Source organism: Mesorhizobium sp. ESP-6-2, assembly GCF_020164675.1.
In the GTDB taxonomy this organism is placed as follows: domain Bacteria; phylum Pseudomonadota; class Alphaproteobacteria; order Rhizobiales; family Rhizobiaceae; genus Mesorhizobium.
On record NZ_JAIUGT010000003.1, the window covers coordinates 329,838 to 386,627 of the forward strand.

General features: G+C 63.8%; 51 protein-coding genes (2 of these 51 running past the window's edge). 22 read left to right on the forward strand and 29 right to left on the reverse strand.

The window, feature by feature from the left end; all coding sequences use genetic code 11:
- From LB532_RS11155 to hutI, 6 genes are all read right to left on the reverse strand, one after another.
- Nucleotides 1-7,461: the 5' portion of a GH36-type glycosyl hydrolase domain-containing protein gene (locus tag LB532_RS11155; RefSeq protein ID WP_140637764.1), read on the reverse strand. 1,116 nt of this gene lie to the left of the window's left edge; only the first 7,461 of its 8,577 coding nucleotides appear in the window; its start codon is at nt 7,459-7,461; the stop codon falls past the left edge of the window.
- A gap of 266 nt (nt 7,462-7,727) precedes the next feature.
- Nucleotides 7,728-8,315 carry a HutD family protein gene (locus LB532_RS11160; RefSeq protein WP_224556786.1) on the reverse strand — a complete coding sequence of 196 codons (588 nt, stop codon included), beginning with the start codon at nt 8,313-8,315 and terminating at the stop codon, nt 7,728-7,730.
- Between the two features lie 10 nt (nt 8,316-8,325).
- Entirely contained in the window at nt 8,326-9,996 is a 1,671-nt protein-coding gene (gene hutU, locus LB532_RS11165; RefSeq protein WP_140637762.1) for a urocanate hydratase, read from the reverse strand.
- A gap of 36 nt (nt 9,997-10,032) precedes the next feature.
- Nucleotides 10,033-10,848 carry an N-formylglutamate deformylase gene (hutG, locus tag LB532_RS11170; protein WP_140637761.1) on the reverse strand — a complete coding sequence of 272 codons (816 nt, stop codon included), beginning with the start codon at nt 10,846-10,848 and terminating at the stop codon, nt 10,033-10,035.
- Nucleotides 10,849-10,918: 70 nt separating this feature from the next.
- Nucleotides 10,919-12,454 carry a histidine ammonia-lyase gene (gene hutH / locus LB532_RS11175; RefSeq protein WP_140637760.1) on the reverse strand — a complete coding sequence of 512 codons (1,536 nt, stop codon included), beginning with the start codon at nt 12,452-12,454 and terminating at the stop codon, nt 10,919-10,921.
- Nucleotides 12,451-13,686 (reverse strand): imidazolonepropionase, encoded by a 1,236-nt coding sequence (gene hutI, locus LB532_RS11180; protein ID WP_140637759.1) that lies wholly within the window; start codon nt 13,684-13,686, stop codon nt 12,451-12,453. Before hutI ends, hutH begins: the two co-directional genes overlap by 4 nt.
- Nucleotides 13,687-13,782: 96 nt before the next feature.
- On the opposite strand from hutI, the gene LB532_RS11185 reads away from it, so the two are divergent.
- Both LB532_RS11185 and hutC read left to right on the forward strand, forming a co-directional pair.
- Nucleotides 13,783-15,138 (forward strand): formimidoylglutamate deiminase, encoded by a 1,356-nt coding sequence (locus tag LB532_RS11185; RefSeq protein ID WP_140637758.1) that lies wholly within the window; start codon nt 13,783-13,785, stop codon nt 15,136-15,138.
- A gap of 13 nt (nt 15,139-15,151) precedes the next feature.
- Nucleotides 15,152-15,898 carry a histidine utilization repressor gene (gene hutC / locus LB532_RS11190; RefSeq protein ID WP_140637757.1) on the forward strand — a complete coding sequence of 249 codons (747 nt, stop codon included), beginning with the start codon at nt 15,152-15,154 and terminating at the stop codon, nt 15,896-15,898.
- A 62-nt stretch (nt 15,899-15,960) separates the two neighbouring features.
- Here hutC and LB532_RS11195 read toward each other — a convergent pair whose 3' ends face one another.
- Entirely contained in the window at nt 15,961-16,305 is a 345-nt protein-coding gene (locus LB532_RS11195) for a RidA family protein (protein ID WP_056562755.1), read from the reverse strand.
- A 221-nt stretch (nt 16,306-16,526) separates the two neighbouring features.
- On the opposite strand from LB532_RS11195, the gene aztA reads away from it, so the two are divergent.
- From aztA to LB532_RS11215, 4 genes are all read left to right on the forward strand, one after another.
- Nucleotides 16,527-17,375, forward strand: a complete 849-nt coding sequence (gene aztA, locus LB532_RS11200) for a zinc ABC transporter ATP-binding protein AztA (RefSeq protein WP_140637756.1) — start codon at nt 16,527-16,529, stop codon at nt 17,373-17,375.
- Nucleotides 17,375-18,250: a zinc ABC transporter permease AztB gene (gene aztB / locus LB532_RS11205; RefSeq protein ID WP_140638296.1), complete on the forward strand. Its 876-nt coding sequence runs from the start codon at nt 17,375-17,377 to the stop codon at nt 18,248-18,250. Before aztA ends, aztB begins: the two co-directional genes overlap by 1 nt.
- A gap of 29 nt (nt 18,251-18,279) precedes the next feature.
- A complete protein-coding gene (gene aztC / locus LB532_RS11210) occupies nt 18,280-19,221 on the forward strand; it encodes a zinc ABC transporter substrate-binding protein AztC (protein ID WP_140637755.1) in 942 nt (313 codons plus the stop codon).
- A 144-nt stretch (nt 19,222-19,365) separates the two neighbouring features.
- Nucleotides 19,366-19,704, forward strand: coding sequence for a TIGR01244 family sulfur transferase (locus LB532_RS11215; RefSeq protein ID WP_140549140.1), 339 nt, complete (start codon nt 19,366-19,368; stop codon nt 19,702-19,704).
- Here LB532_RS11215 and LB532_RS11220 read toward each other — a convergent pair.
- A complete protein-coding gene (locus LB532_RS11220; protein ID WP_140637754.1) occupies nt 19,701-20,168 on the reverse strand; it encodes an Lrp/AsnC family transcriptional regulator in 468 nt (155 codons plus the stop codon). The genes LB532_RS11215 and LB532_RS11220 overlap by 4 nt on opposite strands.
- Nucleotides 20,169-20,301: 133 nt before the next feature.
- Between LB532_RS11220 and hppD the strand changes: the two genes are divergently transcribed.
- From hppD to LB532_RS11235, 3 genes are read left to right on the forward strand one after another with little or no spacing between them, the layout of a single operon-like run.
- Nucleotides 20,302-21,417, forward strand: a complete 1,116-nt coding sequence (gene hppD / locus LB532_RS11225) for a 4-hydroxyphenylpyruvate dioxygenase (RefSeq protein ID WP_140637753.1) — start codon at nt 20,302-20,304, stop codon at nt 21,415-21,417.
- A gap of 57 nt (nt 21,418-21,474) precedes the next feature.
- The gene (locus LB532_RS11230; protein ID WP_140637752.1) at nt 21,475-21,699 is read left to right on the forward strand and encodes a type II toxin-antitoxin system Phd/YefM family antitoxin; all 225 of its coding nucleotides are present in this window, start codon (nt 21,475-21,477) and stop codon (nt 21,697-21,699) included.
- The gene (locus tag LB532_RS11235) at nt 21,696-22,073 is read left to right on the forward strand and encodes a type II toxin-antitoxin system VapC family toxin (RefSeq protein WP_140637751.1); all 378 of its coding nucleotides are present in this window, start codon (nt 21,696-21,698) and stop codon (nt 22,071-22,073) included. Before LB532_RS11230 ends, LB532_RS11235 begins: the two co-directional genes overlap by 4 nt.
- Here LB532_RS11235 and LB532_RS11240 read toward each other — a convergent pair.
- From LB532_RS11240 to hmgA, 3 genes are all read right to left on the reverse strand, one after another.
- Entirely contained in the window at nt 22,070-22,612 is a 543-nt protein-coding gene (locus LB532_RS11240; protein ID WP_140637750.1) for a DinB family protein, read from the reverse strand. The genes LB532_RS11235 and LB532_RS11240 overlap by 4 nt on opposite strands.
- 15 nt (nt 22,613-22,627) lie before the next feature.
- Nucleotides 22,628-23,641, reverse strand: a complete 1,014-nt coding sequence (locus LB532_RS11245) for a fumarylacetoacetate hydrolase family protein (RefSeq protein ID WP_140637749.1) — start codon at nt 23,639-23,641, stop codon at nt 22,628-22,630.
- A gap of 119 nt (nt 23,642-23,760) precedes the next feature.
- On the reverse strand, nt 23,761-25,074 hold the full coding sequence (gene hmgA, locus LB532_RS11250) for a homogentisate 1,2-dioxygenase (protein ID WP_140637748.1): 1,314 nt from the start codon (nt 25,072-25,074) through the stop codon (nt 23,761-23,763).
- Nucleotides 25,075-25,173: 99 nt separating this feature from the next.
- Between hmgA and LB532_RS11255 the strand changes: the two genes are divergently transcribed.
- The 4 genes from LB532_RS11255 (at nt 25,174) to LB532_RS11270 (ending at nt 28,013) form a co-directional block, all read left to right on the forward strand.
- Nucleotides 25,174-25,617, forward strand: coding sequence for a MarR family winged helix-turn-helix transcriptional regulator (locus LB532_RS11255; protein ID WP_140637747.1), 444 nt, complete (start codon nt 25,174-25,176; stop codon nt 25,615-25,617).
- 158 nt (nt 25,618-25,775) lie between these two features.
- Nucleotides 25,776-26,414: a lysophospholipid acyltransferase family protein gene (locus LB532_RS11260; RefSeq protein WP_140637746.1), complete on the forward strand. Its 639-nt coding sequence runs from the start codon at nt 25,776-25,778 to the stop codon at nt 26,412-26,414.
- Nucleotides 26,411-27,361 (forward strand): phosphatidate cytidylyltransferase, encoded by a 951-nt coding sequence (locus LB532_RS11265; protein WP_140637745.1) that lies wholly within the window; start codon nt 26,411-26,413, stop codon nt 27,359-27,361. The genes LB532_RS11260 and LB532_RS11265 overlap by 4 nt, the downstream gene beginning before the upstream one ends.
- Before the next feature lie 4 nt (nt 27,362-27,365).
- Nucleotides 27,366-28,013, forward strand: a complete 648-nt coding sequence (locus LB532_RS11270; RefSeq protein ID WP_140637744.1) for a CDP-alcohol phosphatidyltransferase family protein — start codon at nt 27,366-27,368, stop codon at nt 28,011-28,013.
- A gap of 39 nt (nt 28,014-28,052) precedes the next feature.
- On the opposite strand, the gene tdh is transcribed toward LB532_RS11270, so the two are convergent.
- Entirely contained in the window at nt 28,053-29,087 is a 1,035-nt protein-coding gene (gene tdh / locus LB532_RS11275; protein WP_140637743.1) for an L-threonine 3-dehydrogenase, read from the reverse strand.
- A gap of 52 nt (nt 29,088-29,139) precedes the next feature.
- Nucleotides 29,140-30,327 (reverse strand): glycine C-acetyltransferase, encoded by a 1,188-nt coding sequence (locus LB532_RS11280; RefSeq protein WP_140637742.1) that lies wholly within the window; start codon nt 30,325-30,327, stop codon nt 29,140-29,142.
- A gap of 310 nt (nt 30,328-30,637) precedes the next feature.
- On the opposite strand from LB532_RS11280, the gene LB532_RS11285 reads away from it, so the two are divergent.
- Both LB532_RS11285 and LB532_RS11290 read left to right on the forward strand, forming a co-directional pair.
- Nucleotides 30,638-32,710 (forward strand): putative bifunctional diguanylate cyclase/phosphodiesterase, encoded by a 2,073-nt coding sequence (locus tag LB532_RS11285; RefSeq protein WP_140637741.1) that lies wholly within the window; start codon nt 30,638-30,640, stop codon nt 32,708-32,710.
- 67 nt (nt 32,711-32,777) lie between these two features.
- Nucleotides 32,778-33,512 (forward strand): polysaccharide deacetylase family protein, encoded by a 735-nt coding sequence (locus LB532_RS11290; RefSeq protein ID WP_140637740.1) that lies wholly within the window; start codon nt 32,778-32,780, stop codon nt 33,510-33,512.
- Nucleotides 33,513-33,573: 61 nt separating this feature from the next.
- Here LB532_RS11290 and LB532_RS11295 read toward each other — a convergent pair whose 3' ends face one another.
- Nucleotides 33,574-33,972: a MarR family winged helix-turn-helix transcriptional regulator gene (locus tag LB532_RS11295; protein WP_224556790.1), complete on the reverse strand. Its 399-nt coding sequence runs from the start codon at nt 33,970-33,972 to the stop codon at nt 33,574-33,576.
- A 146-nt stretch (nt 33,973-34,118) separates the two neighbouring features.
- On the opposite strand from LB532_RS11295, the gene LB532_RS11300 reads away from it, so the two are divergent.
- Nucleotides 34,119-34,526, forward strand: a complete 408-nt coding sequence (locus LB532_RS11300; protein ID WP_140637739.1) for a hypothetical protein — start codon at nt 34,119-34,121, stop codon at nt 34,524-34,526.
- A 138-nt stretch (nt 34,527-34,664) separates the two neighbouring features.
- Here LB532_RS11300 and LB532_RS11305 read toward each other — a convergent pair whose 3' ends face one another.
- Nucleotides 34,665-36,710: an FAD-dependent oxidoreductase gene (locus LB532_RS11305; RefSeq protein WP_140637738.1), complete on the reverse strand. Its 2,046-nt coding sequence runs from the start codon at nt 36,708-36,710 to the stop codon at nt 34,665-34,667.
- 141 nt (nt 36,711-36,851) lie between these two features.
- Here LB532_RS11305 and queF point away from each other — a divergent pair, with 141 nt between their 5' ends.
- Nucleotides 36,852-37,313, forward strand: coding sequence for a preQ(1) synthase (queF, locus tag LB532_RS11310; protein WP_140637737.1), 462 nt, complete (start codon nt 36,852-36,854; stop codon nt 37,311-37,313).
- Nucleotides 37,314-37,322: 9 nt separating this feature from the next.
- Here queF and LB532_RS11315 read toward each other — a convergent pair whose 3' ends face one another.
- The 5 genes from LB532_RS11315 to LB532_RS11335 form a co-directional block, all read right to left on the reverse strand.
- Nucleotides 37,323-37,928 (reverse strand): hypothetical protein, encoded by a 606-nt coding sequence (locus LB532_RS11315; RefSeq protein ID WP_140637736.1) that lies wholly within the window; start codon nt 37,926-37,928, stop codon nt 37,323-37,325.
- A gap of 4 nt (nt 37,929-37,932) precedes the next feature.
- Complete coding sequence (locus tag LB532_RS11320; protein ID WP_140637735.1) at nt 37,933-38,412, reverse strand: DUF3828 domain-containing protein; 480 nt, start codon at nt 38,410-38,412, stop codon at nt 37,933-37,935.
- Between the two features lie 133 nt (nt 38,413-38,545).
- Nucleotides 38,546-40,528, reverse strand: a complete 1,983-nt coding sequence (locus tag LB532_RS11325) for an FAD-dependent oxidoreductase (protein WP_140637734.1) — start codon at nt 40,526-40,528, stop codon at nt 38,546-38,548.
- A gap of 118 nt (nt 40,529-40,646) precedes the next feature.
- Nucleotides 40,647-42,296: an ABC transporter substrate-binding protein gene (locus LB532_RS11330; protein ID WP_140637733.1), complete on the reverse strand. Its 1,650-nt coding sequence runs from the start codon at nt 42,294-42,296 to the stop codon at nt 40,647-40,649.
- Between the two features lie 41 nt (nt 42,297-42,337).
- The gene (locus LB532_RS11335) at nt 42,338-43,885 is read right to left on the reverse strand and encodes a trimethylamine methyltransferase family protein (protein ID WP_140637732.1); all 1,548 of its coding nucleotides are present in this window, start codon (nt 43,883-43,885) and stop codon (nt 42,338-42,340) included.
- A gap of 92 nt (nt 43,886-43,977) precedes the next feature.
- On the opposite strand from LB532_RS11335, the gene LB532_RS11340 reads away from it, so the two are divergent.
- The gene (locus LB532_RS11340; protein WP_140549163.1) at nt 43,978-44,880 is read left to right on the forward strand and encodes a LysR substrate-binding domain-containing protein; all 903 of its coding nucleotides are present in this window, start codon (nt 43,978-43,980) and stop codon (nt 44,878-44,880) included.
- Nucleotides 44,881-44,947: 67 nt separating this feature from the next.
- The gene (mutL, locus tag LB532_RS11345) at nt 44,948-46,837 is read left to right on the forward strand and encodes a DNA mismatch repair endonuclease MutL (RefSeq protein ID WP_224556824.1); all 1,890 of its coding nucleotides are present in this window, start codon (nt 44,948-44,950) and stop codon (nt 46,835-46,837) included.
- A gap of 122 nt (nt 46,838-46,959) precedes the next feature.
- Here the strand turns inward: mutL and LB532_RS11350 are convergent, their stop codons facing one another.
- A complete protein-coding gene (locus tag LB532_RS11350; RefSeq protein WP_140565139.1) occupies nt 46,960-47,853 on the reverse strand; it encodes a DMT family transporter in 894 nt (297 codons plus the stop codon).
- Nucleotides 47,854-47,943: 90 nt separating this feature from the next.
- On the opposite strand from LB532_RS11350, the gene LB532_RS11355 reads away from it, so the two are divergent.
- Entirely contained in the window at nt 47,944-48,870 is a 927-nt protein-coding gene (locus tag LB532_RS11355; RefSeq protein WP_140637731.1) for a LysR family transcriptional regulator, read from the forward strand.
- A gap of 3 nt (nt 48,871-48,873) precedes the next feature.
- On the opposite strand, the gene LB532_RS11360 is transcribed toward LB532_RS11355, so the two are convergent.
- Nucleotides 48,874-49,416, reverse strand: coding sequence for a hypothetical protein (locus LB532_RS11360; protein WP_140637730.1), 543 nt, complete (start codon nt 49,414-49,416; stop codon nt 48,874-48,876).
- 172 nt (nt 49,417-49,588) lie between these two features.
- Here LB532_RS11360 and LB532_RS11365 point away from each other — a divergent pair, with 172 nt between their 5' ends.
- Nucleotides 49,589-49,822: a DUF2093 domain-containing protein gene (locus tag LB532_RS11365; protein WP_140494196.1), complete on the forward strand. Its 234-nt coding sequence runs from the start codon at nt 49,589-49,591 to the stop codon at nt 49,820-49,822.
- On the opposite strand, the gene lpxK is transcribed toward LB532_RS11365, so the two are convergent.
- The 6 genes from lpxK to LB532_RS11395 form a co-directional block, all read right to left on the reverse strand.
- Complete coding sequence (gene lpxK / locus LB532_RS11370) at nt 49,819-50,844, reverse strand: tetraacyldisaccharide 4'-kinase (protein WP_140637729.1); 1,026 nt, start codon at nt 50,842-50,844, stop codon at nt 49,819-49,821. The genes LB532_RS11365 and lpxK overlap by 4 nt on opposite strands.
- A gap of 1 nt (nt 50,845) precedes the next feature.
- Entirely contained in the window at nt 50,846-52,162 is a 1,317-nt protein-coding gene (waaA, locus tag LB532_RS11375; protein ID WP_140637728.1) for a lipid IV(A) 3-deoxy-D-manno-octulosonic acid transferase, read from the reverse strand.
- Nucleotides 52,159-52,950, reverse strand: coding sequence for a lysophospholipid acyltransferase family protein (locus LB532_RS11380; RefSeq protein WP_140637727.1), 792 nt, complete (start codon nt 52,948-52,950; stop codon nt 52,159-52,161). The genes waaA and LB532_RS11380 overlap by 4 nt, the downstream gene beginning before the upstream one ends.
- 5 nt (nt 52,951-52,955) lie before the next feature.
- Complete coding sequence (locus LB532_RS11385; RefSeq protein WP_140494203.1) at nt 52,956-53,201, reverse strand: DUF4170 domain-containing protein; 246 nt, start codon at nt 53,199-53,201, stop codon at nt 52,956-52,958.
- Nucleotides 53,202-53,277: 76 nt separating this feature from the next.
- Nucleotides 53,278-54,081: a 3'(2'),5'-bisphosphate nucleotidase CysQ gene (locus tag LB532_RS11390; protein WP_140637726.1), complete on the reverse strand. Its 804-nt coding sequence runs from the start codon at nt 54,079-54,081 to the stop codon at nt 53,278-53,280.
- Entirely contained in the window at nt 54,068-55,411 is a 1,344-nt protein-coding gene (locus tag LB532_RS11395; protein WP_224556793.1) for a TldD/PmbA family protein, read from the reverse strand. Before LB532_RS11395 ends, LB532_RS11390 begins: the two co-directional genes overlap by 14 nt.
- A 157-nt stretch (nt 55,412-55,568) precedes the next feature.
- Between LB532_RS11395 and LB532_RS11400 the strand changes: the two genes are divergently transcribed.
- Nucleotides 55,569-55,985 (forward strand): VOC family protein, encoded by a 417-nt coding sequence (locus LB532_RS11400; protein ID WP_140637724.1) that lies wholly within the window; start codon nt 55,569-55,571, stop codon nt 55,983-55,985.
- A 26-nt stretch (nt 55,986-56,011) separates the two neighbouring features.
- Here LB532_RS11400 and epmA read toward each other — a convergent pair whose 3' ends face one another.
- Nucleotides 56,012-56,790 carry the 3' portion of an EF-P lysine aminoacylase EpmA gene (gene epmA, locus LB532_RS11405; RefSeq protein WP_140637723.1) on the reverse strand. 268 nt of this gene lie beyond the right edge of the window, so the window shows 779 of its 1,047 coding nt (coding positions 269-1,047); its start codon lies off the right edge, out of view; its stop codon occupies nt 56,012-56,014.

Here is a 56,790-nt window from a genome sequence, read left to right on the forward strand (position 1 = left end):
CTGTCCATCGATGAAGGGCAGCTGCTCCTTCAGGATGGTGACGTCACCCGTCACCAGCAGGTAGCGCGCGGTGGCATGGGCGAGCCAGACCACGTCGTCGGAGATCAGCGTACGCACGCCCGCTCCGGTGCGCGGCAGCCACCAATGCTGCACGTCGCCTTCAGGGAACTGCCGACGCGCCGCGTTGAGTATCTGGTCTCGCGCCAGTTTGGGATCATGCGCCAGCAGAGCCAGCGTGTCCTGCAACTGGTCGCGGAAGCCGAAGGCGCCACTGGCCTGATAGAAGGCAGAGCGGGCGCGGATGCGGCAGGCGAGGCTCTGGTAGGGCAGCCAGTGGTTGACCATGGCGTCGAGCGCCTTGTCAGGCGTTTCGACCTGGATGGTGTCGAGGAAGCCGCGCCACTCGCGCTCGTTGTCGGCCAGACGCTGGTCGAAATCCCTGCCCCGATGCTTGCGCACCAGGGCGCTCGCTTCCGCGGCCGAGCCGGCATCCCCGAGCAGCCAGAACAGCGTGACGTCGCCGCCGGCCGGGACATCGATGTCGCGGGCGATTGCCGCGCAGGGATCGTCGCCGGCCTCCACGCGGCCTGACAATCCCGCGCCGCTTAGCACCGCCTGCGGAAATTCGCTGGTGCCGTGCCGGCCCAGGAATTCGGTCCGGTCTGCTGTCACCGAATGCACGCCGTCATCGGCGGCGAGGAAGGCGACGCGCTCGCCGAAATCGAGCCCGTAGGGGTTCTGTGCCAGCAAGGCGCCGGTGGCGGCATCGCGCGACGGAACGATGGTCGCCGCCGTGCGCGAGCGATGTCCGCCCAGCACCCATTCGGCATAGGCATAGACGCGCAGTCTGGCCGGCGCCGGGCCGGCATTCTGGATGCGCAGGCGGGAAATCTTCACCGGGTCGACCGGGTCGACGATATGGGTGAGGTCCATCGACAATGAGCCGCGCTTCGACCGGAAGGTGGAGAACCCTTGGCCGTGCCACGTCTCGTAAGTCATCGACGGATCGCGCACCACGGCGGCGAGCGGCGAGAATGCCCGGCCACTGGCGTGATCATAGATATAGATGCCCTCACCGGGCCGGTTCGAAACCGGATCGTTCGACCACGGCGTCAGCTGGTAGTCGCGGCTGTTGCGGCTCCAGGTGAAGGCAGCGCCTTCGGCGGAGACGTGGAAGCCGAACGAGGCGTTGGAAATAACATTGATCCAGGGTTGGGGCGTGGTGCTGCGGCCGGCCAGGCGCACGACATAATGCCGCCCGTCGCCCTCGAAACCACCGAACCCGTTCCATTGGCTGAGCCCGTGCCCGTCCGCCGCCAGGGCCTGCGAGCCAAAAGAATGCGTCATGGACGCTAATTCGGGCAATGCCGCCGGCTGCTGGGCATCGCGCGCCTGCAAGGCGGCCACCTCGGCCCGCTCGATCTGATCGAAGATGGTGCCGTTGCGCGTGTGCAGAACCACGCGGGCAACCGCGAGCAGCGTCTTGTAGGTGGTCTCGTCCATCAGGTCGCGGCGCACGGCGAATATGTGCTGGCGCGGTCCGAGCTCCTTGCCGCGCAAGCGGCTGTTCTCGCACAGGGATTCGACCGCCCGCTGCAGGTCCTGCACATAGGACGAAGCCTGCTCGTTGACGACGACGAAATCGATCATCATGCCACGGGTGCGCATGTACTCCTGAAAACGCAGCGCCTGCGCGACGATTTCGAGATCGGCGACGTCGCCGATCCTGACCAGGAAGATCGGGAAATCGCCCGAGATGCTGGTCGGCCACAGGCTCGACTGCTTGCCCAGTCCCGAAGCGATGGATTCGGCCGGCAGGCGCAGGAACGGATCCGGATAGATCAGATAGCGCGCCAGCTTCTGTACGTTGGCGGCGTCGGCCAGGCTCAGGCCGAGATGCCGGGTCTGCACCTGGCTGCGCGTCCAGGCGAGCATGGCCTGGCGGGCAAAGCTCTCCGGGTGGTCGAGCCGGGCAATGGCCTCCTCCAGCTCCGCGCGGTTGGAACCGACGACTGTCCAGAAGGTCAGCGATATCTTCTTGTTGGCGGGCACGCGCACCTGGCGGCGCAGCGAGGCGACGGGATCGAGGGTGAAGCCGGAATGGCCGCCAAGCCGGGCGCCCGGATCGAAAGCCGCAGCGTCGACGATGGTGCGGCCACGGCCGATGAAGGCGCGCCTGTCGGTCTCGGCTTCGGCGTCGCGCGCCGGGCCGGACGGGTCGGTGACGAAATGCACCATCGTCACGTCTGGCTCGCTGGTCTCGCGCTTGCGCCGCGTGGCGAAGATCGCCCCATTGTTTGGGGCAATTTCGGTCTCCACGAACATTTTCGAGAAGGCGGGATGGGCATTGTCGGATACCTCCAGCCCCAGCACCAGCTCCGCGAAGGAGGTCACTTCGATGTGACGGTCGGTCGGTCCCTCGTTGAACAGCGTCACGCGCCGGCCTTCGCCGTTGCCTTCCGAGATGACGATGCATTCGACCTCGGAGCGCAGCGTGCCGACCAGTTTGACGAAGCTCGCCTTGTCGTCGGAGAACAGTGTCTGGGTGCGCTCCTCGGCCGCGCGCTTGGGCTCCGCCGTCGCCGACCACCAATCACCAGTGCCGGCGTCGCGCAGGAAGATGTAGGAGCCGAGCCGGTCCTCGGTCGGATCCGGTTGCCAGCGCGTGACGGACAGATCGCCCCACCGGCTGTAGCCGGAGCCTGTCGCGGTGACCATCACCGAATAGCGGCCGTTCGACATCACATTGGTCGAACGCAGTGCCCGCACAGGATCGAGCACAATGCGGGTGTCGGGACTCTCGGTTTCGGTCTCGTCCTTCGCCCGTTCGTCCGCCTCGGTCCTGACGGTCGCAGTCGGGATGTCGCGCGGCGCCCTCTCCTGGAGCAGAAGTTCGGCCGACTCGATGACCGGATCGCTGTGGAAACGGTCGCGCAGGCGACCCTCGAAAATGGCATCGGCGACCGCCGCGATCGACATACCGGAATGGTGGGCCATGTAGTTCTGCACGACGACGTGGTCGGTGCCTTCCGGCACGCGCTGCGGCGTGAAATCGACCGCGTCGTAGTAACCATGGCGGCCAAGCGCGCCGAGCTCCCGCAGTCGCGCTAGGTTCTGCACCGCTTCGCGCGGGTTGAATTGCGCGGCCAGCACGGTGGCGTAAGGCGCGATCACCGTGTTCTGGCCAAGACCACGCTTCAGCCCGAGACCGGGCACGCCGAAGTTGGTGTACTGGTAGGTCAGCTCGCGGTCGCGGGCGTTGTAGGCCGCTTCCGAAATGCCCCAGGGCACATTCTTCTGGCGGCCATACTGGATCTGGCGCTTGATGATCAGCTTGCTGGTCTGGTTGAGAATCGAACCTTGCGGTTCCTTCATCACCAGCGGCGGCATCAGATACTCGAACATCGAGCCGGACCAGGACATCAGCGCGCCCTGGAAGCCGATCTCGACGATCGGCCGGCCAAGCCGGAACCAGTGCTCAGTCGGCAGGTCGCCCTTGGCGATGGCGAACAGGCTGGTCAGTCGCGCCTCGGAGGCCAGAAGATCGTAGCAGCTCTCGTCGAGCTGGTGCTCCTCGACCCGGTAGCCGATCGACAGCAGCTTGCGCTCCGGCCGCATCAGGAACGAGAACTCCATCTCGAAAGCGAAGCGGCGCGTGCGCTCGCGCAAGGTGAGCAGCTTGGCCCGCAGCGCCTCGACGGCGTTGTCGTCGCTGTGGGCGTCGTGAACATGCGCCTCGCAGGTGGCTTCGAGCCTGGCCGCCCAGTCGACGATGACGTCGCTCTGCGGCGATGCCGCCTCGGTATGGATGGCGGTGGCGAGCTTGCGGATCTCGCCGGCCAGCACAGCCAGGTTGATGGTACGGATCGAGGCCATTTCCGGCTGCGCCTTGATGGTGTCGACGGCGCGCCGCATGCCGTCGAGGCGGTCGGCCAGGCGCTGGCGCAGCGGCCGCAGCTGACGGCGATCGTCGGGCAGCTCATCCAGGCTCTCGCCGAGGATGGTCACTGTGTCGAGGATGCCCTCGAAATCGCCCTGGAGATGAACGGACGGCGCCTCGGCCCATTCGGCGCAGGCCGCCGCCACCGCCACCAGATGGCCGGCGAGATTGCCGCTGTCGACAGCCGAGATGTAGAGCGGGTAGAGCGGCTTCAGCGTCGTGGTGTCGTACCAGTTGAAGAGATGGCCGCGGTTGCGCGGCATGCTTTCGATGGTAGTCATCGTCGCGTCGATGCGGGTTATGGCGTCGGACAGGCTGATCCAGCCGAAATCGCGGGCCGAGACGACCGACAGGAGATAGACGCCGATATTGGTCGGCGAGGTGCGCGGCGCGACCACCGGCGCCGGGCTCTCCTGGAAATTGTCCGGCGGCAGATGATGATGCTCCGCCGTGACGAAGGTTTCGAAATAGTGCCAGGTGCGGCGCGCCACGGTGCGCAGCGCATGGATGTCGGCCTGCGAGATGCGCAGCCGGTCCTCGGTCTCGGCCGAGCGGCTGATCCAGCTGGCGATCGCCGGGGAGCCGATCCAGAACAGAGCGAAGAAAAAGGCGACGAAGGCGCCGGTGGAATCGGCCAGCACCGGAATGGCGAGGCCGACGAAGCCGATGATCACGGCGCCGTACATCATGCCGTAGTAGGAGCCGATGTCGTTGTCGCCGGCCTTGTGCGCTTGCGAGGCGGTGCGCCATTCCAGCAGGTTCTGCCGCGAGACGAAGAGCCGGTAGAGCGTGCGCACGATGGCGTCGCCCATCATCCAGGCGTTATGAGCCATCAGCACGATCTTCAAGGCCACCATGGCGGTGCCGAAGGCCACGTCGCGCGCCAGCGCGGAGAAATGGCCGCGCGGCGTCTGATCACCGCTCTTGGGCAGTATGGCGTTGACGACGTCGAAAGTGGGCGCCATGAACAGGCTGAGGATCAGCAATGCCTGCCACTGCGCGGCCTGCGTGAAGGGCAACAGCGTCCAGCCGGCGATCGCCGCCATCACCCAGAAGATCGGCGTCAGCGAGCGGCGCAGATTGTCGACCATCTTCCAACGCGAGAGCGCCGGGACGCCGGAGCGCGGATCGAGGATGAAGCCCAGGAGCTGCCAATCGCCGCGCGCCCAGCGATGGTGGCGCGAGGCGTCGACCGAATAGCGGGTCGGGTAATCCTCGACCAGTTCGACGTCGGTGACGAGCGCAGAACGCGCCAGCGCGCCTTCGAGCAGATCGTGGCTGAGGATGGTGTTTTCCTCGATGCGGCCCTGCAACGCGGCCTCGAAGGCATCGACGTGGTAGAGGCCCTTGCCGGTGAAGGAACCGTCGCCGAAGACGTCCTGGTACAGGTCGGACACCGCAAAGACATAAGGATCGAGGCCGCGATTGGCCGAGAAGACCCGTTGGAAGAACGACGCCTCGTCGCCGCTGGTCAGCGAGGCGGTGATGCGCGGCTGCAGGATCGTGTAGCCCGAGGTGACGACGCGCCTGGTGGCATCGAAATGCGGGCGGTTGAGCGGATGGCAGAGCTTGCCGACAAGCGTGGCGACCGCGTCGCGGGTAGTGCGCGTGTCGGCGTCGAGCGTCATTACGTGAACGACCTTTTCCGGCAGCGGCACGTCGAGCGGCAGGAAGGTGGTGTCGCTGTCGCCGCGCAGCAGCAGGTCAAGCTCGTGCAGCTTGCCGCGTTTGCGCTCCCAGCCCATCCAGCATCCCTGCGCGGCATTGTAGAGACGGCGCCGGTGCAGGAGATAAAAGCGCGGTGCGCCTTCGGCGGGATAGCGGGCGTTGAGGCGAGCGATCTCGTCACGGGTGAATTCGAGGATCTCGGTGTCGGCCGCGTCGATCTCCGTCTTGCTGTCGGGCCAGTCCGACAGCAGGGCGAAGTGGATCTCGTCCGCGAGATTGGCGAGGTAATGCACCTCGATGTTGCGGATGTTTTCCTCGACGTCGTCGCGCGAGCCGATCAGCGAGGGCACCACCACCAGCGTGCGTGCCTCGGACGGCACGCCGTGCCTGTAGTCATAGCCGATAAGGCGCGTCGGTTTGAGGAACAGCGAGACGACGGTGTTGAAGAAAGCGAGCGCGCCTTCGCTGGCCGGCACGGCAAACAGCGCCAGCATCAAGACGATCGAAGGCACTGACAGACCGAGATTGGCAAGGGCATTGCCGGAAACCACCAGCAGCAGCACGGTCAGCGCAAAGACCGGCAGGACGATGCCCAGCCATCCGGTCTTGGCAAAGGTGCGCTTGACCGTCTGACTGACGGTCGGCCGGTAGCCGATCGCCTTTTCCAGCTCCAGCCGGCGTGGCCCGACAAGGAAAAAACCGACATCCGTGTCCGCGATAGGAGCCGCAAGGCCATCTGCGCCATCGGCGGCGGATGCATTTTCGTTGGTGATCTGGCCGGCCAGTTCGATCGCCTTTTCGGCGACGCGATATTCCGAGAGATTCGAGCGGCGGGCCAGCTCTTCGATCGCGGTCCGGTACTGGTCACGCGAGAAGAAATCGAGCGCGGCGAAGTCGGTGCGCTCGCGCAGCACCGTGTCGATACGGCTGACGCCCTCGAACCACACCGTCCAGTCGATATCGTTGATGAGCCGCAGGCCGCGTATGATGTTGCCGGTCGTCACATTGCCGCTGGACAGCGTATGATGCTCGGAAATGATGATTTCCTCGGCGTCCGAGCCGGTCTTCTCGAGTTCGCCTTCCAGCCACTCCAGCGCCTTGCCTGCATTCTGCGAGCCGTCGCGCAAGCGATAGAGCAGTTGCGTGGCGAAGGTGGTGTCCTGAGCATGCGCGCTGAAATTGGCCAGGATCGCTTGCCGGTCGCGGGTATCGTCGGTCGCCAGCACCTTGTCGGCGACATCATTGGCGATCTGGCGCATTTGCCGGGTGCGGTTGACCCTGACCGCCAAGCGGCGAAGATTTTCGATCAGAACGAAGCGCAACAGCGACGGCAGCGCCCAGAGTTCGCCGATCTTCAGCGGCTCGACCGACTGGAAGCCCTGGACGATGGCCTTGAACATGGTCGCGGAGACGGAGCTGTCGGAATGCGCCACATAGGTCCAGGCCAGCGCCAGCGCGCGCGGCTCGCTGCCACCGTCGGGCAGCTTCAGCGTCGGCAATTGGCGATAAAAGCGGCGCGGCAGGTCGCGCTTGACCTGGAAAATGGTTTCCTCGACCAGATAGTTGTTGTCGAGCAGCCATTGCGCCGCGGGCGTGATGGTCTCGCCCCTCGCCTGCGCGGCGTTGGTCGAACGGTAGACTTCGAGGATCTTCTTGGCGCTGTCGCGGATGCGGGCCTGGAAATCGAACGGTGTCAGGCCAAACAGATCCGCGAGATCGCCCTTGGCCAAGCTTTCACCGAGCAGCCGAAGGCGTTCCTCCGGCAGGAAAATGGATCTTATCGGTTCTTCCGTGATGGGCGGGAAGCTCGCGCTGGTCTTTTCGATCTGTGCTGGATTCGTCTGAATATTCATTGAAAATTCCGTAAGCGGGCACTCAGCGGCGTCACCGCCACGGCAATGGCCCTAAAACCGATTCAAATGCAATTGGTTGCATGCCCAGCTGTTGCCGAAAATTGTTTCCGCACCACGACAAGGCATCGTCTTTCGACCGTTTCTAAGACGAACGCCTCTCACTCCCGCCGAGACCGATCGACGGAAAGGATTCAGGCTTTTTCGTGATCCCGGCTGGAGCTTACCCTATATTTCGCCGGCATCGCGATCATGTTTGGAAACAAGCGTTAATCGTTGGCTCGAATGCAATTGATCCGGACCACGAATACTGTCGTGTCGTCGATCGGCTGGATGCGCAGGCCAGCTGTGGCTGAGGCAGTCAGGAGCGCGTCGAGATGGCCAAGGCGAACAGGCTCAGCGGCGGAAACCACGACTTCCCCACCCAGGCACAGGACGAGGGTCGCGCGGCTTTCAGTCCCGATTTCCGCAGGGGCCGAAATCACGAGACGCTCGACGGAATGCCTCATGCGGCCGCGACGGGTCATTACGTTGAGATCGGTGATCGGGCCGGCGATCAGTTCGGCGCCGGTCGGCCGGTCGGCCGGAAAGAAAAACGGGGCTGAAGTGGCGGTCAGGCGCGCCGGCGGCTGGCCGGCGACATCAAGAACGATCCCTTCGCCCTCCAGCACCGACAGCGTGCGGTCGATGCCGGCAAAGCTGGAGAACGGCCCGCCGCTCTCGACGCGGGCCATCGAGACACGCCAGTCGAAGGCGTCGAGCCCGGCATCGGCCGGCGAGACGGCGATTTCCGTCGTCACGCCGCCGCCGTTCTTCCATGGCATCGATTTGTATCCGGCTGCCCGCAGGACGCGCATCGTCGGCCCGTTAGCCCAGGATGCCCGGCAAGTTGAGCTGGTGCTCCCTGGCGCAGTCGATGGCGATGTCGTAGCCGGCGTCGGCGTGACGCATGACACCGGTCGCCGGGTCGTTCCACAGCACCCGCTCCAGGCGCCTGGCGGCCTCAGCCGTGCCGTCGGCGACGATGACCATGCCGGCATGCTGGGAAAAGCCCATCCCGACGCCGCCGCCATGGTGCAGCGACACCCAGGTGGCGCCCGACGCGGTGTTGAGCAAAGCGTTGAGCAGCGGCCAGTCGGACACCGCGTCCGAGCCGTCCTTCATCGCCTCCGTCTCGCGGTTCGGCGAGGCGACCGAGCCGGAATCGAGATGGTCGCGGCCGATGACGACAGGCGCCCTGAGTTCGCCTTTGGCGACCATCTCGTTGAAGGCCAGGCCCAGCCGGTGGCGGTCGCCGAGGCCGACCCAGCAGATGCGCGCCGGCAAGCCCTGGAAAGCGATGCGCTCGCGCGCCATGTCCAGCCAATTGTGCAGATGCGTATTGCCGGGCGTCAGTTCGCGCACCTTGGCGTCGGTCTTGTAGATGTCCTCCGGATCGCCGGAAAGGGCCGCCCAGCGGAACGGGCCGATGCCACGGCAAAACAGCGGGCGGATATAGGCCGGCACGAAGCCTGGAAAGGCAAAGGCGTTCTCGAACCCTTCTTCCTTCGCCACCTGGCGGATGTTGTTGCCGTAGTCGAGCGTCGGCACGCCGGCGTTCCAGAAGGCCACCATCGCCTCGACATGCTCGCGCATCGAGGCGCGGGCGGCTTTCTCGACTGCTTTCGGGTCGGACGTGCGCTTCTCGCGCCACTCGGCGAGCGTCCAGCCCTTGGGCAGATAGCCGTTCAACGGATCGTGCGCCGAGGTCTGGTCCGTGACCATGTCGGGGCGCACGCCGCGCCGCACCAGCTCGGGCACGATATCGGCGGTATTGCCGACAAGGCCGACCGACTTTGCCTCGCCTGCCCTGGTCCAGCGCGCGACCTTCTCCAGCGCCTCGTCAAGCGTATCGGCCCGCTCGTCGACATAGCGGGTGCGCAGCCGGAAATCGATGCGGTCGGGATCGCATTCGACGGCCAGGCAGCAGGCGCCGGCCATGACGGCCGCGAGAGGCTGGGCGCCCCCCATGCCGCCGAGGCCGCCAGTCAGGATCCATTTGCCCCTGAGATCGCCGCCATAGTGCTGGCGGCCGGCCTCGACGAAGGTCTCGTAGGTGCCCTGCACGATGCCTTGCGTGCCGATATAGATCCACGAGCCGGCCGTCATCTGGCCGTACATCATCAGGCCTTTCCTATCGAGCTCGTTGAATTTCTCCCAGGTCGCCCAATGCGGCACCAGATTGGAGTTGGCGATCAAAACGCGCGGCGCGTCGGGATGGGTGCGGAACACGCCGACCGGCTTGCCGGACTGCACCAGCAGCGTCTCGTCCTCGCCAAGCGTCTTCAGCGAAGCGGTGATGCGGTCGAAATCGTTCCAGCTGCGCGCCGCCCGGCCGATGCCGCCATAGACCACCAGTTCGTTGGGATTTTCGGCGACATCGGGATCGAGATTGTTCATCAGCATGCGCAGCGGCGCTTCGGTCGTCCAATACCTGGCGTTGAGCTTGTCGCCGCGGGGGCTGCGCACTTCGCGGATGTTGTGGCGAGGATCGGTCATGTCGTCACTTCCCTTTCAGATGAGCGCGGCGAGGCGTCAGCTCTCGACCCACGAAATCGCGGTCTCGAGGATGGATGTCAGCGTGGTGCGGATCGGCGCGGCGAAGGCGGCGTCGTAAGGCGCCGGCCAGTTGTCGGGCGCGCCCTTGCCTTCGGGCTCGCGCATATAGCCCCGGTTGGACAGTTCCATCTGCAGCGCATGGACGCCGTTTTGCGGCTGGCCGAAATGGCGGGTGATCCACCCGCCCTTGAAGCGGCCGTTGACCACGAAGGTCTCGCCGGTCTCGGCCAGGATCCCGGCGACCTTTTCCTGCAGCGCCGGATCCGTGCTCTTGCCGTCATTGGTGCCGAGATTGAAGACCGGCAGCGTGCCATCGAACAGGCGCGGCAGCACAGAGCGGATCGAGTGGCAGTCATAGAGGACGATTTTGCCATGCAATCCGCGCAGCCGGTCGATCTCGGCCTGGAGCGCGGCATGATAGGGCATGAAGAATTTTCGGCGGCGCTCGTCGATCTCCGACGGTCCCGGTTCCTCGCCTGTACGGTAGAGCGGATCGCCATCGAAGGTTTCGGTCGGGCAGAGGCCGGTCGTCGCCTGACCAGGGTAGAGCGAGGCGCCGGACGGATCGCGATTGACGTCGATGACGGTGCGCGAGATGGCGGTGTGCACGACGGTGGCGCCAAGACCGGCGGCGAAATCATAGAGCTTGTCGATCCACCAGTCGCAGTCGCGCTGGCCAAGCCAGCTCGATACCAGCCGGTTGTCGAGACCGGCGAGATCGATGCCGGTGTGCGGCATGGAAACCAGTAGCGGTGCGGTGCCTTGTTTTACCGTCAGCCAAGGAGGTGTCATGCGAGATCTCCGCAAGTTGGAGCTCTACGGCTGTGATGCGAAGGAACGCGACCTATGATGCCAAGCACTCTCATGAGGCAATCCCCGGCAGCGCCACCGCGCTCGCCGCCTTGACCGCCGCACCGCTGCGCACCATGGCAATGGCTTTCTCCATGTCGGGATGGAAATGCCGGTCATTGTCGAGATGCGGCACCTCGGCCCTGACCACTTTGCGCACTGCTTCGAGCGCGGCGCTGGAGGCGAGCGGCGCGTGGAAGTCACAGCCCTGGGTCGCGGCCAGCAACTCGATGCCGATGACGGCCGTGGCGTTCTCGACCATGCCGATCAGCCGGCGCGCTCCGTGCGCGGCCATCGAAACGTGATCCTCCTGGTTGGCCGAGGTCGGGATCGAATCGACACTTGCTGGATAGGCCTTCTGCTTGTTTTCGGAAACCAGCGCCGCCGCCGTCACCTGCGGGATCATGAAGCCGGAATTCAGGCCGGGCTTCGGCGTCAAAAAGGCCGGCATGCCCGACAGCGCAGGGTCGACCAGCATGGCGATGCGGCGCTCCGACAGCGAGCCGATCTCGCAGACGGCGAGTGCGATCATGTCGGCGGCGAAAGCCACCGGCTCGGCATGGAAATTGCCGCCCGACAAGGCGGTGTCGTCCTCGGCGAAGATCAAGGGATTGTCGGTGACGCCATTGGCTTCCGTGCCGAGCGTGTCGGCCGCCTTGCGCAACACGTCGAGGGCTGCCCCCATCACCTGCGGCTGGCAGCGCAGGCAATAGGGATCCTGCACGCGCTCGTCGCCGACACGGTGCGATTCGCGGATGGCGCTGCCGGCCATCAGGCTGCGCAGCGCATCCGCCGTCTCGATCTGGCCGCGATGCTTCCTCAAGAGATGGATGCGCGGATCGAAGGGGGCGTCCGAGCCCCTGGCGGCATCGGTGGACAATGCACCCGCGACCAGTGCCGACTGGTAGAGAATTTCGGCCTCGAACAGGCCCGCCAGCGCGTAGGCGGTCGAGAATTGCGTGCCGTTAAGCAGCGCCAGCCCTTCCTTGGCGCCGAGGATGACTGGCTCCAGTCCATGCGAGACGAAGGCGACCTTGGCCGGGAAGCGGCCATGAGGGGTGAAGCATTCTCCGACGCCGATCATCACGGCCGTCATGTGCGACAGCGGCGCAAGGTCGCCGGAGGCGCCGACCGAACCTTGTGCCGGCACCACCGGAATGACATCGTTGGCCAGCATCGCTTCCAGCAGTTCGATGGTGCGCGACCGCACGCCTGAGGCGCCTTGCGTCAGGCTGGCAAGCTTCAAGGCCATCATCAGCCTGCAAACAGCGACCGGCATCGGCTCGCCGACGCCGGCGGCGTGCGAGAGCACGATGTTACGCTGGAGCGTTTCGAGATCCTGGGCAGGAATGCGGACGCTGGCCAGTTTGCCGAAACCGGTGTTGATGCCATAGACCGGCTCGCCCTTGGCGACGATGCGTGCGACAGCCTCCGCACTCGCCCTGATCTTTGGCCGGCAGGCATCGTCGAGCCTGGGCACGGCGCCGCGATAGATGGCGCGCCAGTCGGCCAGGGTCACGTTGCCGGGTTTCAGTACGAGTTCGGTCATTGTCCTCTCCAGATGCGCGCGCGCAAGGGGTTGAAGCCCATGCGGTAGACGAGTTCGGCAGGGCGCTCGATGCTCCAGATCGCTAGATCGGCGGACTTGCCCGCCTCCAGCGTGCCAGCCTGCCCGAGCAGACCCAGCGCGCGGGCGGCTTCGCGGGTCACGCCCGCGAGGCATTCATCGACCGTCATGCCGAACAAGGTCGCCGCCATGTTCATGGTCAGCAGCAACGACGTCAGCGGCGAGGTGCCGGGATTGTTGTCGGTGGCGACGGCCATCTTAACGCCATGCCTGCGGAATAATTCGACCGGAGGTTTCTTCGTCTCGCGAATAAAATAATAGGCGCCGGGCAGGATCGTCGCCACGCTGCCCGATGCGGCCATTGCCGCCGCGCCTGCCTCATCGGTGTATTCGAGATGGTCGGCCGACAGCGCGCCATAGCGCGCCGCGAGTTCGGCGCCGTGCAAGTTCGACAATTGGTCGGCATGGAGTTTTACCGGCAAGCCAAGCGCCTTGGCGGCGTCGAAAACCCGTGCCATCTGGTCGACTGAGAAGGCAATGCCTTCGCAGAAGCCATCGACGGCGTCAGCAAGCCCGTCGGCAGCGATGGCCGGCAGAATCGTGGCGGTGATGAGATCGATAAAGGCGTCCTTGTCGCCCTTGGCTTCCGGCGGCAAGGCATGGGCGCCGAGGAAAGTCGTGCGGATCGTCACCGGGCGCTCGGCGCCCAAACGGCGCGCTGCCCGCAGCGACTTTTTCTCGTTTTCCAGGTCAAGCCCATAGCCGGACTTGACCTCGACGGTGGTAGCGCCCTCGGCGATCAGCGCATCGAGACGCGGCAGTGTCTGGGCGACCAGTTCGTCCTCGCCCGCGGCACGCAAAGCCCTGACCGACGAGACGATGCCGCCGCCGGCCCTGGCGACCTCCTCATAGGTGGCGCCGGCCAGCCGCATCTCGAACTCGTTGGCGCGGTTGCCGGCATGGACGAGATGGGTGTGGCAGTCAATCAGGCCGGGCGTGATCCAGCGGCCCTCGCAATCGACGATGTCGGCATGCCGCTCGAACGCCGCCGGAATATCGGCTTCGGCGCCGGCATGGACGATGATGCCGTCACGCGCGGCGATGGCGCCCTTTTCGACGACGCCCTGCCCTGCCGCCCCTTCGGCAAAAGTCGCCAGGCGCGCATTGCGCCATATGCGAACCGCCGCCGTCCGGCCCTTGCTCTCTCCAGCCATCATCTTTTCCCTTTGAAAGGATGGCAGTTATGTATATACATATTAAAAAGCACCGCAAGTGCTATTGTCATCATAAGCCAGGATTCGGAGAACAAATTGACGGCAATCTTTGCGGAACAGGCGCTCCTGCCGGAAGGCTGGCGAAGCAATGTGCGCATCGCCCTGGGCGAAGGCCGCATTGCGGCAATCGACGCCGGGGTTGCGCCGAACGCCGACGACGAGCGCCACGCCATCGTCTTGCCGGGCATGCCCAACCTGCACAGCCACGCGTTCCAGCGCGGCATGGCCGGACTTGCCGAGCTGCGCGGCCCGTCGGCCGACAGTTTCTGGAGTTGGCGCGAGACGATGTACCGTTTCGCGCTGTCGATGACGCCCGACCAGGTCGAGGCAGTCGCCGCCCAGCTCTATGTCGAGATGCTGGAGGCCGGCTTTTCGCGCGTCGGCGAATTTCATTATCTGCATCACGACCGCGACGGAAAGCCCTACGCCAACATCGCCGAAATGGCCGAGCGCATCGCGGCCGCCGCCGCAGAAACCGGCATAGGCTTGACGCTGCTGCCGGTCTTCTATGCGCACTCTTCTTTCGGCGGCGCGGCTCCCAACGAAGGTCAGCGCAGATTCCTCAATGATGTTAACCGGTTCTCACGCCTGGTTGAGAAAAGTCGCGAATGCGTTCGCGCCTTGAATCAAGCGGTCATCGGCGTCGCCCCGCATAGTTTGCGTGCCGCGACGGTCGAGGAATTGCGACAAGTCGCTGCGATGGCGCAGGACGGACCGATCCACATCCACGTCGCGGAACAAGTGAAGGAGGTCGAGGACTGCATGGCCTGGTCGGGCGCGCGTCCAGTCGAATTTCTGCTTGGCCATGCCAATATCGACCCGCGCTGGTGCCTGATCCACGCCACCCATATGACCGATGCCGAGACCGTGGCGATGGCAAAAAGCGGCGCGATCGCGGGGCTCTGCCCGATCACCGAGGCCAATCTCGGCGACGGCACTTTTGCGGCGCCGCTGTTCACGCAACATGGCGGCCGCTTCGGGGTCGGCTCCGATTCCAACGTGCTGATCGGGCTGCCGGACGAGCTTCGGCAACTCGAATATTCGCAACGTCTTGCCCACCGCGCCCGCAACGTGCTGGCGGTCGCCGACGGCTCGACCGGCCGCGCGCTGTTCGACGCCGCGCTAGACGGCGGCAGCGTCGCCCTTGGCGCCGGCGCCTCGCGGATCGCCATTGGCGCATCCGCCGATCTCGTCTCGCTCGACCACAGCCAGGCTTCGCTTGCCGGCAAGGCCGGAGATACCATCCTCGACGCCTGGATCTTCGCCAACGGCACCAAGGTCGATTGCGTCTGGGTGCACGGCCAAAAGCAAGTCAGCGGCGGCAGGCACGCCAGGCGCGACGCCATCGCGGCGCGTTTCCGCAATGTCATGGCCGCGCTTTCGGCAGGCTGATCAGGGACATCCCATGAGCATGGTGGCGACAGCGGAGACAGAGGGCGGCGAGACGGTGTCGCTGCATCAGCGCATCCTGTCCGATATAAGCGAGAAAATCCTGTCCGGCGCCTGGGCGCCTGGGCATCGCATCCCGTTCGAGCACGAGCTGACGGCCGAATATGATTGCTCGCGCATGACGGTGAACAAGGCGCTGTCGCAGCTTGCCAAGTCAGGACTGATCGAACGCCGCCGGCGCTCAGGCAGTTTCGTGCGTCAGCCGCAATCGCAAGCGGCGGTGCTGGAAATCCACGACATCCGGATCGAGGTCGAAGCGCTCGGCCTGCCCTATCGCTACGAGCGGCTTGCGCGCCTGAAGCGGCGCAGCAGCGCGCAAGACCGGTCGCGGCTCGGGCTTTCCGCCTCGGGTTCGGTCCTATCGCTGGAATGCCTGCATTTCGCCGGAGAACGGCCGTTCGCGCTCGAAGAGCGGCTGATCAATCTCTCCGCTGTCACGGAAGCCGGCGAGGAAGGGTTCCTCGATATTGCACCAGGCCCGTGGCTGATCGGCCGTGTGCCGTGGAGCGAGGCCGAGCATCGCATTCGTGCTGTTGCCGCCGATGATCGTGTCGCCGGTGCCCTCGACATCGGCCTGGACGCGGCCTGTCTTGTGGTCGAGCGCCGGACATGGAGTGCCGAGCACCCGGTTACCCATGTGCGCTTCACCTATGCGGCCGGAAGCCACACGCTGGTGGCTAGATTCAAGCCGTCACACGGATAGCATCTCTTGCCTTCTCCCCTTTTTGCCTTCGCAAGGAAGGGGAGAAGGGAAAGCGCAGCGCCTCAGATCGCCGCTGTGATAATGATCTCGACCAGATATTCCGGACCGGCGAGCTTGGCTTCGCCGGTGGCGCGGGCGGGCGTGTGGCCCTGGGGCACCCACTTGTCCCATTCCGAGTTCATCTCGGCGAAGGTGCCCATGTCGGCCAGCCAGATGATCGCCTGGACGATCTTGGTCTTGTCGGTGCCGGCCTTGGCCAGCAATTCATCGATCGTCGCCAGAATATCGCGGGTCTGCGAGGCGACATTGCCGCCGGGCTCACCGACCTGGCCGGCCAGATAGACTGTGTTGCCGTGAATGACGATCTGGCTCATGCGCGGGCCAACATCAATGCGACGAATGCTCATGGGAGGTTTCCTTCCTTTGTGGTCGCGCCTCTTTAGAGTTGGCATCGGCTTCGGGCAAGGCCGAGCGTTCCAGATCCCCTTGGACCAGCGGCGCCGGGGGGTCGCGGCAAGTTGAGCCGGCAGCCACAATTACGCTCGATTGGCTTCTTGACTAATGTAATAACATCACATATCCAATCGGCGCTGCCCAGCAGCCGCACTTCCACCCCACGGACCGTCGAATGACCCAAAGCTGCCTGACATTCCGTGACCTGACGCTTGGCTATAACAGCCATCCGGCGATCCATCATCTGGACGGCGTCATACGCAAAGGCTCGCTGACCGCCGTCGTTGGCGCCAATGGTTCGGGCAAGTCGACGCTGATGAAGGGTATCGTCGGCGTGCTGAAGCCGATGGCCGGCGCAGTGACGCGGGCGCCGGGCGTGCGCGCCGCCTATCTGCCGCAGCAGTCGGAACTCGACCGCAGCTTTCCGGCCCGGGTTGTCGATCTGGTCTCGCTCGGCCTGTGGCCGAAACGCGGGCTGCTCGGCCGCCATACGAAGGAGGATCGCCAATCCGTCAGCGAGGCGCTGATGGCGGTCGGCCTTGGTGGCTTCGAGACACGCCCGATCGACACCCTGTCGGGCGGCCAGTTGCAGCGCACCTTGTTTGCCCGCGTGCTGTTGCAGGATGCGGATCTCATCCTGCTCGACGAGCCGTTCAACGCCGTCGATGCAAAGACGGTGGGCGATCTCATTGCGCTGATCAAGCGCTGGCATGGCGAGGAACGCACCATCATGGTCGTCGTCCACGACCTCGACCTTGTCCGGCAGAATTTTCCCGAGACGCTGCTGCTGGCCCGCCAGCCTGTCGCCTGGGGCGAGACGAAGGAGACGCTGCGGTCCGAGAATCTCCTGCGGGCCAGGCGCTTCCATGAAGCGTGGGAAGAAAACGCGCCGTGGTGCGAGCCGGGTGGGCAAGATCATGACCATGACGGGCGTGACCATGAGGGACATGGTCACGATCATGACAAGCCTGCCCATGCACAGGATCGTCACCACCATCATGGCGCCGGACCAAGGGCTGCATGATGAACGTCCTCTATGAACTCTTCATCGCGCCTTTCGCCGATTTTGCGTTCATGCAGCGGGCACTGTTCGGCTCGCTGATGCTGTCGCTGGGCGCCTGCCCTGTCGGCGTGTTCCTGATGTTGCGGCGCATGAGCCTCTCGGGCGACGCCATGGCGCACGCCATCCTGCCGGGCGCCGCCGCCGGCTTCCTGCTTTACGGGCTGGAAATCCTGCCGATGACCATTGGCGGCCTGATCGCGGGCGTCGTCGTTGCGCTCGGTGCAGGCGCCGTCTCGCGATTCACCATCCAGCGCGAAGACGCCTCGATGGCCGCCTTCTACCTGATTTCGCTTGCCGTCGGCGTGCTGATGGTTTCGATCCGGGGCTCCAGCGTCGACCTCATGCATGTGCTGTTCGGTACGGTGCTGGCGCTCAACGATGAAGCGCTGACGCTGATCGGCGGCATCGTGCTGGTGACGCTTGCCAGTCTCGCCATCTTCTGGCGGGCCTTGGTCGCCGAATGCCTCGACCCGCTGTTCCTGCGCTCGGTCAGCCGGTGGGGCAGTCCGGTGCATTTCATTTTCCTCGGCCTCGTCGTGCTCAACCTCGTTGGCGGCTTCCAGGCGTTGGGCACGCTTCTGTCGGTCGGGCTGATGATGCTGCCGGCCGCCGCGGCCCGTTTCTGGACCGTGCGCGTCGAACCGATGTGCGTGCTGGCCGTGCTGATCGGCTTTGCCTCGTGCATCGCCGGACTGCTTCTGTCCTACCATGCCTCGCTGCCCTCAGGCCCGGCCATCATCCTGTCGGCCGGCGTCGTCTATTTCGCCTCGATCCTGTTCGGCACGCGCGGCGCGCTGCGCGCCCGCATCGTCCATCACCGTCATCGGACGGCCTGATCCATCCCCAGCCTCCAAGGAGACCGCCCATGTTGAAGTCGATCCGCGCCGCCCTCACGATGAGCGTTATAACATTAACTGCGTTCGGCGCATCGTCGGCCTTTGCGGCGCCCTTGAAAGTGGTCGCAAGTTTTACCGTCATTGCCGATTTCGCCAGGAATGTCGGCGGCGACCGCGTCAACATCACCACCATCGTGGGACCCGATGGCGATGCGCATGTCTACGAGCCGAGCCCGGCTGATGCGGTAGCCATGGCGGGCGCCGACTTGGTGCTGGTCAACGGCCTGCATTTCGAGGGCTTTCTACAGCGGTTGGTCGATGCCAGCGCCACCAAGGCATCGATCGTCACGCTGACCAAGGGTGTGACGGCGATCGACTTCAAGCCGGAATTCGCCGATGCGGACGCGGCGGAAGGCGCGGGTACGGGCGGCGGCAAGACGGTCACCGATCCCCATGCCTTCCAGTCGATTGCCAATGCCAAGATCTATGTGAAGAACATTGCCGAGGCGTTCTGCGCAGCCGACAATGATGGCTGTGTCAGCTACCAGACCAATGCCGCGGCCTACACGAAGAAGCTCGACGCGCTGGAAGGCGAGGTGAAAGCGGCGATCCAGTCCATCCCCGAGGCGAAGCGCGTCGTCATCACCTCGCATGACGCGTTCGGCTATTTCGAGCACGAATACGGCCTGACCTTCCTAGCGCCCGAGGGCGTCTCGACGGACTCCGAACCGTCGGCCGCCGACGTCGCCAAGCTGGTCGAACAGGTCAAGCAGGATAAAGCGGCGGCGATCTTCGTCGAGAACATCACCAATCCGCGCCTGATCGAGCAGATCGCCAGCGAGACCGGCATCAAGGTCGGCGGCACGCTGTATTCCGACGCGCTGTCGCAGTCCGACGGCCCGGCCTCGACCTATATCGACATGATGCACAACAACATCACGCAGATCAAAGGCGCGATCCTCGGCAGTTGAGCCGCTCCGGTCCAACCGGGCCTCGGCGGCCCGGTTGGATTTTCCGGTCAGCACTCGCTATTTGGCAGAGAAATCCCTCGGCGTGGATTGCCGGCCGTGCCGGGGAGTGGCAAGACTGCCCAACCAGATTGCGAGGACACCACAATGGAATACCGCCAGATCAGCGAGGACTATTCGGTCTCGGGCCAGATCCAGCCCGAGGACGTCGCCGCCATCAAGGCAGCCGGCTTCAAGAGCGTGATCTGCAACCGGCCGGACGACGAGCAGCCCGGCCAGCCTTCGGCCGACACGCTCAAGGCCGCAGTCGAGGCTGCCGGGCTTGCCTTCCGCTACATCCCCGTCATCAGCGGCCAGATCACCGCCGAGAATGTCGAGGACCAGGGACAAGCGCTCGACGAGTTGGAAGGCCCGGTCTTTGCCTATTGCCGTTCCGGCGCCCGCTGCACCAATCTCTATGGGCTGATCCAGCAGTCGAAGGGTTAGATCGGCAGCGCGCCCGTTTCCTTGAGCGTCTCGAGCACAATCGCCGTCTTGACGTGCTGCACGGATTCGTGCGGCAAGAGCACGCCATTGACGAACTCCGACAATGATTTCAGGTCGGGCGTAACCACCTTCAGGATATAATCCATTTCGCCGGTCAGCGCGTGCGCCTCCTGCACTTCGGGCAGCCGCGCCACGAGTTCGCCGAAGCGCCGGGCATTGTCGCGGTTGTGAGTGGCCAAGGTCACCGAGATGACATTGACCAGCGAAAAGCCCAGCCGGTCGCGGTCAAGCACGGCGCGATAGCCCTTGATATAGCCGTCTTCCTCCAGCCGCTGGCGGCGGCGCGAGCATTGCGAGGCCGAGAGGTTCACCCGCTCCGAAAGGTCGTTGTTGGTGAGCCGCGCGTCACTCTGCAAAAGCGCCAGTATCTTGCGATCAAACTGATCAAGGCGCGTATCATTCATGATATTTCCGAAAGCTATGCATACTTCATGCATCAGATAAACATTTCAAGCGTTTGAATGCAAGCACCGTGCGGCGCGCCAGCGCTATGATGGCATGGCCTATGCAGGCCAAGCCAGCTTCCGGAGGATAATCATGGGTCCCTTCCCGCACGACGCTCCACCCGCCAAGATCAGCAAGGCCAACCCCGCCGGCACCGATGGTTTCGAATTCGTCGAATTCGCGCATCCTGAGCCACGGAAGCTGGCCGAATTGTTCACCCACATGGGTTATGTAGCGGTGGCAAAGCACCGCACCAAGGACATCACCGTCTGGCGTCAGGGCGACATCAACTATGTCGTCAACGCCGAGCCCGGCTCGCATGCGATGAAGTTCGTCGACAAGCACGGCCCATGCGCCGCCTCCATGGCGTGGCGGGTGGTCGATGCCAAGCATGCCTTCGAACACGCGGTGTCGAAGGGAGCCACGCCTTACGAAGGCGCCGACAAGACGCTTGACGTGCCGGCGATATCAGGCATCGGCGGCTCGCTGCTCTACTTCATCGAAACCTATGGCGAGAAGGGCTCGGCCTATGATGCCGAATTCGAATGGCTGGGCGAACGCGACCCCAGACCGGAAGGCGTCGGCTTCTATTTCCTCGACCATCTGACGCACAACGTCTACCGCGGCAACATGGACAAATGGTGGGATTTCTACCGCGACCTGTTTGGCTTCAAGCAGATCCATTTCTTCGACATCGACGGCAAGATCACCGGGTTGGTCAGCCGGGCGATCACCTCGCCCTGCGGCAAGATCCGCATTCCGCTCAACGAATCCAAGGATGAGACCAGCCAGATCGCCGAATATCTGAAGAAGTACAATGGCGAGGGCATCCAGCACATAGCGGTGGGCACCGACGCGATCTACGAGGCCACCGACAAGCTTGCCGCCAATGGGCTGAAATTTATGCCCGGCCCGCCGGAGACCTATTACGAGATGTCGCATGCACGCGTGAACGGCCATGACGAGCCGATCGAACGCATGAAGAAGCATGGCATTTTGATCGACGGCGAAGGTGTGGTCGACGGCGGCACGACGAAGATCCTCCTGCAGATCTTCTCCAAGACCGTGATCGGACCAATCTTCTTCGAATTCATCCAGCGCAAAGGCGACGAAGGCTTTGGCGAAGGCAATTTCCGCGCACTGTTCGAATCGATCGAGCAGGACCAGATCAAGCGCGGCGTGATCAAAATGGACGGCAAGGCGGCGTAACACCAAACTTGCGGCTCGGCCAATTATGACTTAAATTATGGTCAGAAAGGTCGAGCCATGAACATTTCCATCGCAGAAGCAAAGGCCAAACTGTCGGAACTCGTCAGCCGCGCGGAAGCTGGCGAGGAGATCGTGCTCACGCGTCATGGCAAGATCGCCGCGAGGCTGGTGCCGCCAGCGAGGGCAGATCTCCTGCCTCGTATTGGTGCCTTGAAAGGCAAAATCTGGATTGCGAACGATTTTGACGAACTCGGTCCCGAATGGGACGAGTACGTCAGATGACGGTGGGACCGTTTCTCGCCGACACACATATCATCCTCTGGTCCATTTCGGACGATCGACGTCTCAGCGAGCACCACCGCGCCATCTTGGCTTCGGAAGCAGTAGTGTTCGCGAGCGCGGCGAGCGTTTGGGAAATTGCTATCAAACGTTCGATCGGAAAACTCACTGCGCCGCACGACCTGCCGGCGCTGCTTCCAAGGATGCAATTTCAGCCGCTCGCCGTCACCTTGCAGCACGCGCATGCGGTTGGCAGCCTCCCGCATCACCATGGCGATCCGTTCGACCGGTTGCTGATTGCACAAGCGCAAATGGAGAACCTGACAATCGTGACATCGGACCCGCATTTTGCGCGCTACGCTGTGACGCTTGCCTAGCTTTCCAACCCGAGCCTCTCAACCTCCGCCTTCCTGAGCTTCACATCGTAATCGAGCAGGAATTCGTCGAGCTGCGGCGGCGCGACCGACGTGCCGGACAGCATCGCGTGCACCTGGCCGCGATGGTGGATGTCATGCAGGAAAACATGGGCGAGGATGTCGCCGATCTTTTCCCGGATCATACCGTCCTGACGCCGGTCGGTGATGACCCGCCGTTCGAGGCCGGTCTCCGACAGGCTGTCGCAGAAGGTAATCAGCCTGCGATCAAAATCGGCCTGTGCCTCTGCCAAGCTTGCCGCATCGTCGAACGGCTCGAAATCATCATAGGCGGCAGCTCCGCGGCCGCCATCTGTCAGGAAATCGAGATAAAGATGATCTACCGCAAGGATGTGGTTGAGCGTTTCCTTAATTGAGGGGAAGAAACTGCTGCGCTCGGCCTCGAACTCCCCGGGCTGAAGCGCCAGCACAGCACGGTAGAGCCGGTCGTTCGACCACAGATTGTTGCGCGCCATACGGCACAGGTGTTCAAGCAAGGTCACGGTTTGGGTTCCCCCTCACCCCTCGTATTTCTCGACCGTCTGCTCGATGGCGCCGAAGATCGAATGCCCGGCCTTGTCCTTCATCTCTATGCGCACCGTGTCGCCGAAACGCAGGAACGGCGTCTTCGGCTCGCCGCTCTCTATGGTCTCGATCATGCGCAGTTCGGCGATGCAGGAATAGCCCGCCCCGCCGGCCGAGACGGGCTTGCCAGGCCCGCCGCCGAGCTTGTTGGAGACGGTGCCGGAGCCGATGATGGTGCCGGCCGCCAGCGGCCGTGCTTTCGCCGCATGGACGATGAGCGCGGGGAAATCGAAAGTCATGTCGACGCCGGCATTCGCCCGGCCGAAAGGTTTGCCGTTGAGGTCGGCAAGCAGCGGCAGGCTGACCTTGCCGCCGTCCCAGGCCTCGCCCAACTCGTCCGGCGTCACCGCGACCGGTGAAAAGGCCGAAGACGGCTTGGACTGGAAGAAGCCGAACCCCTTGGCGAGTTCCGGTCCGGCAATGGCACGCAGCGTCACATCGTTGACCAGCATCACCAGGCGAATCGCCTCCCGCGCCTTCTCGAGGCTGGCGCCCATTCGCACATCATCGACAACGACCGCGACTTCCGCCTCCATGTCGATGCCAAAGGTCTCGTCGGCCATGCGGATCGGATCTCGCGGCGGGATGAAGCTGTCGGAGCCGCCCTGATAGATCAGCGGGTCGGTCCAGAAGCTTGCCGGCATTTCGGCCCCGCGCGCCTTCCGCACCAGCTCGACATGGTTCACATAGGCTGAACCGTCAGCCCATTGATAGGCGCGCGGCAGCGGCGAATGGGCATTATGTTCGTGAAAGCGCGCCGACGGCACTGCATTGCTCTCGAGCGACTCCGCCATTGCGGCCAGATGCGGCGAAATCCGCCGCCAATCGTCGAGAGCCGCCTGCAGCGTCGGCACCAGGAAGGAGGCATCGGTGAAGCGTGTAAGATCGCGCGAGACGACGACGAGCTTTCCGTCGCGCGTCCCGTTCTTCAATGTGGCAAGCTTCATGCGGTTTCCTCTCCTGACGCGGCCTTGCGCCGCTTGGCCCACAACAAGGCTGTTATGGGCAATCGTCAAGCCGCCGGCTCAACTTTCCTGAAGGCAGTTTTCCGACGGCAGCGATCCATTCAGGACCAATCGCCCTCGGGCGTGCCATTGAAGCGCTTCTTCAGATCGGCCCAGCAGTCGATGTAATTGTCCTGCCTGGCGTCGAGTTCGGCGGCGTAGCGGGTCAGCATCTGCGGGAACCGGGTCTCGAACATGAAGGCCATGGTGTTGTCGAGCTTGACCGGTTTCAGATCCGCGCGCGAGGCCTTTTCGAAACCAGGCGCGTCCGGGCCATGCGCCAGCATCAGATTGTGCAGGCTGATTCCGCCGGGGACGAAACCCTCTTCCTTGGCGTCGTACTGGCCGTGGATCAGCCCCATGAACTCGCTCATGATGTTGCGGTGATACCAGGGTGGGCGGAACGTATCCTCCGCCACCAGCCAGCGCGGCGGAAAGATGACGAAATCGATGTTGGCGGTGCCCTCCTCGCCGCTCGGCGCGGTCAGCACCGTGAAGATCGACGGATCCGGGTGGTCAAAGAGGATCGCACCAACCGGCGAAAACGTCGCCAGATCATATTTGTAGGGCGCATAGTTGCCGTGCCACGCCACCACATCGAGGGGCGAATGGCCAATTTCGGTGACATGGAACTGTCCACACCATTTGACGGTCAGCCGGCAGGGCGTCTCCTTCTCCTCGAACCAGGCGCAGGGCGTCTTGAAATCGCGCGGATTGGCCAGGCAATTGGCGCCGATCGGGCCGCGGTCGGGCATCGTCAGCTTGGCACCGTAGTTCTCGCAGACATAGCCGCGCACTTCCGCATCGACCAGTTCGACCTTGAAGACGAGGCCGCGCGGCAGCACCGCGATCTCGCCGGGCCTGAGCTCGATGACCCCCATCTCGGTGACGAAGCGCAAGGCGCCCACCTGCGGCACCACCAGCAACTCGCCGTCGGCGTTGAAGAAATGGTCGTCGCCCATCGATTTGTTGGCGACATAGACATGCGCCGCCATGCCGGTCTGCCCAAGAACGTCGCCGGCGGTCGTCATCGAGCGCATGCCGGCGATGAAATCGGTTGGCTCCTTCGGCATCGGCACCGGGCTCCAGCGATACTGGCCGAGCGCCAGCTCATGATCGCCGACATTGGGCGCACTTTTCCAGAAGGGATAACTCACCGACGTGAAGCGCCCGGTATGTCTGACGCTTGGCCGGATGCGATAAAGCCAGGAGCGCTCATTGGTGCCACGCGGCGCGGTGAAGGGCGAACCGGAGAGCTGCTCGGCATAGAGGCCGTAGGCCGGCCGCTGCGGTGAATTGCGCCCGTGCGGCAGCGAACCCGGCAGGCTTTCGGTTTCGAAATCGTTGCCGAAACCCGGCATGTAGGAAAAGGCCATCGCTTCCTCCTCGCGAATGCTTGACCAAATTGGTTTCATTTGTAACCATCGAAAATGTAACTATCAATGCCGTGCGCGGGCATTTCTCGATGGCTGGTCATGGAATCCGAAATCCTGGAACTCGAAAGCTTTCTGCCCTACCGGCTGTATCGGCTGGCCGATGCCGTGAGCCGCGAATTCTCCCGGATCTACAAGGAGCGTCACGGCCTCACGCGCCCGGAATGGCGTACGCTTTCGGGGCTTGGCCAGCGCGGCACAATGACCGCGACGGAACTCGGCGCGCAGTCGGCGATGCACAAGACAAAGGTTTCGCGTGCCGTGGCGGAGCTTGAGCGTCGCCGATGGCTCATCCGAACCACTGACGAGAACGATCGCCGCGTCGAGCACCTGGCGCTGACCAGAGCCGGACTTGCGGCCTATAGCGAGATGGTGCCGCTGGCGAAGGCGTTCGAACGGGAGTTGCTGGCCCAGCTGAGCGCCGACCAGCAAGCCTCCATCGTCAAAGGCATCGCGTCGTTGGAAAGCGCGTTGGGTCTGAGATAGCGGCTATCGCCAGATGGAATAGGAGACGATGGCTCGACGCGACAGCGCCTTGAAGCAGAGACGGTCTGGCGGTCATTTTCGATCCCTGCTTGCCCGGTGGCGAATTTTCAGCGCTGTATGTAAGCCAGTGATCATCGACGGGCGAATTGGGGGGAAGGATGAAGTCGCTGCTCGCGAGGCCGGTGGCCGTGGTCGTCTTGCTGTTTGCCCGAGCCATCACCGCCGTGCGGCCGTTTTGGCATGAAGGCAGGTTGCCTCGGCGTCGCTCGATCTTCTTTGCCAATCACTCCAGCCATGGTGATTTCATCTTGATCTGGGCTGTCCTGCCGCCGCGCCTGCGTCGGCGGGTGCGACCCGTAGCGGGTGCCGACTACTGGCTGAAATCAAAAGTCCGAGCCTTCGTCGGCCGCGACGTTTTCAATGCCGTCCTGATCGAGCGCAATCGCGATGGACGCACGATGGATCCCGTCGAGAGCATGGGGGAGGCGATGAGAGAAGGCTCTTCGCTCATTCTCTTCCCGGAAGGCACGCGCAACCAATCCGACGCTTCCCTGCAGCCATTCAAGTCCGGGCTGTTCCATTTGGCGGCATCGCACCCGGATTTCGAGTTGGTGCCGGTATGGATCGCCAATCTCAACCGGGTGATGCCGAAAGGGGAATTCGTGCCTATCCCGCTGATCTGCACGGTGACGTTCGGCGAGGCAATGCACCTGGCTGACGGCGAGAGCAAGCATATGTTCCTCGAACGGGCACGTGGGGCGCTGCTGGCGCTGGCACCGAAAAAGGCAGCGGAATGAGCTCAACCCAATTCGATATGATGGTTCTCGTGCTCGGCGTCTGCGGGATCCTGCTCGTGGCCTCTTTCGTGGGGCATATCCTGGAGCGACGGCTGTCGCCGGAAGGCTCCAACCCAGCCATCGAGAACCTCAACGCCCGTATCAATGCCTGGTGGGTAATGGCGATTCTCATCGCCATAGCATTCATCGCCGGGCGGATCGGCGTCCTGCTTCTCTTCGGCTTCTGTTCCTTCGCCGCACTTCGCGAATTCGTGACGCTGACCAATACCCGGCGTGCCGACCACTGGGCGCTGGCCACGGCGTTTTTCGTCGTGCTGCCGGTACAGTATGTGCTGCTCTGGATCGAGGACTACGAGATCTTTTCTGTTTTCATCCCGGTCTACGCCTTCCTGTTGATGCCCATCATCTCAGCCATACGGGGCGATACCCAGCACTTCCTCGTTCGAATTGCCGAGGTGCAATGGGCGTTGATGATCTGCGTTTTCTGCGCCTCCCACGTCCCGGCTCTTCTGACGTTGCATATTCCCGGCTACGAGGGCCGCAATGTGCTTCTGATAGCCTTCCTTGTCATCGTCGTGCAATTGAGCGACGTACTGCAATATGTCTGGGGAAAGGCGATCGGGCATACGAAGATCGCACCAAAGCTTTCGCCGTCCAAGACGCTTGAAGGTTTCCTCGGAGGCGTTGCAAGCGCCAGCCTCATCGGCGCTGGCCTGTGGTGGATCACGCCGTTCTCTCCGCTTGAGGCGGGCGCGATGGCCTTCCTGATCACGCTGATGGGTTTTTTCGGCGGCCTTGTGATGTCGGCCATCAAACGTGACCGCGGCGTGAAGGATTGGGGCCATCTGATCGATGGCCACGGCGGCCTGATAGATCGGCTGGATTCGGTGGTCTTCTCCGCTCCGATCTTCTTCCATCTCACGCGTTATTTCTGGTCACCGGGATGAGGCAGTGATCAACACGGGCGATCGCAGACCACTTGCAAGCCGCGACACGCGCTGGGCACAAGCGACGGCCAGACGTCTCGCCGCGCTCTCCGTGCCCCCCAACCGGATTTCGCAGGCCAGTATCCTCGCCGGCGCGCTGGCAGGCGCGGCCTTCTGGCTTGGCGGGCAGAGCGGCGGCACTTCTCGTTTGTTGCTGTTGCTGGGCGCGGCGCTGTTTTGCCAACTGCGGCTGCTGTGCAATCTGTTCGATGGCATGGTCGCCGTCGAGGGCGGCAAGGCGTCGGCCGACGGGCCGTTCTGGAACGAGTTCCCGGACAGGATCGCCGACATCGCCATCATGGCCGGAATAGGCTACGGCATCGGCATGCCTGGCCTAGGCTGGGCGGCGGCCTGTTTTTCGGTTCTCACCGCCTATGTGCGGGAATTGGGGCGGGCCAACGAGGCGCCGAGCGATTTCACCGGACCGATGGCCAAGCCACATCGCATGGCAGCTGCAACCGTCGCGGCACTGCTATCGGCCGGAGAATTCCTCTGGAATGGCCACAACGAAGTCTTGACGCTCGCGCTCGCCATCATTGCGATCGGCGCCGCCGCAACTGCGTTGCGGCGCGCATGGCGACAGGTGCGATGGCTGAAAACCAGGCGACTCTAGCGTCGCCTGCCCCGAAGGCTGAAACTCCCAGCGCATCGACTACCAATCCATCACCACCTTGCCCGAACTGCCGCTGCGCATCGCGTCGAATCCGACCTGGAAATCGTCGATGCCGATGCGGTGGGTGATCAGGCCGGAAACATCGAGCGGGCCCTGTACGAGCGCGATCATCTTGTACCAGGTCTCGAACATCTCGCGGCCGTAGATGCCCTTGAGATGCAGCATCTTGAAGATGACCTTGTTCCAGTCGATCTCGAACCCGGTTGGAGCAATGCCGAGGATGGCGATCTTGCCGCCATTATTCATGGTGTCGATCATGTCGCGAAAGGCAGGGGCTGCCCCCGACATCTCCAGGCCGACATCGAAACCCTCGGTCATACCGAGCGCCGGCATCACGTCGCGCAGCTTTTCCTTCGAGGCATCGACGACATGCTGAACACCGAGCTTGCGCGCCAGTTCCAGTCGCACTGGATTGATGTCGGTGATAACGACCTTCCTGGCGCCGACGCATTGCGCCACCAGCGCACCCATGATGCCGATAGGCCCGGCGCCGGTGACCAGCACGTCCTCACCGACCAAATCAAAGGACAATGCCGTATGGACGGCATTGCCCAAGGGATCGAATATGGCAGCGATCTCGTCGGGCACATCGTCGGGGATCGGCACGACATTGTGCTGCGGGATCGCCAGGTACTCGCCGAAGGCGCCCGGTCGATTGACGCCGACGCCGAGCGTGTTGCGGCACAGATGCCCCCTGCCCGCGCGGCAGTTGCGGCAATGACCGCAGACGATGTGGCCTTCGCCCGACACGCGTTGGCCGACCTTGTATTCGGTGACCGCGGCGCCGAAATCCGCAACGGTGCCGACGAATTCATGGCCGGTCACCATCGGCACGGGCACCGTCTTCTGCGCCCACTGGTCCCAATTGTAGATGTGGACGTCGGTGCCGCAGATCGCGGTCTTCTTCACCTTGATCAGCACGTCGTTGGGGCCGATATCCGGCACCGGCACCTCTTCCATCCAGATGCCTGGCTCGGCCTTGGCCTTCACCAGCGCCTTCATCATGTTCGACATTCTCTTGTCCCTTGAATCTCTTGATCCGGAAGCGGTTTGCGGTGCCGGTCGCTCAGGAAATCACACCTAGTTCCTTGCCAACCGCACCGAAAGCCTGGACCGCCCGATCAATGTCGGCGGTGGAATGCGCGGCCGACATCTGGGTGCGGATGCGCGCCTGGCCCTTAGGCACCACCGGGAAGGAGAAGCCGATGACATAGATGCCGCGCTGCAGCATGCGCGCCGCCATCTCCTGCGCCAAGCTGGCATCGCCCAGCATGACCGGGATGATCGGATGGCCGGCGCCCGCCAGCGTGAAGCCGAGCTTGCCCATCTGTGTCCGGAACCGTTCCGCATTGGCATATAGGCGCTCGCGCAGGGCATTGCCATTGCGGATCATGTCGAACACTCTGATCGAGGCGCCGGCGATCGCCGGCATCAGCGTGTTGGAGAACAGATAGGGTCGCGAGCGCTGGCGCAGCCAGTCGACCACCTGTTTCTTGCCGGACGTGTAACCGCCGGAAGCGCCGCCCAGCGCCTTGCCGAGCGTACCGGTGATGATGTCGACCCTGCCCTCGACGCCGCAATGCTCAGCCGAGCCGCGGCCGTTCCTGCCGACGAAGCCGACCGCGTGACTGTCGTCGACCATGACCATGGCATCGTATTTTTCAGCCAGATCGCACACACCTGCGAGATTGGCGATGATACCATCCATCGAGAACACGCCGTCGGTGGCGATCAGCCGGAAGCGGCAATCCTTCGCCTCCTTCAGCCGCGCCTCGAGATCCGCCATGTCGTTGTTGGCGTAGCGGAAGCGCTTGGCCTTGGACAGCCTGACCCCGTCGATAATGGAGGCGTGGTTCAGCGCATCGGAGATGATGGCGTCCTCCTCGCCCAGAAGCGTCTCGAACAGGCCGCCATTGGCATCGAAGCAGGAGCCGTAGAGGATGGTGTCGTCCATGCCGAGGAAGGACGATATCGTCGCCTCCAACTGCTTGTGCTCCTCCTGCGTGCCGCAGATGAAACGCACCGAAGCCATGCCGTAGCCGTAGCGGTCGAGCGCGTGCTTTGCCGCCTCGCGCAGGTCGGGGCTGTCGGCGAGGCCGAGATAGTTGTTGGCGCAGAAATTCAGCACCTTCTCGCCGCCGACCTCGATCTCAGCCGATTGCGTGGAGGAAATCACCCGCTCGGACTTGTACAGTCCGGCCGATCTGAGCCCCTCAAGTTCGCCGTCGATATGGGAGAGAAATGCTGCGGTCATGATCATGCCTCGTTTGACGTGGGCAGACTGTCGTCCCGCACGCACAAAAAATCCACCGCAAAAGCGACCGGATCAGGTGGCTGGACAATGTCGAACGGATGCCGCAGGCATGGCTCGAGAAACGATCCCGATCACATGGGAGCCGGCGAAATGTTCAAATGCGGACCGGCCGCGAAAGAGGCCGATAACCATTTCGCGATCTTTAAGCCTTTCCCCTTGTCGACCGGCCGTCGATTTCCGGCCCTGTTAATGTTTGCAGTTCAATGATGCTCATACAGGAATCCCGTTGGCGAGAGGGCCGCCCCCCAAGATGTCGCAGCAGCCGGTGCAAACCGTTTCAAGCAAGCTCATACTGCTGATCAAGGCCGGCTACTGGCTGGCGCTGCTGATCATCGCCGCCATGGTGGTGGCTTCCTTCATCCTGCTGCAGCAGGTGATGGCCACCCAACGGCACAACCATACGCTGCTCGATATCGTCAGCACGCAAAAGACGCTGTCGCAGCGCATCGTCTTCCTCGCCGGTGCGACCGGTGCTGCTTCGCGCGACAAGCAGCCGGCGCTCGTCAACGCGCTCAAGCAAGCGACGGCGGAGTTCGAAACCAACTATGACCTGCTGCTCAAGCAGACGGCCGCCGATCCAAAGTCGCCGGCCAGGCTGGATCCGAAGACGATCGAGAACGTCCTTTTCGGCAAGCCTTTCCATCTCGACTATTTTTCCGTCGGGCTGGTCGCCAATGGCGAACGCCTGGTATCGGCCTTCTCGTCGCAGCTCGCACTCGGCGACAATGGCGGCTACAAGGGCGGTTACGAACGCGTCACCCTCGACGCCTCGGTCGCCAACGCTACATTGTCGGGCTATTCGGCACTGGGCCAGCGCATCAGCGCTTTCGCCGACGAACGATCCGAAAAGATGCTCGATCTGCACCGCACGCTGTTTTACGCCACGATCGGCGTCATCGTACTGGTGGCGCTGTTCATCTTCCGACCCATGTCGAACGCGATCCTGCGCAAGACGCGCGAACTCGTCGATGCGCGCAATTCGATGGCCTTCATCGCCGTTCATGACGGGCTGACCGGTCTGCACAACCGCACATTCCTGACCGACCATTTCGACACGCTGATCAAGAGCGCGCATCGTCGGCGCGAACGTCTTGCGGTGGTGCAGCTTGACCTCGACCGGTTCAAGCAGATCAACGACACGCTCGGCCACGCCGCCGGCGACTATGTGCTGGTCATCACGGCCCAGCGCATGCGCGATTCCTGTCGGGCGTCGGATCTGTGCGTGCGCCTCGGTGGCGACGAGTTCGTGATGATCCTCAACGGCGCCGGCGGCAGCGAAGACATCAACATGCTGGCACGGCGCATTCTTGCGCACATCAACGAGCCGATCGTCTTCCAGGGCACGACCATTCTACCGGGCGCCAGCGGCGGCATCGCCGTCTATCCGATCGACGCCGACAACGCCCAGGACCTGCTGGTTCACGCCGATCTGGCGCTTTACTCCGCCAAGAAGATGGGCGGCGGCAATTTCTCGTTCTTCTCCGAGGAATTGCGTCGCGAACTCGATTATCGCAAGCAACTCGAGCACGACATCAAGGTTGCCATTTCACAGCAGGCATTCCAGGTCTATTTCCAGCCGCAGGTTTCACTGAGCGACGGCAGGATCAGCGGCATCGAGGCGCTGGTGCGCTGGAACCATGCCGAGCGCGGCATGATCTCGCCTGGCGAATTCATTCCCGTCGCCGAGAAATGCGGTTTCATGCCTGATATCGGCCGCATCGTCATCAGCAAGGCGATCAACGAAGCCGCCGAATGGAACCGCGCCGGCATTGCTTTCGGACGGCTTGCGGTCAACGTATCCGGAACCGAATTGCGCGAGCATGACTTCGACGCTTTCCTGTTCGAGACGCTTGAGAAGGCCGGCCTGCCGCCGCAGAAACTGTCGCTGGAAATCGTCGAATCCGTCATTCTCGATGACGAGAAGACAGGCATCGCGGCAAAGCTACGCCATATCAGGGCCGCCGGCGTCCATCTTGAGCTCGACGATTTCGGCACCGGCTACGCGTCGCTCAGCCACGTCAATCCCAATGAGATCGACCGGCTGAAGATCGATCGCCGCTTCGTCCAGAACATCCATGAGAACGGTGACAACTCCAAGATCGTGCGCGCCATCACCGAGCTCGCGCGGGGCCTTGGCATCTCGATCGTCGCGGAGGGCGCCGAGACCGAAGCCGAACTCGATTCATTGATGGCGATCGGCTGCGACCAGGTGCAGGGCTACTCCATCGCCTTCCCGATGCCGCAGGACAAAGCCCGTGACTGGCTGAGCGCCCGCATGCCGAAGAAGGCCAGGCTGACGGTGCTGCAGGGAAGCCTGGCGTAGGCAGCCCTTGCCCGCGCTTGACAACTCATCACCGAGATGGCGCCCTGATCGCAAACGGGTAGTCCCGATGCCGCTTCTGCTTGCTTTGCTGACCATGCTCGCCGCATTTCCCGCTTACGCAGCGGATCGCACTATCTATCTGACCTTCGATGACGGGCCGCTGAACGGCACCAGCACCATCCTCGACGTGCTGGAGGCGCAGCAGGTGCCGGCGACGCTGTTCATGGTCGGCATGCATGCGCAGGCGAGCGCGGGCAACAAGGCATTGGTCAGACGCGCAAAAGCTCTGCCGCTGGTGACGGTGGGCAATCACAGTTACAGCCACGCCAACAACCGCTACCAACATTTCTATGCCGATACGGAAGGCGTTGTGGCCGACATGCTGCGGGCCAACGTCGTGCTCGGGCTCGCTCCGGCGGTTCATGCGAGGCTGCCTGGGCGCGACGTGTTCAGACTGCCCTCAATGTCGAAGAACGACACCTCGCTCGGCCTTGCGCAGGAAGGCCGGGAGGAGCCGGACTACGAATTCGTCGCCGCCTCCGGCTTCTATCTCTATGGCTGGGACCATGAGTGGGTGCATGACGACACAGGCAAGCCGGTGCAGAGCGTAGACCACTTGGTCAGCGAGATCGATCACCTGTTCGGCTATGGCCGCTTCGTCAAGCGCGGAAAGATGATCCTGCTCATGCATGACGAGATGTTCCAGGACAGCTTCGACGGCAAGACGAGACTGACCAAGCTGATTACAGCGCTGAAGCAGCGCGGTTATGCTTTTGGCACAATCCAGAGCTATGACGACTGAGGCGGTGAGTCCTAAAGCGCGTCGTGTCGAAAGAGATTCACGTGGCGCGCCTTGGACATCGTCAGCTTTCCACATTGGCCCGCAACGTCGCCAGCACTTGCGCAAACTCCGCCAATCTGTCGTCTGACAGGCCGGCACGCAGTCGCTTGTCGAAGGCAATCGCCGCCTTGCGCAGTGTCTCGAACATCGCTTCTCCGGCCTCTGTCAATTCGACCAGATGGACCCGGCGGTTGACGGGATCGCGGCGGCGCGTCAGCAATCCTTGCGCCTCCATCGCGTTCAGATGATGGGTGAGCGTGGCCCCCTGTATGCCGATCATTCCGGCGAGCTCGCGCTGGTTGGCTAGCTCGCTCGATTTGACCGACAGCAGAGTAAGCCAGACGGGCAACGTGCCGCCCGCTTCCACCAACGCGGTGTCGAAGGCCTGTGCAACAAGCTTGGCGGTGCGGCCGAGATTCATGCCGACCGGCGGGCGTTCAAAGGGCGTCATGGCAAGACACTAGACGGTGTTTTCCACGGATGGAACTGGCATCCTTTCATACATTGACATCTAACAGTTAGATATCTAATTATTGAGGCGACGGCGGGCAAGAGAGGAGAGCTGGTATGCAATATGTCTACATCATCACCATCGGTCTTCACGTCATGGCGGGGGTGTTCTGGGCCGGCACCACCATCACGCTGGCGCGCGACCCCGAGATCCGGGCTGAACGCTTCATTGGGCCGCAAATGGGAGCGGCCGGCGTGGTGTTTCTCACCGGTGCGCTGCTCTGGTATTTCTTCCATGGCGCCTATTTCGGCTCGACGGAAATGGTGCTGGCGCTCGGCATCGTTGCCGCCTTCGCCGCGGCCGGCGTGCTCAGCACCATGGTCCGCCGCACCAGCACGCAACTTGCTGGCGCCGACGCGGCCACCGAACCTGCCCTGCGCGCGAAGATGGCCCAAGGCGAGCGAATCGCCGCCTGGCTGCTGGTTCTCACCGTGCTCTGCATGGCCACCGCCAGAATGTTCTGATCACGGATCGTACGGTGCCGGCGCAAGCAGGCGGCGTGCGCGGCGCGCAACGATCCAAGGCAGCAGATGGCTCTCCTTGCGGAGGTTCCGTTGCGCGCCACCACAACTTTCCCCGGAATTGTTAGCGACAGCAGCCTTTCAAATCCTTAGCCCGAACCGGATGCCGTCATAGATGGCGGCGTGGATGTTGCGCGCGGCGACGGCATCGCCGATGCGGAACAGCACGAAAGAGCCCTGCGGATTGCGCTCGGGAAAGATGTCGCCGCCACTCACCAGCCGCTCATAGTCGATGGCGCCGCCGTTCTTCGCCAATGGCTTCAACGCAAGATAAAGATCGTCAAGCGGCGCCGTGCCATGTTCGACCACCACCTGGTCGACCCGCCGCTCGCCACGCCAGCCGTCGGCGAAATCGGAGGCAAGCTCGGCAACCAGTTGATTGCCCTCGCGGCGCACCGAGCGCAGCCTTGTGTTGATGGTGATGATGACCCCCTTCTCCTGGAAGGCGCGCATGTAAGGTACGTGGTTCATGCCGCCCATTTCCGGCGCGAAGAATCGCTCCGGCGAAACCAGTTCCAGTTTCGAACCGGCAGCCGCGACGAGTTCTGCAGCGCCCATTCCCTGATGGCCGCCATTGTCGTCATAGAGCAGCACGTTTTCAGCCGGCTTGACGCTGCCGGCCATGATGTCCCAGCTCGATGTGACAAGAGTGCCGCCCGCCGTCAGCGGCGGATTCTGCGGCAGTCCGCCGGTGGCGACCACCACGACATCCGGCGACAACGCCAGAACGTCGTCCTTCTCCGCCCAGCTGTCGTAGCGGATCTCGACGCCGAGCCGGTCGAGTTCGGCCAGCCGCCAATCAACGATGCCGATCAACTCCTTGCGGCGCGGGTTCTGCGTCGCCAGCCTGACCTGCCCGCCGGCCTGGCCCGATGCCTCCAGCACCGTCACCTGATGGCCGCGCTCGGCGGCTACGCGCGCTATCTCCAGTCCACCTACACCAGCGCCGATGACGACGACTTTTCGCGTTGGTCCCTCGGCCTTGGCGATGATATGCGGAATGTCTGCCTCGCGGCCAGTCGCCGCATTGTGGACGCAGAGCGCCTCGCCGCCTTCGTAAATGCGGTCGAGGCAGTAGGTGGCTCCGACACACGGGCGGATTTCGTGCTCGCGGCCTTCCATCACTTTGCGGACGATGTGCGGATCGGCGATGTGGGCGCGGGTCATGCCGACCATGTCGAGCTTGCCGGTGGCGATGGCGTGGCGGGCGGTGGCAACGTCGGAAATACGCGCGGCATGGAAGGTCGGGAACTTCGTCGCCGCCCTCACCTCGCCGGCGAAGTCGAGATGCGGCGAAGAGCGCATGCCGGTCACCGGAATGACCTTGGTCAGCGCCGCGTCGGTTTCGATCGAGCCGCGGATGATGTTGAGGAAATCGACCTTGCCGGATGAGGCCAGCCGCTTGGCGATCTCGACGCCCTCCTCCTTCGACAGGCCTTGCGAAAAATCCTCGTCGGCGACCATGCGGATGCCGACGACGAACGTCTCACCGACCGCCGCGCGCACGGCGTCGAGCACCATATCGGTGAAGCGCAGCCGGTTATCGAGCGAGCCACCGAACTCGTCGTCGCGATGGTTGGTGGCCGGAGACCAGAAGCCGTCCATCAGATGGCCGTAAGCCTCGAACTCGATGCCGTCGAGGCCGGCAGCCTGGCAGCGCTGGGCGGCGGAAGCATAGTCGGCGACGATGCGCTCGATATCCCACTCCTCGATGGTCTTGGGAAAGGCACGATGCGCCGGCTCCCGTACCGGCGAAGCCGACAGCACCGGCAGCCAGTCGGCTTTGTTCCAGCCGGTTCGACGGCCGAGATGAGTAATCTGGATCATCACCTTGCAGTCATGCTCGTGGCAGGCGTCGGCCAGTTCCGCGAGCCATGGCACGATCCCGTCATCATAGAGATGCAAATTGCCGAAGGCGGCCGGGCTGTCGCGTGAAACGATGGCCGAGCCGGCGGTCATTGTCAGCGCCATGCCGCCCTTGGCCTTCTCAGCATGGTAGAGCCGGTAGCGCGCCTTGGGCATGCCGTCTTCCGAATAGGCGGGCTCGTGGCTGGTCGACATCACCCGGTTCTTCAACGTCAGATGTTTGAGCTGATAAGGCTGGAGAAGCGGATCGTTGCTGGTCATCGTCTTCCTGCAGGTTCAAATTGTGTTATTGAGCGGCCAGATGTGCCGCCCCTGAATGGATTGCGGCGTTTATTCCAATCTTCGTTCGCGCCGACCGCCATGGAAGCGTGCTTCCGGCGACAGGCAGGCAAGGAGCCGTCCATGATCGATACCAAAACCCTCACCCAGCTCGGCGCGCATGTCGAGACGCCACAGAGCCCAGAAGCGGCGCTCCTGGAAACCGTGCCGTTTTCGCGCGGCGACGGCCCGCCGGCCATCGTGCGCTTCACCTGCCCGGAATTCACCTCGCTGTGCCCGGTCACCGGCCAGCCTGACTTCGCCCATATAGTCATCGACTACGCACCCGACGCGGCTCTGGTGGAATCGAAGTCGCTCAAGCTGTTCATGACCTCGTTCCGCAATCATGGTGCTTTCCATGAGGATTGCACCGTCATGATCGGCCGCCGCATCGTGGCGGCAACGAGCCCGCTATGGTTGCGCATCGGCGGCTATTGGTATCCACGCGGCGGCATTCCGATCGACGTGTTCTGGCAGACGGGCGCGCCGCCGGAAGGCGCCTGGCTGCCCGAGACCGGAGTGGCACCCTATCGCGGGCGAGGCTAGCTCGAACCGTCATTCGCATTGGTACTGGCTGAGCGCCCATTCACCGGTCACCGATAGCAGGTCCGATATCTTCCATTCACCGTCGACCTTCTTGAACTTCCACTCAAGGCGGTGCGGGTTGCCGGCGACGACGAAGGCGACGATGACCTTGGCCTGGTCGCCATTGATCGCCTCGAGCGTCTTCAGGCTCTTGTCGATCTCGGCCTTGTCATAGTCGGCATTGTCGAGCGCCATGTTGGGGTCGAGGCACTCGCCCTGCCCGGATTTGCGCAGCGCATCGCTCTTGTCGAGCACCGTTTTCGCCGGATCGACGAAATGGCCGCGCTGCGAAGGATCGACCTCCAAGCCGACCTGATCGTAGAACGGCCGCACCACCGCCGTCGGCGAGCCCGGCTGAATTGGGGCGGCAGGTTCGCCCGGCGAGGCAACCGGTGGCGTTGCCGGCTCGGCGGCTCCGCGAGGTGCAGGCGCTGGCGGCGACCCGTTGTCATCGGGCGCGGTGGCCGCCGGAGCGTTTGCCGGCGGCGCGCCGAGCAGCCCCTGCGCGGCGCCGCCACTCAAGTCCGCCGCCATCATGCACACGGCCGACAGCGCCAGGAACCGGTGGCGGGCCATCGGATCACTCCGGATCTTGGCCCGCCAGGCATTCGAGCTGGCTCAGCGTCCAATCGTTGGTCTTCGATGCGATGTCCGATATCCTCCACTTGCCGTCGATCTTCTTCAGCGACCAATGCATTTCGCGTTGTGCATCGTCTCCTTCCGGAAAGAGACTGAAGCTCGCCACCACCTGGGCAGTGTCGCCGTCCACTGTCTCGGACACTTTCAGGGTCTTGGAGACGGTCTTCTGGTCGAAATCCTGCGCATCGAGGCCCGGATCGAAATCGATGCAGGCGACCTGGTCCGGATTCTTCCTCGTTGCCTGATCGTTGAGGTCGAACAGTCTCGTCACCGGCTCGGTGAAGCGATCCCGGTATTTTGCGTCGGCCTCGAACTTGACCTCCGGAACATAGAAGAACTTCACTGCGTCCGACGCCGGACCGGCCAGGGCGACAGCGGGAAACGCCGTCGAAAGGGCGGCAAGGAGCACTGTCAGTCTCATGCAGAATCTCCGGCTTTTGATGGCTTGGCGCAATCACGCATCCTGCATATCGGCTTTTTTGCGGCTCATGAAGCCCGAGGGCCGCTCGCCGCCGGTGCAGGTCATCCGACAGGCGCGCGTGCCAAGACTGCGATCAAAGGCCAAGCGCCACCTTGCGGCCATCATGGATGGCAAAAGCCGCCTGCCTCGAGGCGGTGCAATCACCAATCGACGTGTGGGCAATTTTCCGTCTGTCGAGTTCGATGGAAAGCATGTCGGCCGCCATACTCGTCGTGGCGAAGACCAGCGCATCGGCTTCGACGTCCTGCTCGGTTCCGTCGAGTAGGGAAGCGACCCTGGCCGCTTTGCCGTCCCAATGAACGATGGCGCTCTCGGTCAGAAACCGCACCCGCAGCCTGGTGAGTGCGCGGCGCAGCGGCGCGTCGACGGCCATTCGCTGAAGCTCTTTGCCAACCAGGGCGTCAGGTGTCACAAGCGTCACATTGTGACCGTCCTCGGCGAGTTTCCAGGCGGTGCCGCACCCTTTCCAATTGCCGCCATCGTCGAGCAAGATAACATTTTTGCCTGGCCTCACCTCACGGGCCATCACGGCTTCAGCCGAGAGAACCAGGCCGCCGCCCGGGATGCTTTCCCACTGCGGCAATGCCCGTTGGAAAGCGCCGTCCGGCGGCATCGAGCCGGTTGCGATGATGACGTGATCCGCGCCTTCGCGCTCGACATCCTCCGCCTCGACATATTGTCCGTACCGGACGTCGACCTGAAGCTGGCTGAGCTGGCGCTGGTACCAGTCGATCAGATCCAGAATCTGGGCGCGGCGCGGTTGCAGCCCCGCAAGGCGGAACTGCCCCCCAAGGCGGTCGGAAGCCTCGGCCAGTGTGACACGGTGGCCGCGCTCGGCTGCTACACGCGCCGCTTCGAGGCCGGCGGGACCGCCGCCGACGACCAGCACGCGCTTGGGTTGGCTAGCAGGGGCGAAGCGATCTCCGCCCCACTCCCATTCCCGCCCCGCGGAAGGATTGATGACGCAGCTGATCCAGTAGTCGCGGCTGCGTCGGCCCCAGCACATCTGATTGCAGGACAGACACCCGCGAATGTCTTCCGGCCGTCCGGCGGCGGCCTTTGCAGCCAGGTGCGGATCGGCGATCTGCCCCCGCACGATGGAAACCAGATCAGCGTGGCCCTCGCTCAGCACGCTTTCGGCGTTCTGCGGCGTACGGATGTGACTCTCGGCCGTGATCAACGCGTGGCGCACGGTGGATTTGAGCACGGACGCCAGGTCGGCACCGAGCTTCTCCGGATAAACAAAGGTCGGCATGATTTTGTAGAAATCGAAGTAGGAGCCCGTTCCACAAGTCACATAGTCCATCAAAGAATCGCGGTCGTGGAGGTCGATTATCTCGGCCAATGCTTCGCGCTTGAGCGCCACTTCGACTTCCGGTTCGTCGTTGACCGCAAGGCCGATGATGAAATCGTCGCCGCATTCCCGGCGAATTCTGCTCATCACCTCACGGCTCATCCGGGTGCGATTTTGAAGGCTGCCACCCCACCGGTCGTCGCGGCGGTTCGACCAGGGCGTCCAGAACTGGTCCAGCATCGAATGATACGCCGCCCAGACCTCGACGCCGTCGAAACCGGCCTCGCGGCAACGGCGCGCCGCTTGTACGAAACCGTCGATCGTTTCTTCGATCTCGACTTCGGACATTCGATGCGAACCGTCAGAGTCGTGATAACTCGGCAGCCCGGAAGGGGACCAGCCGGCATGGAACGAGTTGTCCGCGTCCGCGTGCTGACCGACATGATAGAGCTGCTGGATGGCGACGGCGCCGTTGCCGCGGATCGCTTCCGTCACTTTGCGGAAATGGGGGATCACGCTGTCGTCGGAAGGACGGAAGTTGCCGCGGGTAAGAACCGCGGCCCGGTGCACCGGCATCGGCTCGACGACGATCATCCCCGCGCCGCCGATAGCGCGTTCGGCATAATAGCCGACATGCCGTTCTGTCGGCAGTCCCTCTACTGCCATGTTCGCGGTATGGGCCCCGAACACGATCCTGTTGCGTAAGGTCTTGCCGCGCAGAGCAATCGGCGCGAACAACCGGTTGAAGACCTGCCCAGACATGTACCGCTCCTCAAAAGCCTTAGCGGCAGCACCCGAGCGCCAGCGCCCGCAGCCAAAGATCGATTTTTGCCGGAATGCCGGCACCTGAAAGGGTGCCGGCATTCGCCAACCATTGCAGCTAGGCGTCCAGCCAGACGTTCTGGAGGTCCATTTCGAAGGTCTGGTGGACGCCGTAGTTCTTCACCTTCTTGCTCGTATGACTGTAGAGCTTCTGCCAGAACGGCTGGATGATGACGCCGGAATCCTGCAGGATCTGCTCGACATCCTTCATAACCTCCTTGCGCTTGGCGACGTCGATCAGCGATAGCGCCTGCTTGAGCTTGGCGTCGAAATCGGGATTCGAATAGGCCGATTCATTCCAGGCCTCGCCGGTGCGATAGCCGAGCGCCAGCACCTGGACGCCGAGCGGGCGCATGTACCAGATCGTCATCGAATAGGGATATTTCGTCCAGTCGTTCCAGAACGTCGAGCCCGGCAGCACCGTGCGCTTCACCTTGATGCCTGCCTCCCGCAGCTGGCCCGCGATGGCATCGCCGGTGTTCTTCTGCCAGTCATCCTCGATGGTGATCAGCTCATGCTCGAAGTCGGCCTGACCCGCCTCCGCCATCAGCTTCTTGGCGCCAGCGGCATCACGCTCCTTCTTGGGCAGTGGGTAATATTCCGGATGGATGGGGCTGACATGGTGGTTTTCGCCGACCGTGCCGCGACCGCTGTAGCCGAGCTGCAGCACCGCGTTGTTGTCGACCGCCATCTGGAGCGCGTTGCGAACACGCTTGTCGTCATAGGGTTTGTGCGTGACGTTGGTGCGCGCAACCAGGGTGGTCGCGGTCGCCACCTCCGATTTCTCCAACCCCATCTTGTCGAGGATGTCGATAAAATCGGCAGGCGACTCGAAATTGAGGTCGATTTCGCCGGAATCGAAGGCATTCACCGTGGCGTTGAAGTCGGTGCCGTAGTCGATGAATTCGACGCCGTCGAGCGGAGCTTCGCCGCCCCACCATTTGCCGTTCTCGCGGCGCTTGACGACAGCCTTCTGGCCAACATCGTAAGAGACCAGTTCGAAGGGTCCGGTGCCGATCGGCTTCTTGATCGGATCGGCGCCGTCGGCATCGAAATTGCGGTGGACGACGAGCGCCGGATAATCGGTGAAGTTCGGGATCAGCGAAATGTCGGGCTCGGAGAGCTTCAGCTTGACCGTGTTGTCGTCGACCTTGGTGATCGCGCCGTCCCTCGCCTTACCGGTCTTGGCGTCGATAAGCGCGCCGACACGCGCGGCCATGGAGTTGCCGGCGACGCCCTTCTCGCACCAGCGCGTCACATTATGCACCACGTCATCGGCGTTGAAGGTATCGCCATTGTTCCAGGTGACGCCCTTGCGCACATGCAGCGTATATTCGGTCGCGTCGTCGTTGATGTCCCAGCTTTCGAGCAGCACCGGCTCGAAGGTGAACTGTCTGGTGTAGCGCACAAGCGGCTCCAGCCAGGTGCGCGAGATGTTGGCAAGCTCAACCCAGTCGTAGGTGCGCGGATCCTTCTGCGCCTTCACGGACATCGAGACATGCAGCGTTCCGCCCTTCTTCGGCTCCTCGGCCAAGGCGTTTGTCGGCGCGGCAAGGCCGATCATGCCATAGGCGAGCGCGGTCGACGCCCCGAAGGCGCTGGCCAGCGCCAGGAACTCGCGCCGGTCCATCCGGCCTGCCCGTGCTTCCACGGCCATTGCATCGATGGCGCCCGGGACGCGATCGCCGTTGCTTCTGAACAATGTCATTTCTTCCTCCCTGTGGTTCCCCTGGGCCTTCGCCCTTTGCATCAACTAACGGTGTCCGGCAGCTTCTCCTCACGCCGCGCGATCAAATCCCTGAGACCTTCGGCGATGCCCTCGTCGAGCTTCGGCTCTTCGTAATCGGCGAGCATGTTGCGGGCTTTTTCGCGACCGCGCGTGTCATGGTCCTTCGCGCCTTCGGCATTCCACTGCTCGTAGGAATTGAAGTCCATGATGCTGGGCATGAAGAAGGCCCGCTCGAAATGTTCGAGCGTGTGCTGGGTGCCGAGGAAATGGCCCTGCGGCCCCACCTCGCGGATGGCGGCCATCGCTTCCTTGAAATCGTCGAAGGGCAGCCCCCCGGCATATTTGTACCAGCCGACGAGCTGTTCGCAGTCGGTCGCGAACTTCGAATAGCCGCAGGTGAGACCCGCCTCGAGCCATCCGGCCGAGTGCCAGATGTAGTTGGCGCCGGCAAGGATGGCGGCATGCATGAGCATGTTCGCCTCGTAGCCCGCCTGGGCATCGTTCAGCTTGGAGCCGACATGGAAGCCTGACGTGCGCCACGGCAGCCCGTATTTCCGTGCCAGCGCGCCCATCAGATACATCATCTGCGCGGCCTCCGGCGTGCCGCCCATCGGAGCGCCGGTCTTCATGTCGACCGTGACCATGAACTGGCCGTAGATCTGCGGCGAACCCGGACGGATGAGCTGGGTGAAGGCCACGCCCGCCAGCGCCTCCGCATTGACCTGCGCCACCGCGCCCACTGCCGAGGCCGAGGTCGAGGCGCCGCACAGCGCGAAGGGCGCCAGGATCAGCGGCTGATTGTGGCGCGCATAGACCTTCATCGCGTCCAGCATGGTGGCGTCCCACACCAGCGGCGAGTTGCAGTTGGTGATCGACACCAGCACAGGGTTGTCGCGCACGTAGTCCTCACCGAACACGATGCCCGCCATCGCCATCGTGTCTTCCGCCCGATCCTTCGACGTCACGATGCCCATGAACGGCTTGTCGGAATGCTTCAGCGCCGAATGGATGATGTGGAGGTGACGCTTGGGCACCGCTATTTCCATCGGCTCGCAGATGATCGAACTCGAGGAATGCAGGGCTGGCGCCATGTAGGCTAGCTTGTGGAAATTGTTGAGGTCGGCGAGCGTGCCGTAGCGCCTGACATTGTCGAGGTCGCGCACATAGGGCGCGCCATACATCGGCACGAAGATGGAATTCTTGCCGCCCACGCGCACCGAACGCTCAGGGTTGCGCGCGTTGAGCGTGAACTCCGACGGCACCTTCGAGACGAGCTCCATCAGCAAGGCGCGGTCGATCCGCACTCTCGTCTCGGAGACGTCTGCGCCGGCGGCCTTCCACATTTCGATGGCCTCATCGTCGCGGAACTCGCATCCGACGTCCTCCAGGATGGCGAGCGATTCCTGGTGTATGAGTTCCACTGCCTCGTCCGGCACCATCTGATAGACGGGGATTTGGCGGACCAGTGTCGGAAACGACGTTACCGGAGCTCCCCGCAGCGCCTTGCGCCCCAGGCGGCCGCCGGCTCGACGATTGGCGTGTTCGGTCACAGCGGCCGGTGCGTTCATGGCAACTCCATTCCTCTTATACCTCGCAGCCTAGACGCACAAAACAGGAATGTGACGCTGGAAAATCCTGATCTCTTGTATAAGCTCTGCTTATGCGAAACCTGCGCCACCTCCTTCCCTCGGCGGGCAGCCTGATCGTTTTCGAGGCGGCGGGCCGCCTGTCGAGCTTCACCGCCGCCGGGCGAGAGCTCGGCATGACCCAGGCCGCCGTTTCCTACGCGGTGCGCGGGCTGGAGGAACAGCTCGGTGCCAAGCTGTTCCAGCGCCGTCACCGGCAGGTCAGCCTGACGGAGGCCGGCGAGCGTTTCCACGCCGACGTTTCGCTGGGCCTGTCCCACATCCGCAAGTCGGCGGAGGATCTGCGCCTGCAGGCGACCGGAGGCCACGTGACGCTTGCCGCCTCAACCGCCTTCGGTTCCTTCTGGATGATGCCGCGGCTCCAGCAGTTCCGCGACGAACTGCCGGGCATTGATCTGCGCATCCAGACCGCCGACCGCGATCTTGACATCATCGCAGAGGGCATCCCGCTTGCCGTGCGCGGCGGCGAACCGAGGGACTGGCAGGACTATCATTCGCTGCCGCTTGCCGACGAAGAGATCTTTCCCGTCGCCGGCACCAGCTACGCGGCGAAGTTCGGCCTGCCCAAATCGGTCGCGGAACTGGCCACGCACCGTCTCATCCATCTCGAGGAGCCCTATCGAGAGGCGGCGAGCTGGAATGAGTGGTTCGAATCGGCCGGCGCCCGTCTCGGCGATACCGCGCGCGGCCTGCGCATCAACGACTACGGGCTGGTAATCCAGGGCGTCATGGAAGGGCAAGGCATCGCGCTCGGCTGGCGCCACCTTGCCGAGCGGATGCTGGCGACGGGACTGTTGGTGCCGGTGACGGACCATGTGCTCAAGACCGGCAAGGCCTTCTATGTCATCTGGCCGAAGAACCGGGAGCTTAGCGAGAATGCCCGCAAGGTACGGGATTGGCTGGCAGCGCAAGCGTGAGACCGTTCACTGTTTTCGCCGTACTTCACCCTCGCCCGCTCGGCACGAATCCGCCTATACTGTCACCATGCCCATACGCCAGCTTTCCGAAACGATGATCAACCAGATCGCCGCCGGCGAAGTCATCGAGCGTCCGGCAAGCGTGGTGAAGGAACTGGTCGAGAACGCGCTTGATGCCGGTGCGGGAAAGGTCGAGGTCGTCACGTCGGGCGGCGGGTTGAACCTGATCCGTGTCACCGATGACGGCTTCGGCATCCCCGAAAAGGAGCTTTCGCTGGCAATCGCACGCCATTGCACCTCCAAGCTCGCCGAAGACATCCACGACATCCGCTCGCTCGGCTTTCGCGGCGAGGCGCTGCCGTCGATCGGCTCGGTGTCGCGGCTGTCGATCCGCTCGCGCACGGCGGCAAGCGACAGCGCCGCCGAGATCGGCATCGAGGGCGGCAGGATCTCGCCCGTCAGGCCGGCGGCGGCCAATCGCGGCACCACGGTGGAGGTGCGCGACCTTTTCTTCGCCACCCCGGCAAGGCTGAAATTCATGAAAGGCGAGCGCGCCGAAAGCTCGGCGACCAGCGACGTGGTCAAGCGCATCGCGATCGCCTTTCCGACCGTTCGCTTCACGCTCACCGGTTCCGACCGCTCGACGCTGGAATTGCCGGCGACCGATGACAGCGCGGAAGGCAGCCTGCGCCGCATCGCCCAGGTGATGGGAGCCGAGTTTCCCGACAATTCCATTGCCATCGATGCGATGCGCGAAGGCGTGCGCCTGACCGGTCATGTGTCGATCCCGTCCTTCACCCGCGCCAACGCGTTGCAGCAATATGCCTATGTCAATGGCAGGCCGGTGCGCGACAAGCTGATCGCCGGCGCTATAAGAGGCGCCTTCGCCGACGTCCTGCCACGCGACCGCCATGCGGTCACGGTGCTGTTCCTGACGCTCGATCCGGCGATCGTCGACGTCAATGTCCACCCGGCCAAGGCCGATGTCCGCTTCCGCGACCCCGGCCTGGTGCGCGGGCTGATCGTCGGCGCCATCCGCCAGTCGCTTGCCGAAGCCGGCATCCGCGCAGCCACTTCCGGTGCCGCCGGCATGATGGCGGCGTTCCGGCCGGGAGCGGCGTCATACGCCCATGGCGGCCCGGCCAATGGCCACCGCAGCTACGAAGCGGCCTACCACGCCTCGGGCTCTGCCGGTTTCGACCCCGCACGCTCGCCGCAACGGCCACTCGACATGGAGTTCCAGGGTTCAGGATTCGAACGCGCGAGTAGAGGAAACGGCGGGTTCGGCGAGAACGATCAGGCGGCGTTCGATGCCGGCCCGATCGCCAGCGCCGACGCCCGGGCAGGACAGGGCGAAGTGGCGGAGACGCTGCTTGGCACGGTGCTCGGTGCGGCACGGGCGCAGGTGCATGAGAACTACATCGTCGCCCAGACCAGGGACTCACTCGTCATCGTCGACCAGCACGCCGCGCATGAGCGGCTGGTCTACGAGGCGTTGAAGAACGCGCTGCACGCGCGCGCCGTGCCGTCGCAGGTGCTGCTTCTGCCGGAGATCGTCGACCTGCCTGAAGAGGATGCCGAGCGGCTTGCCATGCATTCCGAAACGCTCGCCCGCTTCGGGCTCGGCATCGAGCGTTTCGGGCCGGGCGCCGTGGCCGTGCGCGAGACGCCCTCGATGCTCGGCGAGACCAATGTCCAGCAATTGGTGCGAGACCTCGCAGACGAGATCGCCGACAACGACACCGTCGACACGCTGAAGGAAAGGCTGGACAAAATCGCGGCGACCATGGCCTGCCATGGTTCGGTGCGTTCCGGCCGCCTGCTCAAGCCCGAGGAGATGAACGCGCTGCTGCGCCAGATGGAGGCCACGCCCGGCTCCGGCACCTGCAACCACGGTCGCCCGACCTATATCGAACTCAAGCTGGCGGATATCGAAAGGCTGTTCGGGCGGCGGTGAAGGCTGCCTGCGAGGTTTTCCGGCGCAGCCCCCACCTCGCTGCTTCGCAGCGGGCGGGGGTCCGAAAAGAGCCGCTTCCAAGCGGCTCTTTTCGAATCAAGAAGTGACCCCAACCCCCTGATTCATCTCTTCAAATTCACCACGATGACGCCCCCTAGCGCCAGCGCGCCGCCAAGCAGGCCGAGCAGCGTCGGGACTTCGCCCAGCCAGAAGAAGCCGATCAGGGCGGACATCGGAGAGACCAGATAAAGGAAGTTCGAGGCACGCGCCGCAGGCAGGCGCGAAAGCGCCGTCGCCCAGGCGGCATAGGCGATCAGGCTCGGCACGACGCCGAGATAGATGACCGCGCCCAGCCCCGCCGTGTCGGCGACCGCCGCCTGCGAAAAAGCTGCCGGCAGGAAGGGCGCCAGGCAGAGCGCGCCGAGCACCATGTTCGAGGCCGCGATGGTCAGTGGGTGGTGGCGGGCGAACAGCGGCTTCTGGACGATGGTGTTGACGGCCGAACAGAGCGCCGATCCCAGAACCAGAAGTGCACCCGTGTCGAAATGCAGGCCCTGTCCGTCGGCCATCGCGATAATGCCGATGCCGCTGAAGGAAATGGCGGTGCCGACCCAGGCCATCGTCGAGAATCGTTCGCCGAGCAGCGCCATCGCCATGATGGCGGTGAAGATCGGGCTGACATTGATGATGAAGCCGGCAGCGCCGGCCGAAACCGTCAGCTCGCCGAAATTGAGCATGGCGGTGTAGAGCGCCACGAAAACGGCGCCGCCAAAGGCCAGGCGCCACAACTCGCCTATGCGCGGCAGCGTCGGCCGCCTGACGGCGAGGAAGATCGCCGCAGGTACCGCGGCGATGGCAAAGCGCAGGGCGCCGAGTTCGAGCGGCCCGAACGCGGCGAGACCAGCCCGGATAGCCGGAAAGGCCGAGGCCCAGCCAATCACGGTCAGCGCCACCGCTACGGCCGCGGTGGTGTCCATCCGCTGTGCTGGATTCAACGTGCTCGTCATTGCCCTCACATCGTCCTCCCGTTCTTTCGCCTCTCGATTGGGACAAAACCCCTTTTCGGGCCGATTGACAAACGACCAAATCAAGGGTCAGCTGTGACTATGGATCACAGCTTAGACGGCATCTTACCGCTCGAGACCCTGCGCGCCTTCGATGCAGCGGCACGCACGGGGAGTTTTTCGGCCGCCGCGCAGAGGCTCAACCTTACCCATGGCGCTGTCAGCCGGCAGATCGCCAAGCTGGAGGGCTGGCTTGGCCTGAAGGTTTTCGAACGCGGGGCGCGTGGCGTGACGCTGACGAACGAAGGCAATCGCCTGCATCTGAGGACCACCGAAGCCTTCGCGTTGATCTCGGTCAATTCGGATCGTTGGGTTGAACCGCGCGGCACCGCAGTGGTGCGGCTGGCCTCGATCCCCTCGGTGAGCGGCCTGTGGCTGATGCCGCGCATGGCGGCGCTTGAGAACGATCCCACTCGCCTACGCATCGTGCTGGATGTCGACAACCGCCAGGCCGATCTCGCCGACGAAGGCATCGATCTGTCGGTGCGTTGCGGACGCGGCCGCATCCCGGGCCGCGTTTCGATGCAGTTGTTCGAGGAGTATCTGTTTCCGATCGCCTCGCCGAGTCTCGCGCCGGAGATCGGCGGCGGCGACCCGGCCCGGCTGCTCAAATTCCCGCTGATCAACGATTCCGATGCATCCGGCTGGCGCGCCTGGTTCGCCGCGCGGGACATGGACTACCGGCCGCGCCCGCAGGATCGCCGCTTCGAAGACTACAATCTGGTGCTCGATGCCGCGGCGTACGGCCTGGGCATCGCGCTGGCACGCCCGCCGCTCACCGAACACCAGATACGGTCGGGGCGCGTCGTGGCCGTCGACGACCGCGTTGTGCTCAACCCCGTTTCCTACTGGCTCGATCGTCCTGCCGGGAGGCCCCGCGCCGCTGCCGCCGACCTGTCGCGCCGCATCGCGGCGCAGGCGGGGGTGTCGGCAGAAAGGATCGAACACTTCATCGAAGCCGACACGTAGGTTTCACCGAATGGCCAGCCAGGCAAATGCAATGAGCGCGGCAACCAGCAGGCCCGTTGCGATGGGGCCGATGCCGACCACGCCTTGTTCGCGTTTTCCTGGGGCGGCGTCATTTGGCTGGCCGGTCACGCGCCCCGGCACCACATTGTCGGCTGACGCCTTTTGCACGACGGATACCCGCGGTGAGATGAACGCCAGCCACGAGGGCGGCGTGGGCCGGGCAGCGCCACCGTCTTCGGGTCTTGTGACGATCACTGGCACGCCGCGCTGAGCCTCGTCACCTGGCGACGCCTGCTTGCGCGCCGAAATCTCGGAGACGGTCTTTCCGGCGGTGTCCATATCCGGCTCCATGGCCGCCTGGTAGGCCCGTACGATCTGCGGTGCGGCCAATTGCTGCGACGTCTCGGCTGACGCGGGCGGCAAGGCCGCCAGCGTTTCCACGGCCGGTTGCGGGCGCAAGGCCGGCAGCGGCGGTCGCAAGGCCACCTTGACCAGCGCTGCCTTGAGCGCATCGGGTTTCGCCGACGGCGCCGCCTGCGGCGTCATCGCCTCCTTGAGCAAGGAAGCCAGCCGAGCGGAAGAAATGTCCATCATGTCCCCACCAATGGTACTCTTCGGCTCATCAAATAGGATATCAGCATTGCCTCGAGCTTGTCCCATGCTTGACCTTGCCGGCAATTTGTGGCGATGAACTCGGCATGAAGCTCGGCACCACAGCATGATGAACCGTTTCGAAGGCCCAGGCGGCAAGGAAGCCCGTATCCGCTATCTCGACGGCGACTTCCAGGTGACGAGCCCCGGCGCGTTCGTGCGCTGCGCCGTGACCGGCGAAAGCATTCCGCTCGACGAGCTGAAATACTGGAGCGTCGAGAGGCAGGAGCCCTACATCAACGCCGCGGCCTCATTGCGCCGCGAGATCGAGGCGCACCCGGAATTGCGCAAGCGAAGCTAACGCTTAAGCTTACGCTGGCGCCAGGCATCGAGTGTCTCCTCGATGATGCGTTCGGGAACGTGGTCGAGCTCGAAGACCGCGTCGATTTCCAGCACGTCGAGACGATCGAGAAAGTCCTTCGAAGCGCCATGGCGCAGCCGGGCGGCGTCCTTGGCGGTGGTGATGAGGCCGAGCCCTTCGGCGCGCGCGTTGGCCGCCAGTTCGGCAAGCTCATCCTCGGCATAGAAATGATGATCCGGAAACGGCCGCTTCAAAGCCACCTCGCCACCGGCCTCCTCTACCGTGTCGAAGAATTTTTCGGGATGGCCGATGCCGGCGAAGGCAAGATAGCGTTTGCCGGCGAGGCGTCCCTTGCCGCTCGGCTCGGTGTGAGCCTCGAAGATCGGCCGGCCGGCGCGCGCCGCCTGGCGCACCACCGCGTCAGCGGCGGTGCCGTGACCCATCTTCAACAACCCGCTGGTGAAGACCAGTTGATCGACGACCCTGGCCCTGAGCGGTCCGCCCGGGATGACACGGCCGTTGCCGATGCCGTAGCGCGCATCGACGACGACCAGCGCATAGTCGATATGGATGCGAGCGCTCTGGAAGCCATCATCCATGATCAGGAAATCGCAGCCATGATTTTCCATGAGCAGCCGGGCTCCGGCGGCGCGGTGCGGCGTCACTGCCACGGGCGCGTGTTCGGCCAGCAGCAGCGGCTCGTCCCCGACATGCCTGGCGCTGTCGTGTTTGATGTCGACGATATGCGGCTCGGCGAAGGAGCCGCCATGGCCGCGCGACAGGAAACCGGGTTTGAGCCGCATGCGCCTGGCGTGTTCGGCCATGGCGATCGCCACCGGCGTCTTGCCCGTCCCGCCGACGGTGAAATTGCCGATGCACAGAACCGGCGCTTCGATCTTCTCGCGCCTGGCCCGCCGCATGCCACGGCCGGCAACAAATGCATAGGCGGCCGACAGCGGCGACAGCGCGAAAACGCGCCAGTCCGGCTCCTCCCACCAGAATGGTGGTGCTTCGGAGGCCATCTTAGCGCCCGTTCGCGCCCTTCAGGCGCGCCTTGACGACCAGTGGCTGGATATAGGGCTCAAGCGATTTCAGCGTGCACGCCAGCGCGCCACGCATCTCATCGACGGTCGCGGCGCCGGCCGCCATCATCTCGTGGCGCGCCACTTCGTTGGTGAGCAGGAAGTTGACGGCACCGGCCAGCATGTCGCGGTCGCGCACCAACTTGGCGCCGCCGCTGTCGAGCAGGCGCTGATAGGCCTCGCGGAAATTCTGCACGTTGCGCCCGGCAAGGACCGCCGTCTCGAGCATGGCCGGTTCGAGCGGGTTCTGGCCGCCTTCGGAGGTGAGCGAACGGCCGACAAAGGCGATCTCGGTCATCCTGAGATAGAGCCCCATCTCGCCGATCGTATCGCCGAGCAGGATGTCGACGTCGGGCCCGATCCTGTCGGCCTTGCTGCGCCGCGCGACCTTGAGGCCCATGCCGGAAATCTGCTCGGCCAAGGCCTCCGCGCGGTCAGGATGGCGCGGGACGACGATCGTGACCAGGCCGTGGTGACGCTTGTGCAGCATCGCATGAACCTCGGCGGCAACCACTTCCTCGCCGTCATGGGTCGAGATCGCCGCCCAGGTCGGACGGCCGCCGATCTGCCGTTGCAAGGTGGCCAGCGTCCGTTCGTCGACCGGCGGCGGGTTCGTGTCGACCTTGAGATTGCCGGAGACGGTTACCGGGCGGGCGCCGAGCGCGCGGAAACGTTCGCCATCGACATCGGACTGGGCAACGACATGGGCAAGATTCTCGAACAGCGCCTCGGCGATGTTGGGGCGCTTCTTCCAGGACGTGAAGGAGCGGTCGGACAGCCTGCCATTGACGAGAACCTGCGGCACGTGGCGGGCGCCAAGCTCGAGAATCGTCATCGGCCAGATCTCGGATTCGGCGATGATCGCCAGATCCGGCTTCCAGTGGTCGAGGAAACGGCTGACCGCCGGCTTGAGGTCGAGTGGCACATATTGGTGGATGATGCGGTCGCCCAATCTCTCGTCGGCGACCTTGGCCGACGTCACGGTGCCGGTCGTCAGCACGATGTTGACGCCGTAGTCGAGTATGCTCTCGACCAGGGGAACGACAGCTATGGTTTCGCCGACGCTCGCGGCATGGATCCAGATAACAGGCCCATCGGGGCGAGGCCGGCCGGCGACGCCGTAGCGTTCGCGGCGGCGATTGCGGTCTTCCTTGCCGCGCGAGGTGCGCCAGGCAACATAGGGTCCGACCAGCGGATAGGCGACAGCGCCCGCCAAACGATATGCCGACAACATGGTGCGCGCCCAGCGACCGCTCATCGCGGGGCATCCACGAGACGGTAGGCCTCGGCGGTCGCGGCATTGAGCGAGGCCGTCACTTCGAGGCGCTTGCGCTCCATTTCGGCGTCATCGGCATTGGCCGGCACGAAAACCGGTGTACCGATGATGATGGACGAGCGGCCGAACGGCAGGTTGATGGTCGTCTTGTCCCAGCTCTTCTCCAGCACCTTGCGGCGGCTGGTGGCAATGGCCGCCGGCAGAATCGGCCGGCCGGAGAGCCGCGCCAGGAGCACGATGCCGAGCCCCGCATCGCGCGGCGTGCCATGGGGGATGTCAGCGATCATGGCGACGTTCTTGCCGGCGACGAGCGACTTTTTCAGGGCGATCAGCGCCTTGGCGCCGCCCTTGTCGAGATGTTTGGCATTATCGCGCCCGCCGGACCCGCGTACGGCCTCGATGCCGAATCTCTCGATCATCAGGGCGTTGAGTTCGGCATCGGCGCTTCGCGACACCATGGCGACCAGCGGCCTGCCCTTGGGGTAGTAGGCCGGCGTCAACAGATGCTGGCCGTGCCAAAGCGCAATGATGCCGGGCTCGAACTGGGCATAGGCACCGCCGGTCAATTTCGCCGAGCCGTCGACAACGCGGTTGGTCAGGCGCACCAGCCGAACGAACTGCGCCAACAGGCCGACAATAATGTTCTTGACGAATCGCGACTGCGCCAGCGGCTTGCGGACCCTGCGCCAGAAGGCCTTGGTGGCGCGGCTGCGGCCCCTGCCCGTTGGCGTAGCCTGGCCGGGCGGCGCTTTCGCCAGATCATTGTCCATCGAAGTCAACCGACAGCCTTGTGGTCGGGGTCCAGGAGCCGATGCAGGTGCACGACGAAATAACGCATATGGGCATTGTCCACGCTGGCCTGCGCCTTGGCTTTCCATGCCGTATGGGCGGATTGATAGTCGGGATAGATGCCGACGATGTCGAGCGCGTCGAGATCGCGGAATTCGGTGCCGCCAAGCTTCTTCAGTTCGCCGCCGAACACCAGGTGCAAAAGCTGTTTCTTTCCGTCTTCCGCGGCCATTTCGGTCCTTCACATATTGTGAGTTTGTGACAGGTCTAGACCAAAGCCGCCGACTTTGGAACCTTCGATAATGCTTTCAATCATCCAGTCCGGCAATGACACCCACGAGCACCGCCAGCAGTTCACCGCTGCCGGCGGCGAGCGCGCCGTGGCGGGTCACCTCGCCGGCATAGAGCGGCGCGCGGCCATGCGGGTCGAGCAACTGGCCGCCCGCCTCGCGCAGGATAAGGTCGGCGGCGGCGATATCCCAGTCGTGCGCGTTGGGCTTGACGAAAGTGGCGTCGAGCGTGCCGTTGGCGATCATTGCCAGGCGGTAGGCAAGCGAAGGACTGTAGGGCGCCCGCTTCAACCGTTCCTGCCAGCCGGCCGGTATCCTGTCGAGCAACTGCTTCAACCCGGAAATTTCGGCCTTGTCGCCGGGCTGGCGCACCGCGATGCGGCTGCCGTTGCGGAACGCGCCCTGGCCAGGCAGCGCCCAGTAAGTCTCGTTGAGCGCCGGACATTCGAGCACGCCGGCAAGCGAGCGGCCATGCTCGACAACCGCAACGCTGACGCACCAGGTGCGCTGGCCTTCCAGGAAGCCGCGCGTGCCGTCGATCGGATCAACGACAAAGGTTCGGCGCGCCGAAAGCCGCACTGGATCGTCGACCGTCTCCTCGGACAGCCAGCCATAATCCGGTCGCGCCGCAAGCAGGGTCTGGCGAAGATACGCATCGGCGGCGTGATCGGCCTCGCTGACTGGCGAGCTGCCGCCTTTCATCCAGACTTGCGGACTGTTGCCGAAGTAGCGCATCGCGATGGCGCCCGCCTCGCGGGCAGCATCGCGCAGCAGCGGCAGATCCTCCGTGGCGCCGGTCGTGGTCAGATCATGCTCCGGCAAGGGTCATGCCTTCGATCAGCAGCGTGGGGGCAGCGGTGCCGAAATTGCGATCGAGGTCGCTTGCCGGCACCATGTTGAGGAACATCGTCTTCAGGTTGGAGGCGATCGTGACTTCGGCCACGGGATAGGCAAGCTGGCCGTTGTCGATCCAAAACCCGGAAGCGCCGCGGCTGTATTCGCCGGTCACCATGTCGACACCTTGCCCGAACACCTCGGTGACGTAGAAGCCGGTCTTGAGCGACGCAATCAGTTCTTCCGGCGAGCGCTCACCCGGCTCGATGGCAAGATTGGTCGAAGACGGCGAGACGGAGGAGCCGCTGCGCGAACCGCGTCCATTGGTGACGAGACCCAGTTCCCGCGCCGCCGAGGTCGACAGGAACCAGTGGTTGAGCACGCCGTTCTCGACCATCAAAAGTTTGTCGCCTTCGACGCCTTCGCCGTCGAACGGACGCGAGGCCTGGCCGCGCCGCCTCAGCGGCTCGTCGGTGACGGTAATGGCCGATGCAGCCACCTTTTTGCCCATCATGTCGCGCAGGAACGACGTCCTACGTGCGACGGCAGCGCCGTTGATGGCACCCGCGAGATGGCCGGCAATGCCGCGCGCCACGCGCGGATCGAACACCACGTCGACCGGGCCGGTCGCGGCCTTGCGCGCGCCGAGGCGGCGCACGGCGCGCTCCCCGGCCTTGCGGCCTATGTCTTCCGGCGCATCCAGGTCGGCAAAATGCTGGCGCGAGGAGAATTCATAATCGCGTTCCATGCCGGTACCCTCGCCGGCGATGACGCTCGTGGAGCGCGAGAAGCGCGAGGCGACATAATGGCCGAGGAAGCCGTGCGAGGTGGCCAATACCAGCCCTCCGAGCCCCGCGCTGGCATTGCTGCCCGCCGAATTGGTCACGCCTTTGACGGCCAGGGCCGCCGCTTCCGCGGCCAGCGCCGCTTCCTTCAATTGGTCGGCCGATACTTCTGTTGCATCGAACAGGTCGAGATCGCGCGTCTGCCTGGCCAGCAGCGCCGGATCCGCGAGGCCCTGGTTGGGATCTTCGGGAGAGACCCTGGCCATGGCGACGGCACGTTCGGCAAGCGCCTTCGGGTCGGACGCGGCAGTCGCGGAAACGCTTGCCACCCGCTGGCCGACAAAGACACGCAGCGAAACGTCGTCGCCTTCCGACGCCTCGGTGTTTTCGACCTTGCCCAGCCGCACCGACACACCGGTCGAGCGGCCACGCACCGCGACGGCATCCGCGGCATCGGCGCCAGCTTTTTTGGCAGCCTCGACCAGGGCCGCGACGCGGTCGGTCAATCTTGATGCGTCCGATATATCGCTCATGCGCGTGATCCTGCTGTTGCGGCTGGCCCGAGAGCCGCCGTCCCCCATCTATTGTTCCGGTCCGGCTTGTGCAATGGCACAAGCTTCAATCAAAATGCATCGGTTCAGCCGCGCATCACGAAGCGCGGCACCGCATCGCCAGCACGGAGCTTTTCCAATGACGCCTTTCCATCTTGCCTTCCCGATCCGTGATCTCGATGAAACACGCGCTTTCTATGGCGAGGTGCTGGGTTGCGCCATCGGCCGCTCTTCGGAGACCTGGGTCGATTTCGACCTATTCGGCCATCAGATGTCGGCGCATCTGCGGCCACGGGCCGCGCCGGCCGCCAGTGACGGGAAGGTCGACGGCATGGCGGTGCCGATCCCGCATTTCGGCGCCGTGCTTTTGATGGACGACTGGCAGCGGCTTGCCGCGCGGCTGGAAGCACGCGCCGACATAGACTGGCTGGAGCGGCCGATGATCCGCTTCAAGGGAGAGCCCGGCGAACAGGCGACGCTGTTCATCCGCGACCCCTCGGGCAATGCTTTGGAATTCAAGGGTTTTCGTTCGCTGGAGCAGATTTTCGCGCATTGAGACGGCGCGAGCCGCAGCGCTGGGGCTCAAGACCCGGCAACAGGCGTCCAGATCACATCCTCGATTTTTTGCGCGCCCGTGGCTAGCATGGCCAGCCGGTCGAAGCCGAGCGCGATGCCACTGGCCTGTGGCATGACCGCAAGTGCCGCGAGAAAATCCTCGTCCAGCGGATAGCGCTCGCCATAGACTCGCTCTTTCTCGTCCATTTCCATGATGAAGCGCCGGCGCTGCTCTTCGGCGTCCGTCAACTCGCCAAAGCCGTTGGCGAGTTCGACGCCGCAGCAATAGAGCTCGAAGCGCTCGGCAACGCGGAGGTCGCGTGGGCTCGGTCGCGCCAGGGCCGCCTCGGCGACCGGATACTCGCACAGGATGGTCGCGCGGCCGATACCGAGATTGGGCTCGATCTTTTCCACCATCACCCGGCTGAACAGGTCGGCCCAGCCGTCGTCGGGCGCGGTACGCAGGCCGGCACCGGTCAAGGCTTGATGGAGCGAATCGCGGTCGGTACCCCCATCGGCGTTCACCGTCGCAAGCAGATCGATCCCGGCATGGCGGGCGAAGGCGTCCGCCACCGTCAGCCGTTCCGGCTCCGCGAAAGGATCGCAGTCGCGGCCGCGAAAGCTGAAACGCGTGGCCCCTGCCCTTGTCGCGGCCAGCGCCAGCAGATCCGCGCAATCCCGCATCAGGGTCTCATAGGTTTCGCCGACCCTGTACCATTCGAGCATGGTGAATTCGGGATGGTGCAAAGGGCCACACTCGCGGTTGCGATAGACCGGGCCGAAGCTGAAGATCCTGGTCTCGCCGG

Bases quoted from the DNA above. Each gene is read 5' to 3' on its own strand.
- LB532_RS11160 (WP_224556786.1), bottom strand. From the start codon at position 8,315: ATGCGCGTCCTGCGGGCAGCCGGATACAAATCGATGCCATGGAAGAAC.
- hutU (WP_140637762.1), bottom strand. From the start codon at position 9,996: ATGACCGATCCTCGCCACAACATCCGCGAAGTGCGCAGCCCCCGCGGC.
- hutG (WP_140637761.1), bottom strand. From the start codon at position 10,848: ATGACACCTCCTTGGCTGACGGTAAAACAAGGCACCGCACCGCTACTG.
- hutH (WP_140637760.1), bottom strand. From the start codon at position 12,454: ATGACCGAACTCGTACTGAAACCCGGCAACGTGACCCTGGCCGACTGG.
- hutI (WP_140637759.1), bottom strand. From the start codon at position 13,686: ATGGCTGGAGAGAGCAAGGGCCGGACGGCGGCGGTTCGCATATGGCGC.
- hutC (WP_140637757.1), top strand. From the start codon at position 15,152: ATGAGCATGGTGGCGACAGCGGAGACAGAGGGCGGCGAGACGGTGTCG.
- LB532_RS11195 (WP_056562755.1), bottom strand. From the start codon at position 16,305: ATGAGCATTCGTCGCATTGATGTTGGCCCGCGCATGAGCCAGATCGTC.
- aztA (WP_140637756.1), top strand. From the start codon at position 16,527: ATGACCCAAAGCTGCCTGACATTCCGTGACCTGACGCTTGGCTATAAC.
- aztB (WP_140638296.1), top strand. From the start codon at position 17,375: ATGAACGTCCTCTATGAACTCTTCATCGCGCCTTTCGCCGATTTTGCG.
- aztC (WP_140637755.1), top strand. From the start codon at position 18,280: ATGTTGAAGTCGATCCGCGCCGCCCTCACGATGAGCGTTATAACATTA.
- LB532_RS11215 (WP_140549140.1), top strand. From the start codon at position 19,366: ATGGAATACCGCCAGATCAGCGAGGACTATTCGGTCTCGGGCCAGATC.
- LB532_RS11220 (WP_140637754.1), bottom strand. From the start codon at position 20,168: ATGAATGATACGCGCCTTGATCAGTTTGATCGCAAGATACTGGCGCTT.
- hppD (WP_140637753.1), top strand. From the start codon at position 20,302: ATGGGTCCCTTCCCGCACGACGCTCCACCCGCCAAGATCAGCAAGGCC.
- LB532_RS11230 (WP_140637752.1), top strand. From the start codon at position 21,475: ATGAACATTTCCATCGCAGAAGCAAAGGCCAAACTGTCGGAACTCGTC.
- LB532_RS11235 (WP_140637751.1), top strand. From the start codon at position 21,696: ATGACGGTGGGACCGTTTCTCGCCGACACACATATCATCCTCTGGTCC.
- LB532_RS11245 (WP_140637749.1), bottom strand. From the start codon at position 23,641: ATGAAGCTTGCCACATTGAAGAACGGGACGCGCGACGGAAAGCTCGTC.
- hmgA (WP_140637748.1), bottom strand. From the start codon at position 25,074: ATGGCCTTTTCCTACATGCCGGGTTTCGGCAACGATTTCGAAACCGAA.
- LB532_RS11255 (WP_140637747.1), top strand. From the start codon at position 25,174: ATGGAATCCGAAATCCTGGAACTCGAAAGCTTTCTGCCCTACCGGCTG.
- LB532_RS11260 (WP_140637746.1), top strand. From the start codon at position 25,776: ATGAAGTCGCTGCTCGCGAGGCCGGTGGCCGTGGTCGTCTTGCTGTTT.
- LB532_RS11265 (WP_140637745.1), top strand. From the start codon at position 26,411: ATGAGCTCAACCCAATTCGATATGATGGTTCTCGTGCTCGGCGTCTGC.
- tdh (WP_140637743.1), bottom strand. From the start codon at position 29,087: ATGTCGAACATGATGAAGGCGCTGGTGAAGGCCAAGGCCGAGCCAGGC.
- LB532_RS11280 (WP_140637742.1), bottom strand. From the start codon at position 30,327: ATGACCGCAGCATTTCTCTCCCATATCGACGGCGAACTTGAGGGGCTC.
- LB532_RS11285 (WP_140637741.1), top strand. From the start codon at position 30,638: ATGTCGCAGCAGCCGGTGCAAACCGTTTCAAGCAAGCTCATACTGCTG.
- LB532_RS11290 (WP_140637740.1), top strand. From the start codon at position 32,778: ATGCCGCTTCTGCTTGCTTTGCTGACCATGCTCGCCGCATTTCCCGCT.
- LB532_RS11295 (WP_224556790.1), bottom strand. From the start codon at position 33,972: ATGAATCTCGGCCGCACCGCCAAGCTTGTTGCACAGGCCTTCGACACC.
- LB532_RS11300 (WP_140637739.1), top strand. From the start codon at position 34,119: ATGCAATATGTCTACATCATCACCATCGGTCTTCACGTCATGGCGGGG.
- LB532_RS11305 (WP_140637738.1), bottom strand. From the start codon at position 36,710: ATGACCAGCAACGATCCGCTTCTCCAGCCTTATCAGCTCAAACATCTG.
- queF (WP_140637737.1), top strand. From the start codon at position 36,852: ATGATCGATACCAAAACCCTCACCCAGCTCGGCGCGCATGTCGAGACG.
- LB532_RS11315 (WP_140637736.1), bottom strand. From the start codon at position 37,928: ATGGCCCGCCACCGGTTCCTGGCGCTGTCGGCCGTGTGCATGATGGCG.
- LB532_RS11320 (WP_140637735.1), bottom strand. From the start codon at position 38,412: ATGAGACTGACAGTGCTCCTTGCCGCCCTTTCGACGGCGTTTCCCGCT.
- LB532_RS11325 (WP_140637734.1), bottom strand. From the start codon at position 40,528: ATGTCTGGGCAGGTCTTCAACCGGTTGTTCGCGCCGATTGCTCTGCGC.
- LB532_RS11330 (WP_140637733.1), bottom strand. From the start codon at position 42,296: ATGACATTGTTCAGAAGCAACGGCGATCGCGTCCCGGGCGCCATCGAT.
- LB532_RS11335 (WP_140637732.1), bottom strand. From the start codon at position 43,885: ATGAACGCACCGGCCGCTGTGACCGAACACGCCAATCGTCGAGCCGGC.
- LB532_RS11340 (WP_140549163.1), top strand. From the start codon at position 43,978: ATGCGAAACCTGCGCCACCTCCTTCCCTCGGCGGGCAGCCTGATCGTT.
- mutL (WP_224556824.1), top strand. From the start codon at position 44,948: ATGCCCATACGCCAGCTTTCCGAAACGATGATCAACCAGATCGCCGCC.
- LB532_RS11355 (WP_140637731.1), top strand. From the start codon at position 47,944: ATGGATCACAGCTTAGACGGCATCTTACCGCTCGAGACCCTGCGCGCC.
- LB532_RS11360 (WP_140637730.1), bottom strand. From the start codon at position 49,416: ATGACGCCGCAGGCGGCGCCGTCGGCGAAACCCGATGCGCTCAAGGCA.
- LB532_RS11365 (WP_140494196.1), top strand. From the start codon at position 49,589: ATGATGAACCGTTTCGAAGGCCCAGGCGGCAAGGAAGCCCGTATCCGC.
- lpxK (WP_140637729.1), bottom strand. From the start codon at position 50,844: ATGGCCTCCGAAGCACCACCATTCTGGTGGGAGGAGCCGGACTGGCGC.
- waaA (WP_140637728.1), bottom strand. From the start codon at position 52,162: ATGAGCGGTCGCTGGGCGCGCACCATGTTGTCGGCATATCGTTTGGCG.
- LB532_RS11380 (WP_140637727.1), bottom strand. From the start codon at position 52,950: ATGGACAATGATCTGGCGAAAGCGCCGCCCGGCCAGGCTACGCCAACG.
- LB532_RS11385 (WP_140494203.1), bottom strand. From the start codon at position 53,201: ATGGCCGCGGAAGACGGAAAGAAACAGCTTTTGCACCTGGTGTTCGGC.
- LB532_RS11395 (WP_224556793.1), bottom strand. From the start codon at position 55,411: ATGAGCGATATATCGGACGCATCAAGATTGACCGACCGCGTCGCGGCC.
- LB532_RS11400 (WP_140637724.1), top strand. From the start codon at position 55,569: ATGACGCCTTTCCATCTTGCCTTCCCGATCCGTGATCTCGATGAAACA.